Here is a 57671-nt window from a genome sequence, read left to right on the forward strand (position 1 = left end):
ATTAATGAACTGGTTACACCAAGAGCCTTGGCAACATCGGGCACAGAACGGCCCGATTCAATCATTTTCAAAACATCTTGTTTAAATGAGGCATCGTATGTACGACGACCCCGCTTGTTTTTTCTCGATTCCATATCGTGTCAAAGTTATTGGAATTTCGTGTCCGGGAAAACTGGACCATCTCAGGAATGTATTCGATTACGCAAGCATAAGTACAGGCTAATGAGATATTACCATGGTAAACATTTGGGGGCTGATTATCGGGGCTATCATCGGTTTGGCTGGGGGTTGCGGGACATGTCAAGATCGGCTATGGCAGAGCACAAGAAACTGAATAAAGCTCACCTGATAGTGATAGATGATATCATGATGATTGCCATTACTCGCCAGGACGCCAATAGTTTTTTTCATTTTATCAATGCCCTGCACGAAAAAACATCGTTCATCATAACCACTAACAAATCACCAAAAGAATGGGCGGAAACAATTGGTGACGAGGTTATTACCACGGCTTTGCTTGATCGGTTACTTTATAAATGCGAAATAATAAAACTAAGTGGAGAAAGCTTTAGAATGAAAAATCGCAAAACGGTTTTTGAGAAAACAAAATAAACAATAATATTGCATCGGGTCATGCATTCTTATTTTCCGAAACGATGCATCCTTATCTTCCGAAATCACTGCATTGCTAATTACCGACTACACCAAGATCTGTCTGAATCTATTAAATACAGAGCAATTGGACTGGAATGATATAAAAATTACTTTTTTTGTAAATCAAACAAATAAAATAAATGACATTCGTTTTGACGTTCCTTAGCCTGTTGAGAAGTGAGGCAAACAACGATCGCCAATTATCCAGGTCATGCTTGAACACTGGTACAAAAAGTGCCTCACTGAATTGACTCATGAACACTAAAACCCCTCTTCAAGGACTTTTGTAATATCTTCACGATTGTAGTATAGACTTCCCCGTAACTTCTTTGTACGAATATTTCTGTTTATACGAAGAAGATTAAGTGTTTTGTTGAGCACTGCAGGATTTCTTTTACATGCCTTGTCTTGTAGCCATTTGTGGAAATACTACTCTGCGCCGGCAGCTTTTCCTGCCTAATGATTTCTTTAATGTCATTTAGAAGCTGAATTCGAAAATTCACTAGATCTTCTTTGCTTACAATATCTACAACCATATCTATCCAGCCTTTAACATTTGTTCACACCTGTCTTGATATTAAACACATCTGGGTTGAGGGAGATAACGCTTTTACTATCAGCTCGCCATCATGGATGTTTACAGTCGACGGATCCTGTGCTGGATCTTTCAACGAAGCGTGCGTCAGAACGATGTAATTGCATTGATGCGAATGCTTGATCTGCGATTTGGCTTGAAGGGTAAAATCATCCGTAATGACAACGGATCGCAGTATATCGCGAACCGGTTGCGCGAAGTTTTGCAATCGCTTGAACTACCAAGAAACTTGAATACAAATGAGGAATGAACTCCATTATTAAGAAAACGACCTGGCAACCGAACTGGAAAATGAAAAGTATATAATTTCAATTCGCAATCATTCAGCAAGCTGTTTAAGTCCGGAGCCAATCAATCGGCATAGGAATTGCGGAAGACGTTTAACTGATTTTCGGTGGTAAATATAAAAACATGAATAAACTAACAGATAAGGTTGCCTACATCACGGGTGGTAGCAAGGGTATCGGCTATGGTATCGCAAAGAAATTGCTGGAACAAGGAATGCGGGTAGCTGTAACAAGCCGGTCGTTAGTCTCTGCACAAAAGGCTGCCAGCTCATTGACAGATGACAAAAAGCGTGTTCTTGCTTTAGAATCAGATTCAGGGTCTTTTGCATCGGAACAAAAAGCCATCGATGAAGTCCTGAAATATTTCGGTCAGCTGGATGTGGTTGTGGCAAATGCCGGTGTGGGTCACCTGGTCAGTTTCGATGATATCACTGTGGAGCAATGGACCGAAACGATTAACACTAACCTCACCGGTGTATTCAATACGGTTAAGACATCTCTCGACGCGCTGAAACAAACAAAAGGCTACGTAATAACTATTGCGAGCCTCGCGGGAACAAATTTTTTTGAAAAAGGAACTGCGTACAACGCCAGTAAATTTGGGTTGGTGGGTTTTACGCAGGCACTAATGCTGGATGTTCGAAAGCATGATATCAAGGTAACGACAATCATGCCTGGGTCAGTCGCCACAGAGTTTGGCGACAATGTTGTATCCGGGAAAGATGCGTGGAAAATACAACCGGAAGACATTGGCCAGATGATTATTGACCTGCTCGAAATGAATCCCCGGACTTTGCCCAGTAAAATAGAGGTAAGGCCAACTAACCCTGGTAAAGGGTAACCGTTGATGTATCGTTCTGGCCACAACACTTGCATACACAGAAGAATCCGACGCAGCACCAATTAAACCACAGCGCGGACAATACGGCTCTTCACTTTAGCGGAAAAAAGGCGAGCATGGAGTTATCATTGTTCGCAGTAATTTAAAACTGGAAATTGACTACACAGCCGGCAGTCGTTTTCTGGCTGGTGTTTAACAGAACTGCTGATAGCAAAAACAGACAAGCGCTAGCTTAAGTTACCTTTTAACGATTACTCCTGGAAGAGTAATGGTCCTAAATTGCTGACTGCATCGAAATCAATGGACAGCAGTTATTAATAAGAGAAGAAATAGGTGAAAATTCCACCGGTTCCATACCAAAATTCTGACGTAATTTTTGAAAGCTTCTGATTTGTAAAGGTGTTATTAGTTTTGAAGGTTACCGGTCCGATCTTTGCGCCCGAAGAAATGTTCTTATTGAAGTATGTATAAAAATTCGCAATCTGGTCCATGCCGAATCGGTTGAAAAAGTTGAATAGGGATAGATTCTTGAACGGATTCGCCTCGGTGCCATAAAGGAGCGTGATCTGGTCAGTTAACATCCCAGACGTAGAAAACTGTTTTACTTCCGTAATATTTCCACCAGCTACAGTGTAAGTTTCGTAACCTTTAGGTTCTAGTGCACCTCCGTTACCAAAATCGGAGAAAAACGTCGTCCTGGATATATTGCTGCCAGTGTACTCAATCACAAATTTTTCTTTCGTTCCGACCAAATGGTAATCTACTTGTGTTAGTAAGCCCGCAGCGTCGTAGGTATATCTTGCATAGTCTCCCGACATCATATTCACTTCTACAAGTCTGTCAGAAGCATCGTATTTCGCTGTCGCCCCATAGTCATACACGCTGTCTTCAATCTTGCTGATCTTTTTAGATGATGTATAGGTGATTAACCAGATCGTATCGTGTGAAAGATCCGGATTGATTCCTTGCTGGATTCTTTTGATGTCTGCTCCCCTACCCGGAATATTGCCGGTACCGCTGCCGGGAGTGCCATCAATGGAACTTATCTCCTTTTGACATGCAACATGCAGCAACAAAATGGCCATCATAATAACGATAAATCTTTTTCTCATTTGGGTTTAACTGTTAGAGTCAGGAAGATAGTATAAGTTTAAAGAACGAGCAAGTGCTTGAACCAAATGCTTTTTCACATTGGCAAGTTCAGTCCCCTGCAAAAACGTGTTTTGAGAAAATGCCTCACAAAATTGATTTTATTGCTCCTTAATAATTTCGCTTAATGCTCGCAAAAACTATCACAGTGCATAATGCGATGATTCCAGGGAATTTCAGACAACCAGCTTCCCAAATTCGACATCCATTATCATTACACACAAGAATTTAAACTATGATCCTATATATTATTCAGCGGGGCCTGGTGCTAAATCAGATTATGTAATGATCTGTTTGGGATACGCTTGGTTTCTCCTCCATTCCAAATTGCTTTGTGACATCAATCGAGAGCTTCGATTTCGACGGAGCTATGAATCCCATAATAATTGGTAACTTGTCATTATGCGCAAATTATACATATTGCTCTGTTTACTTTCTACGATAAATGTCGCTGTGGCGCAGCGTGCAGACCAAAGGCAGACAAGATCTCAACCGACGATTCTGACTGCTGATTCAAATCTTTTTGTGCCGAATCATATGTGGCCCGACTCTATGAAAGCCATTGATTTTAATTACATTGATCTGCTTGCGCTTAAAACGGAAAAAATATTATTGGGTCCAGACGAAGACTGCAGGTTTAATATTGAATCTCCCACTTTTATATTTTCACCAAAAGAGCCATATCCCTATCTTATCTACCCAGGCGAACAGGTACAGATCTCGATGGACAGTACTTTCTGCCTTGTTTATAACATTGCCTCGAATGAACAGAGGACCGCAGACTTCAAATGTCTTAAACAATTCTGGGATAAGGCCATAGAACCTTACTACAATACTTTTGGAAATTCAGCTGCATTCCCTGATTCTAATCCCGATCAGATTCATAAGTTAGAAGATGAGTACAGGAAGTTGATCCCTTTGTTGGATAGGCGGAGAAAAAGACTTGCTGATTCACTCAAAAATATTCACCATGTTACTGATCAATTTGCTATGAGTCTGGAACATCATGTACGTTCAGATTCGTTGACAACGCTGTTGGGCTTCTATTCTTACAATTGGTCACGGTTTGATAAAGCTGTAATACGCAGGAAGCTGAAAGAGATCTCCCATGAGTACTCATTTGTTACCCATGACAACCTCATTTATTATAGACGTAACCTTGATTTCCTGATCGAAATAATATTCAAAGTCCATAGATTAAAAGAAAGAGCAGCTACGCAACGCGAACTAGTTCTTAGGTATGATCTCATAAACGAATATTTCAAAGGGCTTGTAAAAGATTACTTTCTATCAAAGACTTGTTATTCCGCTATCGCGGCACGCATGCCAGGGGATGTTGACTATGTCGCCAGGTATAAGAAGCTTTGTGAAGACACATTATATGAACATGCTGTTCTGGAAGAACTCAGCGTAAGAAAGCATTTTGATTTGAAAACAAAGGGAGAGGAAGAAAGAAGTATTGTAAACATCATGACTGAAGATGCTTTCACATGGGCAGAACTATTGAAGTCGTTACATGGAAATGTCGTTTACATAGATCTCTGGGCAAGCTGGTGTGCGCCTTGCCGCGAAGAATTTTCAGCATCGCGAACTCTTCATGCAAAATATCAGGGGAAAAATGTCAGATTCATTTATTTATCTATTGATAAGGACCTTAGAAGCTGGAAAAAAGCTAGTTTTTCCGAAAAGCTAAACGAAAATGATAGTTATGTCATTAACAACTTTCTTAGTTCTAAATTTGAAAAATCTTTCAATGTCGAAACCATACCACGCTATATGCTAATTGATAAGTTTGGGAAGATAGCCCATTCAAATGCGCCGAGTCCCGGCAGTCGTTCGACGTCGGAACTCATAAACGGGCTCTTGAATCAGTGAGATAATTTGTGCTGTTTAGCCTTTCGCCGATTCTTAAATTTTTATTGGGTTTGATTGCAAGGAATGATTTAAAGATTTCCTGTTTTTCTGACCCTGGTTAGATCCATTTCCTCGTCCATTACCCCCCGCTATCAAGACACTGCTGGTCGCGCCGGGTGCCCACTTTGTTACTCTTCCCGTAAAATAATCGCCTACAAATATAGTTCCCTTTTTGTCCACATAAATGCCGAATGACTCGCCAATCTTATCAAGCGATGTCCCGTATCCGTTGCCTCCTGCTACAGTAGTACCGGCGGTGGCGCCCGGAATCTATTTCTGGACACGAGAGTTTCCAATATTAGAAACGTATAAATTACCAATCTCATCTATTCCCAATCCGTAACGGCAGAAAACTGATTAGCGGCGGCTCCCGCACCGTTTCCACCAGCTACCGTAGCACCAGTAGTTGCGCCTGGAGCCCATTTCTGTACACGATAGTTGTAGTTATCTCCGACAAATAAGTTTCCGCTTTTGTCTATCACCACGCAGATGGGAAAATTCAATTGGTTTCCTCCCTTTCCAGCCCGATTTCCGCCGGGAACCGTAATGCCGCTGGTAGCTCCCGCGGCCCATTTTTTCTTAGTTGGACTTGAAGCTATTTTTTGCTTTAGTGCTTTCAATCTATGAAACACCTATCGGTAAATTAGCATTGAAAGAAAAATCAGAAAAAGAGCAACAGCGACCCAATATCTGGATAAACGAACGATCCTGCTTTTTTCTTTTATATCACTTTTTGTCGTGTTTGCTTCGACCCTGGAAACCCCTGGTGTTTTTGCCGATTCTTCTTCATGCCATAATTCCCAGTATCGCCTTTCTCCGGCAATCATATCGGTTACGTCTTGATTAGCAGATTTTTTTTCGTCTGCGAGTGAGACAATACACGTTCTTATCTTTTCGACTACTGACTGGCTGAGTGCCTTTAGCTCCATACAAAATTCAACCTCATCGAGTAAATACCTGTTCTGCAGCAACACGAGTTCGAAAGACTCTTGTTCGGTAGCCTCCATACCGTTTTCAACATACTGCAATATCTGGCTAAATTGTTCTCCGGTCAATTCCATTGTTCTTGTTTTTGGAGTGTGGGTTTTGATTGCAGAACGCTCCGCAAGAGCTTGTATGCTTTCGCAGTGTCATTGTCCACATTGCCTGCAGTGACGTTCATCTTTGCAGCGATCTCTTTTGATTTCAGCTTATCAAAAAACTTCATCATCAAAATAGTACGCAGTTTTGGAGGCAATTGTGCCAATGCTGCCATCAATTCCTCTTCTTTCTGGTTCAACCGTTGGTTTTGCTCCTCACCCGGATGATATCCTTCAAATGCACACACAACTTCATAGTCGATCAACGGAAAATTGCGTGTATGTTTTTCTTTTTTAAAAGAGGCCAAAAGTTGCAAGATGCCAAAAGAGTAAACCGTGGTTTTCAAACTACCTCGTATTGTGAATTCTTTTTGCTGTGCTTTGTGGTGCAGTGTCATCAGCCCGTTCTGAAAAGCATCTTTCGCATCTTCACACAATTGTTCTCTGGGCAGGTTGTGTCCATACTTATGAATGATCCACTTTATAAAGCTGCTTTGAAACAAGGAGTAAATACAATGAAACAGCCTTTGCAAACGTGTATCGCCTGATGTTCGCAGGATCTGTAGTGCAATGGGTGCCTTAGTCGTTTCTTTGCAGTCCATGTTGTATCACGATTAACAAAAGCCAGGTGTTGATAGCTGAATAGGGCAATTCTAATGAGGACTGGTTTACATAGGAAAAATGGAAGCTACTGATCTGCTTCTGAGTATTCTGCCTTGAATTACTGTATTTGTTTCTTCCAGACATTTAAGTTGTTTAAACAACTGTCCAGAGTCTGGTACGAGTAGGGAGTTCTCGTAATTTTTGCATCTGTATATCAATATTAAAGGTACTATTTCTGTTGTATAAAGAAGTGGGACTAATCAAAAAAAATCCTGGAGGAATTTTTATGGATCAGTCGTCATTTTAAAAATTTTCTGGCCGTGGATAAGGAAAAAATACAAAAATGGTGAGAAATATTGCTTTTTGACTATTAACATAAGGACTGTGGTATATAATGATCCAGTTGAAATGTTTAGCTTAAAAACGGGTCGTTGTCAACCACAATTTAAACGAGGCATTATCATTTGGATAAGGCTATTGGTGAGCTCTGTTTACAGCGTGGCGTGAGATCTAAAACTATTTCGGTCCATGAAACAGCTTTCCTGCTTATTCATTTTACTGAGTCTGATTTTCCACGGCTGCCATTCTCTTTCGAACGTTCAAAAAGCGCCCAATGAACTACCTGCGCAACAACTGAACCTTGATAAAAATGCTGCAGAAAACAAGATTGTTTTTCTCACATTCGAAGTCAGTTTAGTGGATAGTGCCCAGGATGTTTATTCATTCCGGTTGAAAAACAAAACCTTTTCAGAAGGGCTTCTCAAAAAAAGCGCTCTAACCACTTCCGAACCTGTTCAACCAGGTTATCTCTATTATCAACTCTCATCTGAACCTTCAACCGGAAAGAATCTGGTGAAAGTGCAAAATCCTCTACAGCCAACGTATGAATTTACAAGTGAACAAAGTGGCAGCCTGGACCGGCGAACATTGACGAATAAAAGAGGCGACCTGACCATTCGTTTCCAATATCAAAAGGAACTGAAATACCTGACATTCTATAAACCAGTCCCACAAACACTAACACTTAAAAAAGTTTACCATGCTGAACTTTGATTATATAAAGCAAGTAACATGGAAGGTTTCCATTCAATTAATTATTTGCACTATCGCATTACGAGCTTTCGCGCAGGTATTTCCTGCTGAAGCTGTTATGAACAATGGAAACAGGAACAACCGGATCAATCTTGTGTACCTGGGCGATGGTTACCAGGCCAGCGAGTTGGAAACTTATCTCTTAAATGTCAAATCCCTCAACGACGGTATGTTTGCACAAACTCCTTTCGCTCAGTACAAAAATTATTTCAATGCATACGCAATAAAAGTAGTGTCTCAAGAGTCCGGTGCTCAACATCCAGGTACTGCATTCGATGAGGCTCTGGTCAATGGCCAACCGCTGCAGCCAGTAGTCTTTCCCAACAATTTTTTCAAATCTACCTTCGACTTTGGGAGTTTACATCGCTTATTAGTGCCTCTGGATCAAACAAGTGTCTACAATGTTTTAGCCAATAACTTTCCCGATTATGACCAGGCATTTATTATGGTGAACTCACCTTATTATGGAGGTTCAGGGGGAGTTTTTGCCACAGCATCTACACATCCAGCTTCTGCAGAAATAGGAATTCATGAAATAGGACATTCATTTGCATCATTGGCAGATGAGTATGCAAGAGGAAGCAATGTTGAGGCACCGAATCTGACAAGGAATAACGACCCTGCTACCGTTAGATGGAAAAGTTGGTTGGGCATCAACGATATTGGAGTTTACCCGATCGGAACAGTACCGGAATGGTACAGGCCACACCAGTTTTGCAAGATGCAGGTTTTAAATGCTCCATTTTGTTCCGTGTGTTCCGAACGCCTGATTGACCGCATTCATGAACTGGTAAGCATGGTTGATAGTTATACCCCTGTTGCTACATCCTTTACGGTAACCAACAATGACCATGTAGATTTTTCTGTTTCAGTGGTTCAAAACGATCCTTCTACGATTACCATAAACTGGTATTTGAATGGATCATCCACACCATTTGCAATTAATCAAACTTCGGTCAGTATCCCATATGAATCACTGAAATCCGGAAATAATAGTGTTCAAGTGGTTGTGATCGACAACACAGCTTTATCCAAATCATATTTGCCTGGTATTGGTTACATCAACAGCATTACCTGGAATGTGGACAAACCTGTTGTAGTTCCGGTGCAACTTAAAAGTTTTAACGGCAAGCTAAACGATAATGAAGATGTAGTGTTGGAATGGGAGATCAAAGATGCATCAAACCTTCAAGGATTTGAATTGGAAAAGGCCCGCAATCGAAATTCATTTTCAAAACTTGCCACTATCGAAGGCGTAGCTGGCAAAGTGAGATATACTTTTACCGACATGCAGCCCTTTAAAAATCATACCTACTACCGCCTAAAAATTATTGAGAAAAATGGCAATATTAGTTATAGCAACGAAATCAAGGTAAAAGAGTCACATAAGAAGTTTAATTATAAAGTATACCAGGACCCAGGAAACCGTCGATATCATCTTTCCTGTTCCTTAGAGACTTTGGAAAAGTTAAGCATCAGAATTTTTACTATGAATGGTGTACAAATCTTTAAAAAGGACTTAAGCCCTGCAAAAGGACGAATCGAATTTGATATTGATCTTTCCTCGAGACCAGCAGGCACCTATCTTATGACCCTTCAGTTTGGTGATCTTAGCTTTACAGTTAAATTGGTCGCGAAGTGATGCAATCCGACTATCAGATGGAAGCGGAAGACTGAAATTTCATGATGGATCAGTAGCGGTTCCGGTTTTGAATCTTGGTGTAGTACAAATGCGCCGGCGACTGGGTCAAGGGAAGTATATACGGTTCTCATAAATCACTAGGAGACTCTCCACCATCCACCTTTGTTCCGGAAAAAAGTTGCGCTTAAAAAGAAGATCAAAGATCTCGAAATTGAGGGCGATGTTTCCTGAATATTGTTCGGATGTACTGCTGCAACAGCACTAGACTTTACACCATACCTACTACCCTCAATCCGAAGTCCATTCGGTACACCCCCGTTTGCATTTGCCACTGAAACATATTGTTCACTTATAAGGTAGCCTTAGAGATCTTGTAGCGGGAAAAAATGGCATTTTTATTACTTTTTCCTGTCTGAAGCAGTCTCGAGGAACTTTTATTACGAAAATAAGGCAACATGTGGCTTTTTTACCCTCAACGTAGGGCGCATCACTATCGCCCAGAGTGCCTGCTAAGCGCTCTTGATATCAGCTCCAAATTATTATGGGTTACTTAAGCACCTCCTCAAAACTAAGATGGATTAATAAATATCGCTCTTTCAATGCGTAAAATAAGATTCTGGAAATAGAAGTCTAATTATTCTAGTCATCCTTACTTAATGCCTAAAACTACTGAGAAACTGGCTACGCTAGCTGTAAGATGCTGCTTCGAATCATCGTTCGCTCCTGGACCGTCGAAACGGACTCTTATGTTTCTTAGTAAGCCAAAGTCTGGAAAATTGACGAAATCATGTATCTCCCCAGAGAAATCTTCTGTTTTTGTTCCTTGCAGTTCTATGCCAGTAATATCCTCGATTACTAATTCAGGACATCCATCAATTTTATAAAGTGGAATAACTTTGGAAGACATAATTCTTGTATTGCCCGGGCTTCGATCACTATTTTTTTCCTGCGCATACCATGTAACTGTCATTTCAATTTCTCGATCCCTATTTGTCTTGTATATACGATAAGAAAGTTCAAGCCCTGTCCAATCATCAGAGTCTATCTCACTATCGCCGGAAACAGTACGAGCATCAGCACTCTTTGTTTCAATGATTTTAGTACTTACATCATCTGTACGCTGCCTGCAAGGATTATCGTTTGGTTGAGTAGTTGTTGTAGCATCGTTTTTTCCAGTTTCCGGTTGTTCAGTATTATTATTCGGTTTTCCATTGCCAGAATCCCTATCAATATATTTCCACCAAAACGGAGCAGTTCCTCCTAATAATACTGTCAGAAGCACTATCACAATAGGATTTACACTTCTTTCCGAGCTAGCCATATAAGGATTTATATGTAAATGTATAGAATTTTAAAGAATCGATACTACACAAGGCATGTTCCTGATTAGGGTGATAACTTGAATAAGTTTTAATCTAAATCTTTATCGGGGCAATATTGGGAACTTGGTAAAATGGGTGAGACCTTTACTGGTATTGTAAGCTCCCTCGTATTTAGTGCCGGCATGAGTTGGAATTTATCAAGATAATGATAATTTTAATTTTCAACTATTTTGTCCACTAACCGGCTCGTGTCAATTTGAACAGAATTTTTGTTCCCCGTTTGTGAATAAGCTTCGGTGCTTGCTGTCAGCTTTTGTCCACAGATCTGCATAAATTATCGGTGACAGGGATCCAAGAGACTTATGCGTACGCTCAGTGTTGTTATCAAGACGCCATTCTTCAGTCAGCCACTTGACTTCTGATACAATGTGAAATAAATAAGCGTTCAACAGTTCACGTCGCAACGGTGTGTTAGGTTAGATTATAAATGTTTCAGTGATAAAAATCATCGGCATGCACGATCTACGTCGACTTCAACTTTACCAGTGTAGTGTTTCAAAAGCTGACCGAACGTGAGGAACCCGCAACGTGAGTACAGTCGCTGGAATTTTTGGCGCTTTCAATATTAGCACCCCAGCGAGTGCTTGGCGTCGGTTACGAAATAAATCTGTATTTAATGTTCAAGCCTCAATTCAGCATAGACAACGAAGATGCGACTTCCACACGTAAAAAGAAACCACAATAAGGACGCCCTGGCGTTGTTGGAGTCGAAGAAATCACAGCTGATACTCTAGAAGCAATCGATGGGAACCGACTATACCCCACCCATAAATTCAAGCCGAACTTCATTGACTTCTACCACGAATATGCATCAATTTATTACATCCTACTATCCTAATGCTTGGGAAACATGGTAAAATGAAAACGAAGAAAAGTAAACCTCGTGAGAGGTAAGACACAAAAACGAAAATTTCACCATTACTGTAGAATTTCCACTAACACGGATGTATCGGCGAAGGCAGGCATTGCTAATTCCCCGACATATTCACTCTTAATTGACGGAATGCGGTTGGGAGCCACACCTGCATACCGCCGGGGCCACGATTGTTCCATGAAAAATATGGGATAGCTTTTACACTTTTCGGCTTTAGTTCGATTGACCTGCCATCGGCTGACGCTGAAGGCTGTGTCGCTGTGAAGTTTACAGTGTTGATGCCACCAAGTAAACCAGGTTCGTACTGTACTTTGAAAGTTGCGTCAGCAGGTACAATAAAATCCCATGCCTCGCCCTGGTTGTCCGGTGCTTCAACACAATAGATCAAAGGTCCATACTGAATGGCTACCCGATCTGTATTTTGTTTCAATTCGGGCCGGCTCAACACCCTTCTTACTTCCATCGGTGTTTGTATTTCTATCACATCGCCTTTTTTCCATTTGCGTTGCAAAACAGCGTAACCCTGGCTGCTCTGGAAGGGCACAGCCTTCCCATTTACTATTACTGCGAATTTACCCGCGGTGGTATCACTGTAGTTGTATAACCCACCGGGCGCAGGCTCTTTAAGCCATCCCGGCATACGCAGTCGTAACTCGACGTCATTGGCCGGTGCAGCATTGATCGTCACGCTGCTTTGGCCCCTCCATGGAAAGCCGGTTTGCAATGAAAGATCCATCGCCTGTTTTCCCATAGGAATGGTCACCTTAGATCCAATGTAAAGATTTACCCAAACGGCTTTACCCGAAACACTATAAATGTAATTGCCCAAAGACGCTACGAGCCGGGCGATGTTGGAAGGGCAGCATGCGGTGCCAAACCATTCGCGACGTTGATGATTTCCTGTTGAAGCAAGTGGGTTACCGTAGAAAAAGCGGTCACCTGTTAAAGAGAGGCCGTCAAGGGCAGCGTTATAAAGACTCTTTTCAAGCACGTCAATATATCGCGCATCACCTGTCAGCATATTCATCCGCTGATTCCAGAATACCATGCCCACAGAAGCACAGGTTTCGCTATAAGCGCTTTCATTCGGAAGGTCATAGTCGGTCCCAAATCCTTCATTTTTGCCCTGGGCGCCGATGCCACCAGTGATATACATATTCCGTCCGATCACATCATCCCAGATGGCGTTCATTGCTTTCACATAACCTGCATCATTTGTCACCGCGGCTACATCCGCGGCCCCTGTATACATATACATCGCACGCACGGCGTGACCGGTAATGTTGCGCTGATCCTTTACAGGTTGGCCATCCTGGCAATAATCCGGATCCTTCCATTGATCCCAGATTACCCCCTTGCCATATCCCCGCCCCCGTTGTTCAAGAAACCACTGTGACAGTTCGAGATAGCGACGTTGTTGTGTATGGTGATAAAGACGCATAAGTGCCAGTTCAATTTCCTGGTGGCCACTCACCCACGGCCTGTTCTGCTGGCGGAAAACCGAGTCAATATGATTTGCAAACCGTATACCGGCATCAAGCAGTGTCGGTTTGCCCGTAGTGTTATAATAAGCAATACCCGCTTCTATGAGATGGCCCGCACAGTAGTCCTCATGTTTCTCCATATCGGTCCAGCGTTTGTCCAGCCCCGTTAGTGTGTAATACGTATTCAGATAACCATCCGGCAACTGCGCCTGTGCAATTTTGCTGATCCATTCATCGGCCTTTGATTCCAGTTGAGCGTTAGGAATGTTTTTCAATGAATAAGCGATTGCTTCCAACGCCTTATAAACATCCGAATCATCATAGTAAATGCCTTCATGAATACCGCTCCGTTTTGCCGCCTTTTCAAAATTACGGATACGCCCCGTTTTGTTTTCAGTGTAATCAACGCAGGCTTTGATGGTGTTGGTCGCTACACGATGCATCTTCCCGACCCAGAATGAATCGGTGATTTGTACCTGGGCATAACTGACCGGTGAAAGCTGCTGCAGCGATTGTTGCGCGACAGTTTCCGCGATGAGTAAAAGAAGTAGAAAAAACGTGTTGGTTATTTGCTTAAACATTACATAAGTTAATAGTTACAAAAATATGCTGCTTGCATGGCTTTGGTCGATATTCTTCTTCAATGTCGGAATTTCTTCGTTAATCAAGATCTTTCATACAGCGAAAACCGACAGTAGCGTTCCTTTCGAATCCCTGGCTCACGCGAAGCAGAAATTGGCGATAATGCAATTCCCTCGGTCCGCCCTGTACGTACCACCAGCTGGAAGATGGCTTGAAATAAGAACCGCCTTTCATCATAATATATCGATGGCTGCCACTCATGTATACATCATTGGTTAGTTGCCAGACGCTGCCCACCAGGTCCTGCAACCCATAAGGATTGGCGCCGGCCGGGTAAGATCCGACTTTGTAGGGCTTTCCATTTCCGAGGTTTGCATAACGCGGATCTATCCCTTCCAGCTTTGTAACGGTGAGCGTACTATTTACTACCTCGGGTTTGCGGACAACCGGTTGCTGCTGGTTCCACGGCCATTCCCGTAAAGCAGGGGTCTGGGCGGCATACTGCCACTCGATCTCCGTAGGTAACCGCTTCCCGGCCCATTGCGCATAAGCCCTGGCATCCTCATAACTTACATAAACAACAGGAAACTGTTCCTGTCCCTTTGGGATTTTTCCATCATCCCAGTGCTTTAGAAAGTTCGAAGTGTCCGAAGGCCGATACCCACTTGCCTGTAAAAACTCACTGAATTGTTGATTGGTAACCGGGAACTTGTCTATCAGAAAAACCGGCATATTAAATATGCTGTCAACGTCCTGGCGCGGATAAGGGATGAATTCGTCACCATGAGTTGCTTTGAATTTGAATCTACCGGCAGGAATCACCGACATGTCTTTAGCCTTTGCCTTTCCGGAAACAGGAACTACTACACTGATCCGCCGAGCAGATCCCGGTATTATTTTTACTATATATTCATCAAGCAGGATGCTGTCCTGCATCAACTGCAGGACGAGATCTCCTTCAAAACGGCCAAAATGTGTACTTACCTGCAGCTTATGAGAACCAGGTTTCAACAGGAGCGCTGTTTTGTCGTAGGATGGTGTGCCCGGCCAGATCTTCAGGGCTGTTGACCCTGGGGCGTTGCCATTTATCTTTAGCTCGTCACCATTAAGGTGTGCCTCAATGAGGATGGGTAAACGGGCGATACAATCTACCGCACCTTCGTTATTAGTGCCGAGATCAATGGCGTTAAAGGCATCAGTCTGCGCTTCGATATACCAGCTATCCTGTTGTTGAACAGGCTTAACCAGCCGGTGATGCCACAAGTCTACAAAATGGTAGCCAGCTTTTGGTTCCACCTGGAATAAAGGCCCTTTGAACCCACCCGGTAAAATGGTATAGATCGTGTAGATTGTTTTCGGACCAAAAGCCCAGGCATTAACCCAGATACTGTCACGCATAGTAGCTAACAGTGGCGTATAACCGCGATTAGTAAAGTTGTGTGTGTTCTCCCGCAATATCCGGGTGGTGCGCCCAAGGTAGCGGTATTGTTCCGCCACCCAATCTGGCTGGCCCGGAGCCATGATATTTAATTCAGTGCCATACCCATTGAAAAAAGAAGTGGCAAATTCACGGCGTATTTTTTCTTTATAAAGCTCGGCTACACGGTAGATGGCAAACTCTGGCTTGATGAATTTATTAAGATTGAGCATCGGTGGATAGTACAATGCGTTGTGCACGCGGCCGGACACAATGCCTCCCATATCTTTTGGTACGGCCATACCCTCACTGTACATAATTACACCGGGACGAACTATATCAGCCGCATCCTGTAGTTCGCGGCTCGATTCGCCCTTGGTATCCAGCACCACACCGTCTGCCGAAGTTGCGGCAATGAGATCAGACAATCCCTTGAAATGATCTTCCGACCTGGTACTTTCATCCCAGGGATTGTAGCAGATAAAAAACTTTGTTCCCTGCGCGCGACTTAATTCTGCCTGTGTTTTCATGGCTGCGGTGCCACCCGGCAGGTCACGGAAAAGATCGAACTGATTGCGTTGGTCCAGGCCAAGCGTCGGCCAGGTAGGCCAGATACTTACCACATCATCACCGCCATATAAAGCTTTACCGCTCGTCAGAAATTCCTGCAAATGATAGCGGCCATCCTCAATGTCGTAATAGAACTTGTCCCATGCATACATCAGGTGCAATATGTAGGTGTGGCGAATCCATGCAAGGTCCTTTCGCTGATAAAGGCTGTCCGTAAAATTTTCGGTGTCATACAACATCTTATCCTGGAATGCATGTTGCAATCCCTGCTGCCATCCCCCGGAATATGGATAGATAAGGCAATGATAAGTAACGCTGCCACAAGGATAGAGGAGAGTCTCAAAACGCCGCCGCTGTCCTTTCTGAATGGATTTTGTATCACGGCGCGTGAGAGCAGCAAGATTACCGCCAGCGGTGCCCTTAACTGCGGCATAGCCCAACTCCCACGAGTTATCAGGAACAATCACATTGACAGGCTGCCGGCCCGGAAGAAATAAATGCGTACGTGAAAGCCGGTGGTTGCCGAGGCCAGTGATATAAACGTCGGCCCGCGTGGTATCAAACGGATGGACATTGTGCAGTTCAATTGTGTCGCTGGTGTTATTAATGAACTTCAGCAGCAGGCGATAGTCGCCTGCAAAAGCACTCGTGTCTTTAAAGGTGACAGATAATCCGGGATAGCCCCTGATGCTGCTATACACCCGGCCACGCACCTGGTAGCTGATCAGCGGCAGATCAGCCGGCGCCTCCCATTGACCAGAGCCGGTAGTGGCACGGACTAACTGGTTTCTTTCGATCTGAACATTCTTTACCTGTGCCCCGGCTGTTAGGCCTGCAGCGCAAAATAAAGGCAGTAACCACCTTTTCGTACGTTGTGTTATAAACATTTTGTTATAGCATTTGAAATCATGAGCCCGGACCAGGCAGCAAGTTAAGCTTATCAGGAATGATTAGGACCTGGCACCCCTCACCCGCGGATACACAGCATCGATGGCCCATCAATAACCCTCATTCTGAACCAGGGCGTCATTAGTGAGAATCTCATTGGCCGGAAGGGGAAACAAATATTTTCGTGCATCGGTCACTCCCAGGACAGCTGCTGCGCGCCCCGTGCGGATAAGATCAAACCAACGGTGAGGCTCAAACGCAAATTCAATCCGGCGCTCTGCTTCGATGAGCGATAACAGGGCAGCTGCATTGGCTGCTGTTGCCGGTGTTAAATCAGCCCGGGTGCGAATTGCATTCAGGTCAGCCAGGCCTTCGGCAAGCTTTCCGGCGTGTTGAGCTCTTGCTTCTGCGCGGATCAGGTACATTTCGGCAAGCCTGAGTATAACAACATTATCATCATTCCTGCCTGCTCCGATCCGGCGATAGCGGTTACCAAAAGGTTGGTTGTTACTGATGCCCAATAACACATTCCGGGTACCCGCCTGTGTATTGTTATTGAGTAACGCTATCAGCGGTGCAGTTGGGCCTACCCGGTAGCTACCACCTAAAGACTGTGGGAGAAATATTCCGGCAAGCGGGTTACCATCGGTGCCATTGTATTGCAGTTCAAAAATTGATTCAGTAGTTTGTTTGTCTGTGATGATCCTCTCGAAAGGTTTCACCAACGCATAATCTGTGTCGGTGATGACGGCGGTGGCAGCTTGTTCAGCCGCAGCCCATTTCTGTTGGTATAGATATAATCTTGCCTTGAGTGCTATAGCCGCCTTTTTGGTAACAACGATACGATTATTGCTTTCCGATAGTTTGGCTTCAGCCTCATTAAGATCAGTCTCCACCTGCGCATAAACCTGTTCCCTCGTACTCCGTGCCGGGTACGATGTTTCATTTAAACCGCGTGTGGGTGTAAGGACTAAGGGGACCCCACCCCAGGTGCGTGCAAGATCGAAGTAAGTGAGCGCCCGGAGAAAAAGCGCCTGGCCAATCATATTGTTCCGTTCTTCGTCTGTAAATGATGCGTTCTCCAGGTTTTGTGCGCCTTCGAGCACGTTATTAGCCGCGTTCACTACCTGGTACATTGCTTTCCAGTTTATATCAATAGTGTTACTCGAACTTAGTACCGCATGACCATCGAACTGGAGGTCAGTAGTTCCTGAGCCAAATGGTATTGTGTTGTCATCACTGAGCCAGACCGCATTCGGCCACTCAAAGCCGTAATATTCTGCTACCTGCATGCGACTGTAAGCACCGTTAAGCGCACGCTGCAGCTTCTCCTCTGTGTTCAGGGCAACGTCTTCACTGATTTCATTAGTAGGTTGAACATCCAGAAATTTCTTGCATGAGCTGGTTGCCATGATGGCTGATAAACTCAATGCTATAATGATGGACTTTTTCATAATGCTGCTTTGATCGTCATTAAAAAGTTATGCTGAGACCGGCCTGGATCGTGCGCGGTTGCGGAACTGTGAACATTTCTACGCCACCTACTGTGCCTTTACCACCACCGGCATTCACTTCAGGATCAAGCCCGGAATAATCGGTAATCGTTAACAGGTTAGTACCGCTTATGTACACCCGGGCATTAGATATTCCAACTTTTGAACTTAAGGTCTGTTTCAATGTATATCCGAGGGTTACATTTCTCAGGCGGGTATAAGATCCATCTTCCATTGCACGACTCGTAAACAAACCGTAGTTATTATTTCGTTGTGCTGCAGTGCCACCGACCTTCGGTATATCAGTGATGTCACCCGGTTGTTGCCAACGATCCAGTTGTTGTTTGTAGAACCCATACGTGGCTCTACCAGTTGCTGCGTTGAAGCGGGTGCCTCCATGCACCAGGAAGAAGGTGTTCCAGTTCACTACTTCCTGTCCCCATTCAAAACTGAAGGCGAATGAAAAATCGAGATTTTTATACCTGAGCGTGGAGTTAAGACCGCCGATGAGATCTGGCTGGTTAGTCCCGAGGATCATGCGGTCGCGGTCGTCGATCACACCATTTTTATCTACATCAGTATATACCGCGTTGCCGGTTTGCGGATCAACATATTCCTGGTTCCAAAGCCTGAAACCATTTACCGGGTATCCTTCCTGGAAGATGATAAAATTCCGGCTGAATGGTTCAAAGTAAGGAGCATTCAGTTTTTCGATATTGTTTTTATTATGAGCAATATTTAGTCCAACATCCCAACGAAAATCCTGCTTGCGGATCACGCCCCCATTGATAGCTACTTCAATGCCTTTATTACTGATATCGCCTCCGTTGAAGGCAATCGTGCTATAGCCGGTTGTATTAGGTACGGGCTGATTAAGAAGTACGCCTTCGGTTTGTTTATCATAGTAATTTACCTCACCTTCCAGCCTGTTGTTGAAGAGCGCAAATTCTATCCCCACATTAAATTGTTTTGTTTGTTCCCATTGGAGATCCGGATTTGCAAGTTGCACCGGCCTTGTACCTGGCTGTGCGTTATAATTATCATTTCCGCCCCAGAGTCCTTTTGATGCAAATGCTGAGATCGTTTCCTGTGAACCAGTGAGTCCATAGCTGGCTTTCAACTTCAATTGATTTAGCACCTCTGCATTGCGTAAAAAAGCTTCGTTTGATAACACCCAGGCAAAGCCTGCAGATGGAAAGAAACCCCAACGATTGTTCTCACCAAATTTACTTGACGCATCACCACGCATGTTGATGTCAAAAATGTATTTATTGCGCAGCGTAAAATCGAAGCGTCCAAAAACCGAAGCAAGCGCGGTTTCCACTTTGCCACCGTTCCAGAAAGATGCCTGCGCCGCACTACTCAGGTTGCTCAGATCATCGTTAGGATAATTTGCTCCTCCTACTCCGAAACCCTTTGTGGTTGTGTTCTGAACAGTATTACCAACAAGCATGGTTAAGGGATTGCCGTTAACATTTAAGCTGTATCGTAAAGTCTGTTCGTTGATCCAGGTCACTTGCCGGTTGTTTGATTCATAACCATTGGTGATACCTCCCGGACCAAGCAGCACACTGCTGCTGAAAGCATTGTTCATCGCGTCATTAAAGTCAAGACTCCAGCTGGTACGGAACAAAAGTTTTGGTATGATCTCCCAGTCAAGAAACAGGTTGCTGATAGCGCGGATGCCCGTCGATTTTTCCCTGCTTTCGTTAATAAGGGCGATTGCGTTGTTACCTACCGGACCACGGAAGTATGTGCCGTCAGGGTTATAGGTCGGATACAACGACGCATTACCCATGCCGGTCAGCAATACTCCGGTTGAATTATCATTCGGTACCACTGTGCGATACGTCCTGCTGAATGTGTTGCTTGTTCCAAACCTGACCTTAGCCGACAGCTGATGATCGAGATTGAGCCGAAAGCTTGCCCTGTCGAAGGTTTGCGGCCGCATAATTCCATCTTGTTTAAAATATCCGCCACCAATAAAGAAGGATGTTTTATCACTGCCACCTGACACATTCAAATCAACATTGTAAGTAGGCGCTGTCCGAAAGATTTCTGGTATCCTGTCATAAGTAGGCGACCCGGCTGCATCAGGATAGGGAATGTTTGCCGGATTTTTACCGTCATTTATCCAGATCTCGTTGAGTAACGCAGCCGTTTCAGGACCGTTTGTAAGCTCCGGCAATCTCCAGGCTTTCGCGCTACCGTAGTATGTGTTGAGGTTAACCTTAGTCTGGCGATTATAACCACCGCGTTTGGTAGTAATAATCACGACACCGTTTGCACCGCGCGATCCATAAATCGATGTTGCATTGGCGTCTTTGAGGATGTCAATAGTTTCAATGTCGGCAGAGTTGATATCCGCCAGGGGGTTTGAGATCTGTTGCTCGGTTCCATAGCCTGCCGGGCCGAGCGGGGTGGTATTGATAAAGACTCCATCAACAATATACAATGGCTGTGAAGCCGGCGAATTGGGGGAGAATGATGAAGTTCCGCGCACCCTGACAGTAACTCCTCCGCCCGGTGTACCACTCTGACTCGAAATCTGAACGCCCGCTGCTTTCCCTTGCAGTGCCTGGTCTGGACTTGCCAACGGCAGGTTTTTGATCTCATCGCCTACAACGCGGCTAACCGAGCCCGTTAGTTCTCTCCTGCTTTTGCGGGCATATCCGATTACCAGTATTTCATCTGCCTGTTGCGACGACTGTTCAAGCAATACCGTCAACTGTTGACCTGGCTCAGGTACAGTGACATCCTGTGAAGCATAGCCGATGCTGGTGACTGAGAGTATACGACTATCAGGTGGAAGCTGAAGACTGAAATTACCGGATGCATCAGTAGCGGTTCCGGTTTTGAATCCCCGGGGTATTACAGATGCGCCGGCAACCGGCGACCTGTCTTTGTTGTTGAGTACTTTACCCTGAACCGTGCGTTGCTGAGCCCATGCCATGTTGATCGCAAAGAGAAGCGATGCTGCGAGCATGAGCCAGTGTTTGTTTCTGGTACGCATAAACAGTCGTTGATTTAATGTACCCTAAAATTAACTCTGCCAATGCGTTGCTAAATCAAAGCCGTACCGATTTTTAACCGCTTGTCCCGATAACGTTCTCGGAAATCTGGCGCCCTATTGCACTACCGGAAACTGGCTGATCCGAAGGGTAGTGCAACCATAAGGGATCAGTGTAATGGCTTCGTCGGGCTGATCCTTCAGGTAACGGATCACTGAATAAGGAACGGGACCGGCCGCCTCGTTATACAGCTGCCATTCCGGGATGCGTTTGCCCCTCGTTGTCAAAGTTACCGGCGCCGCCTCTATACTCCAGGGGTTACCGCTTACTGCCCGGATCTTATGGAAGGTGAACAGGCTATCCATTTTTTTCATTGCATCATCTGTGATGCCATAGTTCCAGGGACTGCCCGGGCGAACTTCACGGTAGTCTCCGTACTTGTCGGTACCCGCAACGTTTTTCCAATTCTCAGTGATGCGGAGTGCATAAACAAGGGGTCCCCGCTCTACTGTTACGGATTGATTAAACAGCCTTGATGTACTGAGCTGCATCGGCAGCTGAAGTAAAATCTCATCTTTATTGGTCCACTTCCGAACCACTGGTATCACCTGCCCGCCGGCCGCCTTCATCCAGACCTGTCCGTTCACAAATATGGTGGCTTCTTTACACCAGGAGGGGATGCGCAGATAAAATGGAAAATGAACGCTTTCTTTAGCCTGGTAAGTGAACTTTATCTTGTCATCAAATGGATATTCAGTTTCTTCTATAAAGCGCACTTCCCTTCCATCAACAACTTTCAGATTAACTTCCGAAGATGCATACTGGAGTGCCGCCACACCCCCATCTGCCGACGCATGCCATAGATTCTGTACAAATTTTGGCCAGGCCTGGTGCATATTTGTGGTACAGCAAGGAAAACCAGACAGCAGTCCAAAACATTGGTCGGTACCATCGTAATTGGTAACAAAGTTCCGGTGATGACGGGTGACCATCACCTGGTTCGCCTGCTGGTAATACTGCCTGGCAGAATAGTCATCAGTGATCTGCGTTGGTAGAGCGTTGTAAGTTATCTTCTCAAGCTTATCCATCATCGCAACATCGCCTGTAATCGTCATCATGTTCTCTAGTGAGTACATCATCTCCGCAGCTGTGCAAAGTTCGGAACCAAGGTTCGGATCGTTACCCCTTGTTAATTCGTCCGCTCCATATAATCCATGTGCCTGCTGCTGGTAAGTTTGTATATCTGCAAAAGCTTTTGTTACCGCATCGAGATATTGTCTTTCAGGTTTTTGTTGATAGTAAATTACCGGCTCCTTGATGCCCTGCGCGAGGTTTACGCCATGAAATTTAAAGTGAGTAGCCAGGTGATCAGTGTTCAGAAACGTACCGGTCCAGTCGTTCGACTGCTTATGAATAAGATCTCCAAGTTCCAGCAGGAATTTTTCCCCTGTATGATTGTACAGCCAGTAAATGATCAACAAATTATCTCCTGCGCGCTGTGCCCCCCACCATGAGTAATGCCCGAGTGGTGTAGCCGGTAACGTTTTCAACTGGTAGCGTGCGTACTTCAGCATCAGGTCCATAACACGGCGGTCGCCTGTACCATCGTAGTATTGCTGGAGTACTTTGAGCATGACCATTTTCGGCCACCAGTCCCGCGCCCGGTCACGTTGAAGGCCGGGCTCAGGCGCCGGTTCCTTTTCAGGTGGTACAGGTCCAAAATAACCATCCGGCAATTGGTTGGCTATCGACCACTCTATCCATGGTTTAAGTTTTGCCAGGAGGATTTTGTCGTTTAAAATGAATGCGAGTGGTGCCAACCCATCCAGCCAGTAAGGACCCCGTTCCCAAACATCTCCGTCCCCCCCAAGCCAACCATTGCGTTTGCCTAAAACGGATGGATACAAAGAATCAAGCTGACCACACATGCCGTTTTTCATGGTCAACAAAGTCTGGTGGAGCCATCCTTTAGGTTTGATAGCGCCAAAAGGAAGCGGCAGATAGGGCTTCCTTATCAGCGGTGCCCTGTTCTGCAGGTACAACGCACGGGTGCTGTCCGGCCCCGACTGCGCAATCGAGGCGCTGTTGATGACAGTAAAAGTTATTGTTGCTATTAGTAATAAAGTTCTCATCTAGTGATTTTTGGAACTCACCAATTTAGGAAAAAGCATACCGCAACACCGCACCACAGTTGTTTTCCGTTCCGATAACGTTACCGGAATTGACCTTATCTTTGAGGGGCATGAATCGTGCTCCTACCATTAAAGATCTAGCCAGGGCGCTGAATATTTCCGTGTCGACAGTCTCAAGAGCGCTCCGGAATGCGGCGGAAATCAAACCGCATACACGTGACCAGGTTCTCAAGCTCGCGCGCGAACTGGACTATGCGCCAAATTTTATGGCTCAAAGTTTGGTCAAAAAACACACGCAAATTATCGGCGTTGTAGTTCCTTCCATCGATTCAAATTATTTTTCCGCTGCTCTAAGTGGTATGACGGATTGTGCTATTGGTGAGGACTATCACCTCATGATCTGCCAAAGCAATGAACAACAGGAAATTGAAATGAAGAGTGTCCGCAAGCTTCTTTCCTGCAACATCGATGGCCTGTTGATTTCTGTTTCGCTGCAGACACGCACCGATGAGGTTTTATGTGAAGCACGGAGAAAGAATGTACCCGTGGTGATGTTTGACAGGATTGTGCCCGGCGCCGATTGCACAAAGGTTATCGTAAACGAATATACCGGTGCCATAAGCGCAGTAGAACATCTTATAAAACGCGGTTGCCGGAACATAGCTCATATTGCCGGACCGAAGAACCTTTCTGTATCAGAAAACAGGAGACAAGGTTACCTGCATGCGCTTGCAAAACATAATATTCCTGTCCGGAACGAACTGATCGCTCATTGCAAATCCTTTGAAGAAGACGCGCTTCCGGCAGTCAGGAAAGTTCTCCAGGCAGAACCACGGCTGGATGGTATTTTTTTTGTGAATGATTTGTCAGCAATTGCAGGTATGCAATACCTGAGAAAAAAAGGTTTGAGGATTCCTGAGGATGTGAAGGTCGTAGGATTTAATAATGATAAAGTAAGTGCCGTCGTTGAGCCATCACTTACCACTGTAATGCAGCCCGGCTATGAAGTAGGTAAACTTGCGCTCGGTGTCCTCATCGATCAGCTTAAAGGGAAAGCATCTCCTAAGGAATTATTTGAGTTAAGAACCACACTCGTTGTGCGGCAATCCACTCGCTGAAGTTGATGATATGATGCCATAAGAGCGCGTTCGTTAATAACCCCGTCCCGCGCTGTTTCAGCTTTGCCTTTTTGGGTTAGTTAAAAAATACGATTAACTTTTTGTCGGTTTAAGACTTCGTCTTCCCTCGATAGGTGACCTCTGCGTCGGCCGCTAATCATTTTTGGTCAGAATAAAATGATGCATACCATCTGCCTCATGATAACGAATATGCAGGTTATGCGTATCGCAGATCTTTTTTACAATTGCTAAACCAAGCCCTGTTGAATTTTCGGCATGCTCTTTCTTCCTGCTAAAGCGCTTAAATAATTCCTGCTCATTAATAGCACCCTGTGTACTGGTGTTGCTAATCTCAAAATAACCCTGTTGGATTATGATGCGAATTATTCCCTTCGTAATATTGTATTTAATGGCATTTCCAATTAAGTTGCTTAAAAGTGAATCTGCAAGTATAGGATGAAGGTTTAACATCCAATCTTCTCTCACGTCGATTTCAACTGTTAACTGCTTATTATTAATATGTCCCTCAAACAGGCCAATGTATTTATTTGAAACCTGGGATAGGCTGACAGCTTCATGCGTGTCGTATTGATGGTTGTCAATTTTTGCGAGTAGTAGAAGTGACTGGTTAAGCTTACTCAATCGCGCAAGTGCCTCACTTGCCTGTACGATATATTCCACCTGCCTGTCATCAAGCCGCGGATCCTGTAGAAGCAATTCAAGTTTACTGTGGGCCACGGCTACAGGGGTTTGCATTTCATGGGCAGCATTTTCTGTAAACTCTTTCATGTTTAAATAATCGCGATAAATTTTGCTGCTCATTTCATTCAGGGAAGCATTCAGTTCGTTAAACTCTTCAATGTTGGTTTCTTCAAAATGTATTGCCTCCATCTTTTGCAAGTCAGCAGTACGAATCTTCTGCAATGAGCGACGGAAAGGTTTCCAGATTGATTGGCTGATTAGCCAGTTGATCAATAAAGTGAAGAGAAAAAGTACCAGGATTACCAACAACAATATCCTTGTAATATTGGCTGCCAGGGCTGTCCTTTGTTCCTGTGATTTGCGAATGGTTATCAGGTAAACAGTGCTGTTTACGCTTACTACATGCGTAAGTTGTCGGAATGTTTGTGTGCGTTTTTCCTGGGGATCGTAACCTGTAGTTGTTTCAATAGAGGGATATTTTGTGGGTTGGGCATTTACCGGTGCTACCATAAGGTCGGGTGTTCTCAAAATGAAGCTGATGCCCGCTTCTGCCTGTGAGCGCAGGTAGCGTATCCATTGTATTTCTTCCGTTACGAGTTCCTGGTCCAATCGCTCATTTAACTCTTTGCTAAAACTAGCGTACACAAAAAAGCCAGCAGCTACCACCAATGGTACCAGCGCCGCAAAAAAGAATATCGTTGTTTTGGTAAGTAGCCGCATGATCTCAAACTATATTGATGTCGGTTGATTTAATAAATCCAGCTTTGCGGCAAAGCCGTGAAGGATAGCAGCAAGGCATAAAGAAACTGGAATAATAGTGTATCGAGACACCTGCACAAATAACATTAACCATAACAATCAGCGTTCCCCAAAGATCAAATATCTGTAAACCGGTAACCGCTTCTATACACCGTTTTAATATAATCTTCGCTTCCAGCATCCAATAGTTTCTTCCGAAGGTTTTTTATTTGTGAATAGATAAAGTCGAAATTAGTTACCGCTTCATATTCATCGCCCCAGATATGCTGCGCTATGGCCGCTTTTGTAATTACACGTTTACTGTTTACCATAAAGTATTCCAATAACTTGTATTCTTTGTCTGTCAGTTCTATTGGTTTATTATTCACGGTTACACGTTGCGCTTCCGGGTCCAATTCAATTTCGTTGAATTTAACTTTTTTACTGCTACCAAAGTTTCTTCTGCGTATAATTGCATAAATCCGCGCATTTAATTCTGATAAATGAAAAGGCTTTGTGAGGTAGTCATCAGACCCGAGTTCAAGTCCCTTTAATTTATCTTCCAATGAATTTTTTGCAGAAATGATGATAATGCCTGTTTTAGATTCTATGGCTTTTAATTCCTTTACAATGTCTAATCCAGAGCCATACGGCAACCCTATATCCACTACTACACAATCATAGTCGTACATCGAAATTTTTTCAATGCCTTTCGCAAAGTTGTTTACCCCTTCTACCACGTATCCCTGTTGCTCCTGGTATTGTAGTATAGAATCGAGCAATGCAGCTTCATCTTCAATTATAAGGATCTTCATTAATTGCAATGTTGAATTACAAGTTAACACAAAAAACCCCGCCTGCATTCAGGCGGGGGAAACTAAAACCAACTGCAGTATATTATTGAATACTATTGAGATCATTCAATCCATACTGATATTCTCTCTGTGGCTGTTGGGGGTAAACGCCACTGATAATAGCACTATTGCCTGCACGTTGCAGTAATTCTTTCAATTCTTCTACCGAATACACTTTTTGGTTATTCACTTTTGTAATGATAAAACCTTCTTTTATTTTTGTTTGCTCAGTTAATATCCCTGAGCTTAAACCTTTCACCATCACACCTGAATTAATACCGATCTGTGCCGCCTTTTCCCGATCCAGTTCTTCGAATGATGCACCCAGCTTTTCAACAACCTTCTCTTTCACACTGGCATACGAACCGGTTTCGCCATTCAAAGTTCCTGAGCCTGATTTCTCCGTACCGTTACGGGTATATGAAATACTGATCTTATCACCTGGACGCCGCGCTGCAATCTTTTCTACCATTTCAGTACCTGTACTTACAGCTGCTCCATTAATCTTAGTAATGAAGTCGCCTTTTTGTACACCCGCTTGTTCTGCAGCGCTGCCTTTAGCTACATCCATTACAAACACACCTTCGCCTACCTGGACATTGTTTTGCTTACGCTGTTCAGCACTCATTTTTTCGTTTCCATACATAATCCCGAGGTATGCTCTTTTTGCACTTCCAAATTCTATTATGTCTCCTGCTATTTTCTTTACAAGACTTGAAGGAATAGCATAAGAATAACCTGCATAAGAACCTGTTGGAGACGCTATAGCGCTGTTGATGCCAATAATGTCACCATTGGTATTTACCAATGCACCACCACTGTTACCAGGGTTCACTGCAGCATCTGTTTGAATAAATGCTTCCACAGGCGAGCTGCTCTGTCTGCTATTAATACCGAGGCTGCGTGATTTAGCACTAACGATACCCGAGGTTACCGTGGTTTCAAGCCCTAAAGGATAGCCGATGGCAAGTACCCATTGCCCAAGGCGTACATTATCAGAATTAGCAAAGGCCAGGTATGGAAAATCCTTCCCTTCGATTTTTATAACGGCGAGGTCTGTACTTGGATCTCTACCAACAACCAGCGCTTTATAATCCCTTTTATTGTCGAGTCTTACCGTAATATCATCTGATCCATCTACTACGTGGTTGTTTGTTACGATGTATCCATCCGGGCTAATAAGCACTCCGGAACCGGAGCCCTGACGCTGTGGTGAAGGTGATGGTCGTTGTCCTCTTTGCTCAAACCTATCCCCAAAGAAATCTTCGAAAGGAGATCCTTCAAAACCCGGGTCTTGCTGCGACACCTGCTTTGGTTTACTGCTTACTTTTATAGATACGACTGCAGGTGCAGCTTTAGCAGCAGCCTTCTCAAAATCTACATTTGTAAGTGGATCGGGTGTATAGCTTGCCTGTTTAAAAATGGATGAGGTAGTCTGGCCGGTGGAGAACGGCTGATGTTGCTGGTATTTACTATACCCCCAAACGCTACCAACGGCGGCCGTAGCACTTACCACCACCGACATTAAAAGTTGTTTTACATTCATGGTTTATAATTTTTCTTGCATAATTTAATACTGCAAGCTTACCATCGCATTCTGTAGACATTCTGGAGGAAAGTGTAAAGAGGGAGTTAATAATGTGGTCCTCACAATGTCTGGCGGGTTGTAAAACTTCTTGTCATCTCCCGGAATTGGTCCCAAGGAGGAAAGTGGCATCCTTAGCCCATAAGAGCTATCCACATACCGTAAGTTTGAAATGTTTTTCCCTAAATTAGCCAACAAACTAACCTTGCCGGCCTGTACCGGGATTTAAAATGGCAAATATAATTTCAATTATAAGGGCGACGGAAAAAGATCACCATTCAATTGTTGAGATTGGAAAGGTATCTGTAGCAGACTCACACAAAGGCAGCTCCCCGCCAGCAGTCATGAATGAATATCTCGAAACGACTTATAACAGCACTGAAATCAAAAAAGAACTTAATGATGTAAATAACATTTACCACATTATTAATTACAATGGTAAACCGGCTGGATTTTCCAAAATTGTGATGGATGCCAAACATCCGAATATTGTGACGGAAAATGCCACGAAGCTGGACCGGATTTATCTACTCAAAGAGTTTCATGGTTTAAAGTTAGGTCTTGAGCTTTTAAACTTCAATATAGAATTATCGCGGAATAATAAGCAATGCGGTATGTGGTTGTATACCTGGATTGGTAACGAAAGAGCTACTAATTTTTATTTGAAAGCAGGATTTACGATCATAGGAAGCCACAATTTTTATGTAACCGACACGCACTATGACGTCAGCCACCAAATGTTTAAAATCTTCGTGCCTCAACTATCCAGTTCATGAACCATTTATTCAACGCTTCTGAACCGGTTAAATATGATAAACTGCAGATTAAAGGTATCAGGCAATGTGACTGTAAGGGAGAGGATTGGAATTTCTCCTCTTCAACATAATGGCAAATACGATCACCCAAAGCATGTAGGCACCAATATTGATGCGTTCCCAGATGCCTACGTAGGGTGTGGGGAGATTAGCTTCAATTCCGCGGCTTTCTTTTGCTGTCAATAGGCCAAACACTATAAAGATTAACACAATAACTACTGAAAAGATCCGGAAACCTTTTTCGAATACTGATGCGCCAAAGCCGATCATCAACAGCATCAAGACAAGATGCACAAAGGCCCAAACAAGATGGAGCGTGTCTGTAAGTGTTCCACCGCCTGCGGCAATGATTTCACGCTGGTGCATCGGCGGCCAGAAGAATCCCAGAACTGCATCGAAAAGAATAACGGCTGCAACGACCTGAAGGTTCCGGTTTCCATTGGCTGATAGACTGATACCTAACCCGAAAGCGATAAAGAGAAGGGAGTAGAATAATCCAAGCACAACCCAAAATTTGCGGGTCGGTGCCTTTATCGCCGACAGTTCACTAACTGTTTGCGAAGCACTGTCATATCCCGGGTATTCCATCAGCACCAGGATATTCATTGCTACATACCATAGCATCGCAAGAATACCGCAAATGAGTAAATTCTTCCGTAACATTTATTGAATATTCTATGGCCACAAAGCAAAATATATCAGTGCTTCCAAACAATGACTTATATCATCTTCAGGCATGATCAACCATATGCCTTAAATCCCGTTTAGCTGATTTCTGTTCACGCAGTGGAGCTGTAGATGAGCAGTTATTACGCTCATTAAAAGAAAAAGCTATCATAGGATAGCTCTTCATGATTTAGCAAGTCAGGCAATTTTACTTGTCCCAGAATATTTTCGGCGCCAATAAGGTCACTGATCCCGGAACATTTGCGCCGTTATAAGAGTATTCTGTTTGAGGGTACAACAGCCGGCGTGGCACGCCCGTGCCTGCAGCCGGTGTAAGATTGGGACTGTTATTCCTCCGCCATAATGCCCATGCTTCCGGGTTAAGGTACAGCGCTATAAATTCTTCTTCAGAAACTTTCGCAATGGCCGTTGAAACGGTTGCCGGTAAGGTTCCATTGGCAGTAATATAGCTGTTGATATCGGCAGACAGAATGTTCAATTTCTCCATATTTGCACGGATACCAGCCTGGTAAAAGTCCTGGGCAGTTGCAATATTACCGGTAGCAATAAGCGTGGCTTCTGCTTTCATAAAAAGCACTTCATCATAAGAAATGAATTCAACAGGCGCATCAATATCTCCATAATAGTCTCCCATCCCTACCCCATTTACATCGTTGTAAGCCGTATCAATATACACCGACAACCGTGGGTCATTATTAGCCAGCAACTCCATACCTAAAGTACTTTCAGCAAAAGCTATATCGGCTCTTTGCTGATTAAACTGGTACCAGGGATTTGCTGAAGTTTCAGTACTTCCGAAAGTGTATTGTGCATTGTCTGCATTACTGGTAAATGATTGCGCCAGTTCTGCTAATGCACTGTTGGCCATAGTAACATTTCCTTTACTCTGGTGAATGTATATCCGCGCTTTGATAGCATGAGCAAATTTTATCCATTTTGATGTATTACCTCCATAGATGACATCTTCTGCGCCGGGTGAATAAATATCCTGACTGGTGTTATTCAGTTGAGTGATCGCGGTATTCAACAACACTAGTATTGTATCGTATAATGCTTTGTCGCTATCGTACTTCGACTGAAGCTGGCCCTTATCACCTCTGAAAGCTTCTGAGTAAGGAAGCGCGCCCCAGGTATCAACGGCTACCTGGAGGCTGTATGCCATAAGGATCCTGGAAATACCACTATATGCATTCGATTGTTTAGCGTCTGATACCTCCATGAGCACCTTATTATTTTCCATTACAGATGTATATAGGTTGCCCCATACATTATCAAAGTCTACGGAGGTGAACGTGTAGCCGTTATAGCCCTGCGCCTGGCGGGAAAACCCTAAGGTTTGTTGTGTAATGATTGACGAAAAGCGGGAAAAATCGCCGCCAATCGTATAAGCTAAAGCTCCTTCAACAGTAGATAACATAACACCGGGAACTATGCTTGATGCTTCTGGTGCATTCGTGTTGACATTCACATCCGAAAAAAAAGATTTCTTACAGGAAGAGAATGTAAGCATCGTGAACGTCAAAACCACAAGCGATACATTTATATACTTTTTCATAATTTCTGTTTCAGGTTCAGTAATTAAAGACGCTGTTTAAAGGCCGAGGCTCAATCTTACACCCCAGCTCTTGGTGCCGGGATTGTTAAAATAATCGAGTCCCTGTCCGTTGGCCGGACCTGCAAGGCTGGTTTCCGGATCTACCCCGGTATAATCTGTCCATAACTTCGGGTTGTTGGCAAACAACGTAATCCCCAAATTGGAGATACGAGCTTTTTGCAGCCATGCCCTTGGGAATTCATATCCGAGACTTATCTGGCGTATCCTCACAAATGATGCATCTTCAACACTTGGTTCAGCCGGTCCGATAAAGCTGCTTCCCACATTTTGCCAGTAGTATTGATTATAGGTTGTAGCAACGTTATTTGGTGCCCCCGGCTTGGGATTTTCTGTAACACCGTCTGGCGCAAAATGCACTACGTTTCCGTTAGCATCAAGGTGTCCCAACACACCCTCAAAGGTTACAGGCATGTTCCTGTTTGATGTTTCCGCTGATGTTCCAAAGTAAGACATGGCGCCCCTTGTACCGTTCCATATATCACCGCCCTGCCTCACATCAACCTGGAATCCAAATGTGATCGTTTTGTACCGAAGTGTACTGATGGCCGAACCCGTCCAATCAGGATTAATATCTCCGATTGGTGCGTTCTGTGTACTTACTATCGGCATACCATAACCCGGATCAGATTTATTGTCATTGATCAATAACGGACTGTTCTTATCATTGGGATCCACGCGCTGGTAAACGCTGCCATAGATCTGGCCAAAGGCTTTACCGGCGATAGCGTCAATTTCACCATTCTGGAAACCCGCTATCAAAACTTTTGGAACGCCTTCTGCCAGAGCAACAACTTCGTTTACGTTACGGGCCCAGTTAAAATTCAGGTCCCACTGGAAATCGCCGCTTTTAATGGGCGTGGTGTTCAGCGTAACTTCAAAACCATTGTTCGTAATGGTTGCTGCATTCAATAGTTGTGAAGCGAACCCGGTTGAATATGCAATAGGCACAGTAAGAATTACGTCGGTTGATTTGGAGTAATAATAGGTGGCGTTCAGCGTTACCCTGCTATCTAACAAACCAAGGTCAGCGCCTACTTCGTAAGAATTTGTTTTTTCAGCTTTGAGATTCGGATTACCAATCACAGAAATAGTAGAACTATATTGATAACCTGCATTTCCATCAATGGGGAATTGAATGCCGGTAGTAAATCCATCATTTATGGTAGCGCCGCTAAAATAGGTTTGGAGTCCCTGCATAGGTGCGTCTTTACCTACCTGGGCAAAAGATGCTCTCAGTTTACCATAAGCTAACACATTACTGGAAAGAGCTGGCAGCTTGGTGAATTCCCAGGCTAAGCTTGCCGAAGGATAAAAGAAGCTATTATTCTGTTCCGGGAGTGTTGACGATGTTTCACGACGACCTGTTAACGTGAGGAACAACATGTTCTTATAATCAAGATGTGCTTCTCCATAAAAAGCCATGGTGCGTTTTCTTTGCTCCGATTCATCATTTGTATAAGACGAAGCGTTAGACATGTCCAAAAAATTAGGCAGTACAAATGTGGACCCATGTGCAAGTCGCGCCTGGTTGCGCAGCGTAAAATAGTTGTGTCCAACTAACAGCGAACCGGAAAAGTTATCATTGAACGTCTTCTTCATATTCACTGTGAAATCTGAATTAAACTGCTCGTTATAATAATTGAGGAGGTGAATAGCGCCTGCCGGAAACGCATTCGAATATATATCATACGCGTTCTTAGCTTTTTGAGAGTAAACGTCACCACCTAACCGATAATTGAAAGTTATCCAATCCGCGGCCTGGTAAGAGGCCTGTCCAAAACCATATACACGATTAACATCCTCATGAAAGGGAATACGGTTAATGGTCCAATACGGATTATCATATCCGGCACTGCCGCGATAGGTCCGTTGTTCGCCGTTCGGCTGCAGATAGGAAGCTGAATTGCTTACTGCGTCCTCTCCCAGACCATAAGAGTTATCGAAGGTTGTAGGCGTACGCAATAATCCAAGCATTATACTGGATGTATTGGAACCTTGTTGGATCTTATCGTTAGCAGATCTGACATAGTTTACGCCGGCAGATACACTAAGTCTGTCGGTCAGGGCTGATTGACCACTAACACCAATAGTTGTTTTGTCATATTCGGAGTTTGGAATTACCCCGGTTTGATGTATGTTACCCAGCGACAATCTAAAACCCGTCTTTGCGTTTCCCCCCGACAAGGCGATGTTATTATTAAAGGTTTGACCTGTTTGAAAAAAATCATAGACATCGTAAGCATACACCGGAATCTTTCCGGCGGGGTTCGACTTGCCCACTATATTTCCATGAGGATCCCAGATATTAGTAACACCATCCCATAATAAGGTATCGATCGCAGGACCCCAGGTAAGTCTCCGGTCCGCACCACCTGTCGGTCCCTGGTAAACACCGCTACCTCCCTGGGCATACAGGTTTTGCCTTCCTGGTAGTTGACTGACCCTGTCAAAAGTTACGGAGGAAGTAAATGAAACGGTCAGACCTCTTTTGCCGGAACCGCCTTTTTTTGTGGTAATGATCAATGCTCCGCTGGCCGCCTGTATTCCGTATAAAGCCGTAGCCGCGGGTCCTTTTAATAATGTTACTGATTCAATATCGGCGGGATTAATATCAACGCCCCTGTTGGTAGGTTGAACCCCACCGGTTAGATTGCTATTTGCGCCGGATACATTGGCTGTTGCAGATGTTGCATCATAGTTGTTAATAGAGTTATCGATAGGCACGCCATCCACAATCATTAAGGGCTGGTTATTACCTGTTACAGAAGTTACTCCACGCAAGCGCATATAAGTACCACTACCAGGTTCACTTCCACTGTTGATAACCGTTAACCCGGAAGCTTTTCCATTAAGTTCACTTAACACGTTTCCGGTGCCTGATTTATTAATCTGGTCATCATTAATTACCTGCGTGGCTGTAGCCAATTGTCTTTTTTCTCTTTTAATTCCTAATGCGGTTACCACAACTTCGTTTAGGGTGTTGGAAGCTGGTTGGAGCGTGATACTAAAGTCGGTGGAATTAGAAACTTCAATGGTTTTAGGGTCATATCCTACGGCGCTGACTGTAAGATTTGTATTGGGCGGAACACTTAGCCGAAACGACCCATCCGACGTAGCCATTGTTCCTCTTTTTGCTCCCTTAAAACTTACAGAAGCGCCTGGGATAGGAACTCCGAACGTATCGACTACTTTACCGGTAATTTCCCGATTCTGCGCGTTTGCCAGCATACTGTAGAAAATCGACAGCACCAGCAAGGTTAAAAATTTTCTCATGCCAATTTCATTTAGTTTTTTAAAAGCGAGATGGTGAATATGTAAAACAATTACTTAGGCGATGCTTACATCGCGTTCGATGAATACAGAATGCCGGATACAGGTTTCATCGGCAGTTATAGTCAATAACTATTACTGCATACATGACCCTTCGATAGCCCTCGGGCTAAAGAATGCGTATCAAATACATTCAATGTTTTTGGAAGATGTCTCATGTTAAGAAAGTATTCAAAACAAATACTTTCGCGTTAAGGAGCTCTGATTCGCAGTTGTTAATTGGGCTTGATTCAACCACGAAAATTTGGGCGTTGTTGCCCTATCAAAAGACAAGGCAAATTATGCCTTTGCTGCATTTCCGTTAAAAAATTCTTAAAGATTTTTATACGATATGATTTATGCTTTAAACTTTTCTTGTTGTTACCAACACTAATAGAAGCAGGAAAAGAGTAGGTCTCATGCTTTTACTTAGGGTTCGCAGCGAAACCTGGATTTTGGAGTAGGGAAACTTATCATGGTCATTACTATGGCAGGTTTCCCGATCCTGGTATGCGCACTGCAGCAAATCCGGGACATGGGTCCTGACAAACTTTTGCGTTTAATCATCAAGCCATGAAACAGAATAAACGGCGAAGATGCGAAATGGTCCAGGTTCTGAATGCTGAAATTTTCCGTCACGCAGTAATTGGTAAGCATTCTCAAAATCGGCTAACAAACAATGCTTATTAGCAGGGATCGTGTTGGCCAACAAATTACATGACAGAGGAGAGCACTCAGCAGAATTTCCCTGGGAGAATGTTACAATGTCATATCCTTCCAGATTTTTTGACTCAGGAAGTTGAATGTCCGTTGTAAACGAATCTTCAGGAGCGAAGGGCTTCCATTCATCATTGTCATCAAATTCCAAAGGATACACCTCGTAATAAAAAAGTTTAGTTTCACTTAAGTCAACAGAATCTTCTTTTGCGATTTGTTGAATGATTTGTGGCGAATCAAAAAACCAGTAACCGTTGTGTTTCCAGGATGGAATATAATCAGCGAAGTTTTTCGACATACAACCACTGACTGAGTAAATATCCACTATATCTGTATTCTCAAAACCTTCGGGTCTGCTGAGTATCCTTTTAGACATGTACCCGACGGGCATCATTGTACTCTCCATTGAAAACGAGTTTAGGATGGTTGTCATAACTCCAATTTACTAAAAAAGAAAAAGATTCATACTATTTGCTTATGTCGAATAAACTAAAATTACCTTGCCGATTGGAGATGTGTTTGAAGGGCTATTGCTTTCCTGAGAAGATGATTTAACAAGCAGTAAATTTTATGGTAAGATTAAGGCCGGGATAGTCTCCAGTTCTAACTCCGAGGAAATGATAACAAACGGCTGAGCTCCAACTTACGGGATCACATAACCCTTTATGTAGTGAACATAACCTTACCGGGAACTTATACAATGGGCACTTCCCCGGTATCAGCCGGAGATAAATATGTCTCCGCAACTTTTGAGATCGGAAACGCATTACTAGATACTGATTATGAAGTTTTTTTCGTTAAACCTCCTCCACCCCGGTCTGGAACAATGACTATAGATGAACTTACTGCCAACTCGATAAGAGGTAGCTTTAGTATGACATGCGTCGGCCGTACCGGCACTGTAGAGGTAACTAATGGAACCTTTAAAGGAATACTTTAAACAAATTTGTCAGTGCTCTGCTTATAAGTTCAAGTTGTTTTTTAAGTTTAAAGTCAACAATCTATAGCCGGAGCTTGTTACCACATTTTGCGGAACTTTGTCAAAATGGAAATGGAACAGCTCTCCCTGGTAATTCAGCAGATGATCACGATATCAGCAGATGAACTAACCACATTGCTGCAGCAGTGTATTACCAAAACTTTTAAAAGACAGGAGACACTCAGCCGGCCAAACGCCATACCTAATGAGATCTTCTTCATAAACAAAGGGATTATCCGGGTAACCATCACAGGCAATGACGGCGTTGAACACACTATTCACTTTGCATTGGAAAACCAATTTATTGCAGACTATTCCTGTTTTATACTAAGGGAACGATCCCTCTATACATTACAGTCGATAGAAGATACAGAGGTTGTTATTATGCCACGATCAGCCATCGAATGGGGATACAATAATTTACAACAGGGAGACAAGTTAGGAAGACTTATTGCTGAATATTATTTCATCTACCAGGACAAGCGGATCAGGAATTTATATGCACGAACACCGAAAGAAAGATACGATAGCATAACTGATGTATTTCCCAATATACACAACCGTGTACCTCAACATATGATAGCATCCTACCTTGGCATCAGTCCTGTACATCTTAGCCGCCTGAAGAAAGCGGCAATTAAAAAAGTATAAACATTTGTTATCGTCCGGCCGCTCAGCTTCATGTTAGCTTTGCTGAAACCTTTTAATGACTCAGCCAGGCATTAAATGGCACAACCCATTTACAAATTCTCAAAAGATAACACATGAAACTTTCTAACGCAGAAAAGAGCAGGCTAAGACAGAATTATGGCGATTGGGCAATTGTTACCGGTGCATCCTCAGGAATCGGGCTTGAATTGGCGGAACGTTTGGCCGAAGCGGGATTAAATCTCGTGATCATTGCAAGGGATGTGAACAAATTAAAGGAAGTCGAAATCGGGCTGAAAGCAAAATATGATGTTGATATAAAAGTAATTGCTGCCGATGTTTCACTGTCAGAGGGAATTGAGAAAATCATCCGGTCGACACAAGATCTGAATGTGGGACTGCTTGTTGTTTCCGCAGGCTATGGGACTTCAGGCTTATTCATTTACTCCTCGTTACATGTCGAAGTAAATATGCTGAAAGTAAATTGTGAAGCCTTGCTTTCCATTACGCATTATTATAGCCAGAAATTTTCCGCTAAGAAACGTGGGGGGATCATTCTCATGAGTTCAATGGTAGCGTTCCAGGGAGTCCCTTATTCAGCAAATTATGCTGCCACCAAGGCCTATGTTCAATCATTAGCCGAAGCACTGGCTGTTGAATTAAAACCATACAATGTGGATGTATTGGCAGCATCGCCGGGCCCCGTGTCAACAGGCTTTGGAAAAAGAGCAAACGTGAAAATATCGATGTCGTTAAAGCCTTCGCAAATAGGCGTACCTATATTAAAAGCGTTGGGAAGAAAAACAACCGTCTTGCCCGGATTGCTCACCAAAATACTGGTCTATTCACTAAGGACCGTGCCAAGGTGGGGGAAGATAAAAATTATGCAAAACGTAATGGGTGGCATGACCGTACATCAACGAGTGTAGAACAGAAAATACTGCCGGTTTATCAATCCCCACGGATCGGACTGCTCGAAACGCACATCTGTTATCATAGTATCAACCGGAAAAATACAAATCAAATCTTGCTCCTTTTCCAGGTTCAATGCTTGCAACTACAGCCGGCACTATGGTTAGTCAAAGTCAAAGAGGTCGCCTAAAAACCCACCGCGCTTCTTCCTATACGGGCTGCCTTTCTCATAATGTCGACCTTTATCATAATTGTCAGGATAATAGTTGTCCTCCCTCCGGGTATTTTCATAATCCCTGGACCCGGACGGTTCAGCTTTGTCAATAATTTTATCCAATTCACCTTTGTCGAGCCACACACCGCGGCATTTAGGACAGTAGTCAATCTCAATTCCATGCCGTTCGGTGATCAACAGTGTTTCTTCGCAGTTTGGACATTTCATCCCGCTAATATTTTAGTTTAAATGCTATGTTCGCGCGACAAATTTACAGCTAAATAGTAAAATGATGGCGCTACCATCCAGGACGGCTTTTGACAAAATCGGGAAATAAATCGCCATACCTACATAAGCACATTGCTGCGGATATCTCAAAAAAGATAAAATCTACAAAAGATTCGATAATTTAGAAATAATCGGTAGTAAGCAGGTTAGTAGATTGTACATCTTAGGATTTGAAGTGTTTTCAAACAGTAAATCTTTTGTATGAAGATCGTTTATCTGGTATTGCTTAGTCTCACCTTGCACTCCGATATCCGGAGCCAGGTCCCGCAGGAGATAGCGCGCAGCACAACTAAATCCATTACAGATAAACCAGCCACTCAGAACGGAACCGGGCGTTTCGAAACCAAAACCATATATGCCCTGTTGGACTCAGCAAATCGCCTTGGATCCAGGTTTGATCCCAGGCATCCTGAGCACAAGCGGGCGATTGATTACCTGGACAAAGCAATCAGGCTGAGCGCCATTAAAAAACTATCCAAAGAAGAATACCAGGCAGGTATCAGCAAACTGGAGATTTATTATGTCACCGGGCTTGTTGGTGAAATGGAACTAATGCTCCAAAAATCCTCCGATTCCTTAAAAGCTGAAGTAGCGAGAAATATAAGCCGGTATTATAACGATAATGTACACACTCATAAACAACCAAACAAGGCAATTGAATATGCAAATCTATCTTTAAAGGTTAGCCAGGCGATAAAGGATGTGCAACGCCAGATAAACGCTAATAATCAAATTGGATACGTTTATAGCCAGAATGGCCGGTTACGCGAAGCCGAGGACAGTTATCTTGAAAGTGTCAGGCTCTCGGGAACCGGCAGATATGAGCATGTTGCTCAGATGTATGCCTTTCTGGCAAGGATTGCATCCTGGCGCGGCAATATAAACAGGGGCATCCGTTATCTTATGCAGGCATTGCAATACCTGGGTAACGAGGATGATTATGCGAAACCTACCATTTATATACTGCTGGGGAAATATTATTATGATCTGAACGACTATGAAAAAAGCCTGGCCTACCTGGCTATTGCCAGGCCAATGGTTCTGAAGCAGCCTAACAAAGATCTGAGGTATTCGCTGGCAGCCGCATCAGCAAGACCATTGCTAAAGCAGGGAAAACCCACGGAAGCCAAGGCTCTCTGGGAGGAATCCCTGGCAGGCAATCCGCCGGTGACACCCTGGATGAAATTCAAAATGAATTTAAGTATTGGCATAATAAATACTGCCCTGGGCGAATATGAACTGGCCAAAAGCTCGCTCGCCACATCATTGGCGCTAAGTAACAATGCTTCTGACTCTGCGGAAATAGAGCAGGCATTTGCGGAATTGTATTTTAGCATGGGCGACTTTCAAAAGTGTAAAAGCTATCTTTCAGAAATATTCAATAAAGATATGCCTTCATCGGCGCAGGCTACCGCACACCTGCTGGCGTTTCGTGCGGATTCTGCACTGCGCAATTTCGAAGCGGCAATGGTGAACCTTCATAAAGGCAAAATATTATCGGACTCGATCAACGCAGTGGAGAGGCGTAATGAGCTTGAAGATTACCGGATTCAAAATGAAACAGAAAGGTTCCGCCAAAATGTTTTGCTAAAGGACCGGGAAATATCTATACTTGAAACACAAAAGCAACTGCAGGAAAGAGCGTTTACAACAAACCGGCTTAATTTCCTTCTCGAAGGCAAACAAAAAGAGAACCATCTTCTCCGGCTTAAGGCGGAGACCTTTGAAAAAGACAAAAGCCTGCTTCAGCAACAGCGTAATATTGATAACCTGCGGAATGATAATCTGAAAAGGGAATCAAACCTGGCCCGGGCCAATTCAATAAAAAATTTCACGCTCGCTTTTGTTATTTTGCTCCTCGCATTGGTGATTCTGCTTTACAAACAATATCGTTCAAAACAACTGGCCAATGCGATCATCAGGAGTAAGAACGATGCGCTGGAAAAGCTTGTACACGAGAAGGAATGGCTTTTAAAGGAAGTTCATCACCGCGTCAAAAATAATCTCCAGACGGTAGTCAGTTTACTGGAATCGCAGGCAGTTTATCTGACTAACGAAGCCCTCGAGGCGAATCAAAATAGTAAGAACCGGGTCTATGCGATGTCGCTGGTACATCAAAAACTGTATATGACCGAAAACATGACTTCCATCCAGGCAGATAACTACCTGCAGGAGCTTATCAATTATCTTAAGGACAGCATGGTTGTCAATAATATTTCTTTCAAAGTCCGGTTGTGCAATCTGCAACTGGAAGTCTCGCAGGCAATAGCCCTTGGCCTGATATTAAACGAGGCACTTACTAATATCATCAAATATGCTTTTCCACTGCGCCGGAATGATGCCGTTGTAAATATCATGCTGTCTAAAATTTCAAATGATGAAGTACAGCTGGTAATTGAGGATAATGGCATTGGGTTCTCTACGAACGCATACGCAAATCAACAGCCGAGCTTAGGGTTGACACTCATGAAAGGCCTGAGCCAGGATCTGACAGGCACGATCAAAATAGAATCGGGAAATGGTACAAAGATATCCCTGAGATTTTCACCTAAAGAGCCGCATGTGTCTGTCGATAAACTTCCCGGAACATTATCGCAGGCCCAGGCTCAGCTGGTAAGAAGAAGCGAAGTTGAACTGACTGACCATCTGTAACACTTTTCACGAACACAGGCCTTTCGGTGTCATCGGGCGGTGGCGGCAATGAAGCTATGGATATATTGAGCCGTTAGGACCGGGTATTGACTCTGTGGACCATGGCCGGCACGGGGCAACATCACAATCTGAAGATTTGGGTTTTTTCTGGTTTGTTCATACCAGGTTTCGATCGGAAACACAATATCATGCTCACCCGAAACCGCGAGCATCGGTAACTTCCCTTTCAGCAAATTTTCTTTCGCCTTCACGTCTGAGTTGTAAACTTCTACGGTTGCAAAATATTTGGCGAATTTTTCAGGAGTTACATAATGGCTGGTGTCTGTTTTTCTTTCCCGCACCCGGTTATGATAAAGCTTTGCGGCTTCCCTGCTATCGGCATACTTTGGTTCAAAAAATAAGATTATTTCATCATCAAAATCATTCACCGGTTTTAGTGCCCGCTCAAAGAAGATCTTCTCGGGTTTGAGATTATTACCAATAGGTCCGGAACCGAGGAGTATTAGTTGAGTGACAAGATCCGGATGAGTCCCTGCGTATACCTGCGCAACCTTACCTCCATGCGACCAACCGATCAACGAAAACTGCCTGAAGCCCAGGGCTGATGAGAGATCTGTTATGTCATCAAGTTCCCGGAGTGAATCCTTTTCGTTTGGTAATGAGGAAAGGCCGATACCAGAATAATCAAAGGTCACAACAGTATAATGTTTTGCAAGTTCGTCGAGGAAAAGCGGATCCCAATCATCAAGTATTCCACGAAACCTGTTGCACAATATCATTGGTTCGCCTGAACCAATTTTGCGATAAGCAATACGTCTGCCATCCTTTTCAAGATATTTCGTTGTGCTGGATATTGCAGGTTCACTTGGTTGTTGACCTTTCTTTCCTGAGCTGGTTGTACCTGCTTCGTGTTCCGCGCTTGCAGTATCCGCGTCAGCTGATGCACCAGCAGTTGAAGAATTTGTCTCTGACGCAGATCGCCCATCAGAACATGCACCTGTAAAAACCAATACCCCTACAAAGAGAAGGCTAACATGGATTACTTTTTTAAGATAAATAACAAACATAACAATGATTTTAAAAGTGATTGATACCTACCGGTTCAGCAAGCTGTTAATGAGCCGGGGCAGGAAGATGATTTACAAACAGCCTGTATATCTGAACGCAAATTCAGAAAGAAGTACGTTCAATAAAATAGACTGATACGCAAAACTGTTGTAGATGTTAGCCTTCATCCCGGCAATCCGTTGCGTTTACCTTTGTAACTGGTCTTTCAATAATTAACGAAATATCGTTATCGGTTATTTGGACACCTCAACATAACTGATTGACAACAAACCATTTAAAACCGGGCACGGGGATTGGTTTAGAAGTGTGCTGAATCTACCAATACTAGACTTGTAATCAATAACTCCCATAATATGAATATCCGAAGTCAAGCATCCCCGGCCGTAAAACATCCTTTCCATATTCAGCTGGTGAACCAGGAAAACCCCTGGCCGCTGAACGATACCACCCACAGGTTAAACAACTATGAAATGATCTGGCTTGAAGATGGAGCAATGAGTATCGATGTAAATCTTAAGACGTTTGAAACGAAGAAAAAAACAATTTCCCTGCTGGCTCCCGGGCAGATCCGGAAACTTAAATTTTCTAACCTGCTTAAGGCGGTATATTTTCAGTTACCAGCCGATTTCTTTTACCAGCTTTCTTCGCAGATAAGATTTCCTGCAATAACACCAGATTTTCATCATCTTGGACGGCTCTGGCAAATTCAACTCACAGATAGTGCACAGGACGAACTGAAAGAAGTTTTTTTTAAAATGTATAATGAATTCCTGGGTTGTCATGAATCCCGGAATCAACTTCTCACCGGATGGTTAAAAATATTCCTGCTATATGTAGCCCGGAACATAAGCAGTCATGAAGAAGCCGGTCACACAAGCCGCGACACCGAACTTGCCCGCCGGTTTATGGAGCTTGTGAGTAAGGATTTCATTACAAAAAAAATGGTCTCAGAGTATGCGGGTGAATTGTTAGTGACACCCAATTATCTTAACCAGATCGTCAAAAGGGTTTCCGGCTTTCCGGCCAGTCATCATATACAGCAATACGTTATTATGGAAGCAAAGAGACAAGCCACCCAATCATGCCGGAGTATGAAAGAAATCGCTTACGACCTGGGCTTTGACGATCTCGCCCATTTCAGTAAATTTTTCAAAAGCAAATCAGGAATCAATTTCAGCAGCTTTAAGAAAAGCGCAATACACGGATGAATTTAAACTGAAACTCATCAAATTTATTTATTTTGGAGAAGATTGTTGCCACGGATGTAACCCGATTACATAATCCTTCAAACTTCTCCATCAACATGAAGAACAAAGTTCTGATCGTCGAAGATCAGTTTATTGAGGCAAACAATCTGCAAATGATACTCGAACGTGCCGGCTACGATGTTTGTGGCATTGCACGTTCCGTTCCGGTTGCTTTAACATTGATCGATGAGGAAACCCCGGGATTAGTGCTACTGGATATTTATCTACAGGGAAATCTTACGGGTATTGATCTTGCAAAAGTTTTAAGACAGCGGGACATTGCATTCGTATACCTGTCGGCTAATTCCAATAAAGAGACGCTTGAGGCAGCAAAGGCTACGCGGCCATACGGCTTCCTGGTAAAACCTTTCCGTGAGAAGGACGTACTCATCATGCTTGAAATTGCCCGGTATCTTCATGAAAGGAGCCTTGACAATATGGTCAGGGAAGGGCGGACGCAACCGGTGAAACGTAAAAGCGAAACCGGAATCAGTGAGGACAACTTTTTTGGGATCATAGGCCGGAGTTCAGGCCTGAAGCTTGTTATAGACCATTTGGCTATCGTTGCTCCAACGGACACATCGGTGCTGATACTCGGAGAAAGCGGCACAGGTAAGGAGCGTATTGCGGACTGCATCCATGAGCTGTCGCCACGAAAAAAGCAACCATTTATTAAGATCAACTGTGCCGCTTTGCCCGCGACACTTATCGAATCTGTACTTTTTGGTCATGAAAAGGGTGCGTTTACCGGCGCAACCGAGAGAAGGCGGGGTAAATTTGAACAGGCTCATAAAGGGACCATCTTCCTCGATGAAATTGCTGAAATGACACCCGACCTGCAGGTAAAACTGCTTCGCACTTTACAGGAAAAAGAAATCGAAAGGGTCGGCGGCAATGAAACAATAAAAGTTGATGTAAGGATCATAGCAGCCACCAACCGAAATCTTGAAAAAGAGGTTGCTGAAGGACGGTTCAGGATGGATCTGTATTACCGGCTGAATGTCTTCCCGCTGAACATTCCTCCGCTGCGTGAAAGACCTGAAGATATTCCGCTGTTAGCAAAACACTTCGTCGAACACTACTCGAAAAAACTTGGTAAGCCTTTACTGGCCATTACTGATCATGTGCTCCAGGAATTAATGCGGTTCAATTGGCCGGGCAATGTACGTGAACTGGAACATGTGATCGAGCGCACTGTGCTGTTAGCACAGGATACCACCATTAAGCAAGTAGCGCTTCCTGCATCATCATCACATAACAGTTTAAGTAAGGCTTCTCCCGCCGCGCATTATCCGGGAGAAGGCAAAAATCATGAAGATTCCGAAGATCGGTCTGCCGGCAAAATAAAAACCATCGAAGAAAACGAGCGGGACTATATCATTGAAGTACTACGTAGATGTGGTGGGAAAATCTCCGGAAAAGGCGGAGCTGCAGAACTCCTGGGATTGAATGTAAACACCCTGAACTCAAGAATCAAAAAGCTTGGGATCTTCAAATCAAAGACGATCCTATAGCAGGAGTAGTATAATAACTCAGTATTTGTAAGCAGATAAGCCGATGCATATCTGCTTTTTTTTTTGGAATTTATCTTACAACAAGTTTAGCCTGGCCAAAAAACCATGGATACCGCATCGAACGATCAGAAGGCATTCTTCTTTCGTTTCATCTGAATGTTTTTTTGATAAAACATACAAGGTATTATTGAAATCATCTATGGTGAATAGTTACTCATCAATTTAATTTTGAAGAGAGTTTAGATACAGACTCCGAAAGTTTTATTGAAAATCAAAACCATGTTTATGATTCAGTCCAAGACCATTGTATTTCTTACGGGCGCATTTGTTAGCCATGCCTGTTGGGATAACTGGAAGATTTTTTTCAACAATGAAGGATACAAAACTATTGCCCCACCCTGGCTCGGTAAAGAAAGTGATGCGGCCACGTTAAGGAACCGTCACCCTGACAAAGCATTGGCTTCTGTCACACTCCCTGCGCTCATCACTCACTTCACCAAGATCACCAGTGATCTTCCGGAAAAGCCTATAATTATCGGGCACTCTTTCGGTGGACAAATGGCCCAGGTGCTACTGAACAAAGGACTGGCCGCAGCGGCAGTTGCAATACATGCCGCACCACCCCAGGGAATCATTCCTTATGAATTTGCGTTTCTGAAGTCTAACTCGGCCGCACTTGGTTACTTTACGAATGTCGATAAGACCTATATGCGCTCTTTTAAAAGTTGGCAATACGCATTTACCAATGGAATGTCGCCGGAGCGGCAAAAAGAAACCTATTATGAATTGGCTATTCCTGAATCAAAACGAGCCGTAAGGGGTGGATTAACCAGTGCTGCTCATGTGGACTTCAAAAAAGAGCATCCTCCGCTTTTGATGCTTGCAGGTACTAAAGACAATTGTATACCGGCGCATCTTTGCGAACGTGTTTATAAAAGTTATAAAAGCAAAAATTCGATAACCGAATTTGTAGTGAAGGACCGTAATCACTTCGTGCTTGGTTTGCCAACCTGGAAGGAAGATGCGAACTATATATTGAACTGGCTGAAAAGACACTAATCACGGGTCCCAACGTCATACTTGAACGTCGTGAAATTACAAACCCAATTATTTGAATCGTAGTGAAATTACAAGCCCGACTATTTGAATCGTAGTGAAGTCATAAGCCCAACCTACTAAATGTCGTGCAATCGTAAGCTAACTATTTAAATGTCGGGAACTCACAAGCCCAACATATTTGATTGTCGTGAAAATTACAAACCAACCTATTTTAAGAGCAATAAAAAATTATAAACAATGAAGGACCCAATCTTAGTAACAGATTATGCAAGCGATCCAAAGATAGAGAGACGTACCAAAGAATTTTTAAAAGCGCTAAACGGAAGCGGCGGCAGGCCAATGGAGTTATTGACCCCGGCGGAGGCAAGGCTGGTGCTGGAAGGCGCACAGCGTTCAGTAGTTGTTGATGTATCCGGGATCGATGTCACGGAAAAAAACATTACGCATGATGGCGTACAAGTGAAACTATATGTTGTTAAGCCAGCCATGTCAACCGGCATGTTGCCCGCTTTTATGTTTTTTCATGGCGGTGGCTGGGTGATTGGTGACTTTGATACTCATAAAAGATTTGTACGCGACCTGGTTGTAAACTCAGGTGTCGCCGCTGTTTTTGTTGAGTACAGCAGGTCACCCGAAGCACAATATCCGGTTGCAATCAATGAGGGATACGCAGCCACAAGATGGGTTGCGGAACACGGGAGTGAAATAGGGGTAGATGGAGATAGATTAGCTGTAGCAGGCAACAGCGCCGGCGGCAATCTCGCTGCAGCCGTCGCATTAATGGCCACACAAAAGAAAGGTCCTGCGTTGAGATTTCAACTGTTGTTCTGGCCGGTGACAAACGCAAACTTTGAAACAAAATCATATAAAAAGTTCTCTACTTCGCGTTTCCTGACCAGGAACATGATGACCTGGTTTTGGGACAATTATATACCCGTTTCAAACCGAAATGATATTTTTGCTGCGCCCCTGAAAGCCTCGCTCGGGGAACTGAAGGGCTTACCATCAACGCTTGTACAAACTGCGGAGAATGATGTTCTCCGTGACGAAGGTGAGAGTTACGCCAGGAAACTGGACGAAGCCGGTGTTGATGTTACGTTAATGCGGATCCAGGGAATGATTCACGACTACGGGCTCCTTAATCCACTTGCGCACATACCTGCTGTTCAGTCTGCCCTAAGATCTGCTGCATTGGAATTAAAGTATGCGCTTCAATAAAACCGGATGGATAAATGAATGGATCACAACATGTAACCATAGAACAGTCGTTCGATGCTATTCGCCTGTTGCTCGCTCCTTTTAGCGCAGTGATCGGTGCAGACCTGGAAAAGTATCAAAATCATGTTTTCCGCGTTTTTGCGAATTGCCTGTCTATTGATAATAATGAGGTAAATAGGAATAAATACGAGATAGCAGCCGCGTTTCACGACATAGGTATCTGGACAGATAACACCATCGATTACCTGGCACCGTCAGTCATTATAGCAACCCGCTACCTTAACGATAGCTCGCAGCAGGCGTTGATCCCGGAGATAATTGCCATGATTGAATGGCATCACAAAACAACAAGCTACAAGGGTGAATTCGCAAGCACCGTAAATACATTCAGAAAGGCCGATTGGATGGACGTGTCTCTTGGTATATTATCATTTGATTCGGATCGTCTCATCGGCCAAATGTATCGTAAGCGATTTCCCAACCGGGGGTTTCATATTTTCCTGATAAATAAACTAGTCAGGAATTTCTTCAGAAATCCCCTCTCGCCATTACCCATGTTCAGGCTGTAACAATCAAAACGAGTTATCCTCGAAAGCTACCATCTCAACTCTGCGGTCACACCAGTGAAAATGATGTCTTTCCCGGTTCCTGCAATTTTAAGAAACTGACCCGCATCAAACCAGGTAAACTCGGCACGTAGGGAGAGATGTTTGGCCGTAGTAAAATAAAACGCTGCAGCAAGCTGATACCCGATTTCTCTGACATCGGTTTCCGAGTCCCGGTATATCATCATTCCATTGCTGGCATACATTCCATCATTCCGGCTATATCGTTTGAATGCAATCCAGTCAACCATGAACCTCAAGTCCTTTTTTAATGTTAGCATCACGGAAGGATGAACATCTACCAGGTTGTAAGGGCCAATCAGGGCCGCCAGTCCAAAATACGAGCCACGCGGAAACATAGGATTGAACGTACCAAGCCTGGTATCATTTTTTGCCAGGTCACCACTGATCAGCTCTGTCTTCAGACCCAGCTCCGGCCGCATATAAACGGCATTAAAAACATACGAAACATTGATAGAGGCAGTATACGCCCGTATCTTTTTTTGGGCGAATCTGCCAAGCTGGAAAGCAACTTCGATGTCGTAGTTCCAGCCATCCGACTTCTTCCAAAACCTGGTGCCGGCAGTATGTCTCTCTTCACGGCCTGCCCCATCGTTAAATACGGAATGTTTCCTGGCAATTCCCAGGTAATACAGGTCAACATTAGATAACAGGGGCACATCATTGAAGACATTGTACAAACCCCAGAACTGTGAACCCTTGTTATTTTTATCGTTGAATGATCCCATAGTTGCCACAACGGGCCGGCTGTAAAAGGTTTGCATATCGTAACCAGGAATCGATACACAGATCTTTATGCCGTCAAACGATTGCCTGTTGTTTGGTCCATCGCGTAAAGCCACCAGGCGTTGCGATCCATATGATAACTCCTGGCGGCCAAACTTAAGTTTGAAAGACCGGGCTTTCGTTCTGCCTGCTTCAACGTACCATTCATGAATCTCCAAAGGATTCACATCAACGGGCCCCGCACCTTCACGGCCCGGGGCAAGACTGCTTTGTAAATGAATAACTGAACGAAACATTTTACCAAGACGTAAATCAGCGCGGGCAAGAAACCTTGCGAGGATATAACCATCATCTTCCGGAATTTTATCACCCCAGTCTTCGTTGTGCACATAAAAGTATTGAGACCTTATGTTTCCGTCGAAACTCAAAGCGTTCTGCAGGCTCCGCCCAAACCTGTGGTACTTATATTTATTGTACCAAAGATGCTCCAATGAGTCTGCCGGTAATTGAACAGTTTGCGTTTGTGCGTAACCGCTGGTACCAATGAGCAGTTGGACTGATATGAGTAATGATGGCAGATACCGAACCAGCATAGTTGCTGCGATGAATCGCCGGACAACGTCGGGTATTTTTGGCGAAGGGATCATAGATGCCTGTACAACTCCTTGTAAATCGTAATCCACATCGTGGTTGCACCTGATGTTCACGGGTCAATCATTTGAATTGATATCCTCCATAAAACTTCACGGGGCTCCAGTCAGGTATGATACCTATTGAATCAGGCGCCATAGGAAAGATGTGCTGATCGCCATATACAGGTTTACCGTCTACTATGGTCAGGACAGATCTGATCGTAGGTATTTCGTCATCCGGAACTGAAAAATAATTTTTATCCAGGATCACAATATCAGCTTTGTACCCTTCCAACAATTTTCCGTGATGTTTCTGGCGGAGTAAGTCATAACCACCTGAGGTCATTAATTGTAATGCGAGCTGCCGGTCGATAAGGTTATCAGTAGACATTGTCCTGGTACCTCCGATTGTTTTTCCGGTGGTGATCCAATGAAGTGCAACCCAGGGATTGTAGGATGCAACACGGGTACCATCCGTACCAAGCGCTACCGGTATGCCATACGCAAGCATCTTTTTGACCGGCGGCGTAAACGCGGCCGCAGCAGTTCCGTATCGCCGGACAAAATGTTCGCCCTGGTAGGCCATGCGATGTTGGATGGAAATACCACCCCCCAAAGCCTTGATCCTTTCCAGGTTTGTGTCACTCACCGTCTCCGCATGGTCAATAAACCAGGGTAGATCTGTCAATGGTATTTCCCTGTTAACTGTTTCGAGAACATTGAGCATGCGGGATATACTCTCATCATAAGTTGCATGTATCCGGAACGGCCATCGTTTTTTTGCCAGCAGCTGTACGACTTCCAGCAACTTGCTTTCCATGCTATCGGCAAGCTGGGGCCGTGGCTGAAGAAAGTTCTCAAAGTCTGCGGCTTCTGCTACCAGGTTTTCACCACCACCAGCAACATAATAATCAACTTTGTCTGTACTATCTGAGTTATGCGCATGAAGGTCGACAATGTCTATCCATCCTTCAAAATCCCGTACCTCTGTTCCCTTTTTCTGGGCAAACAAATAATATGGCAATCGCAGGTTGATCCTGCCCTGACGATACAGGGAATCTGTTACCCTGTAATCATCCGGGAAATTTTGAAAGCCTCCTCCGGCGTCCATTACAGCGGCAACACCAAGGCTGTTTAATTCTCTTATATATTGGAGGGTGGAATTCAGCTTTTCGGCCGTCGTCAACTCTGGTAATTTTGCAAGGGTGGAGTACAGTATAAAGGCATTGGGTTCGGCAACCAGCAGCCCTGTAGGATGACCGGCCTCATCTTTTTCGAATAATCCACCCGCCGGATTAGCGGTGCTGCCGGTTATCTGAAGGACATTAAGGCCGGCTTTATTGATCCATGCTTTAGCATACAGGTAAAGAATAAAAGCAGGGGTATTGCCGGTGGCCTCATTAATTTCCGCTAACGTCGGTAAACGTTTTTCTTCGAACTGGTATTCGTTCCAGCCCCCTACTACCCTCACCCATTGCCCCGGTGGTGTCCGCGATGCCTGTTCTTTCAACATCTGCAATGCCCTGCTTAGCGTTTTGACCCCATCCCATCTCAGTTCTGCATTGTAGAAACGACCTCCCCTTATCACATGCAAATGACTGTCAAATAAACCCGGTATAACGGTTCGCCCCCCGGCGTTGATCATTGTTGTTTTGTTACTTTTCGTCTTCATTACTGCCTGGTTAGTACCTGTTGCGATGATCCGCTTGTCTGAAATCGCAACCGCATCAACCCGACGGTTGCTATCAAGGGTCACAACATTTCCATTGTAAATAATCAAGTCCGCCTTTTTCTGGCCTTTTACTCCATGGCAGACAAAAAATGACAACAGCATAAGACTTGTTATCATTAAAGGCCATTCTGGTTTGAAGTTCATAATGTAATGGTTAACGACGCTACAATGGAAGAGGGAGCGATTGAATGTTGATCATCCTATCAAATGATCGGCTGCGTGTGAAGGTATAACTTCACTACAGGCCGGCATGTATTTGCATCTGGAATATTTTGAAGGACAGATAATCAGTGCTTCAGGACTTCTCCGGCGTATTGAATACCGATGCCATATGCACCGCCATATTTTTTGAAGAGACCAGTTACAGCTGCATAGGTTTCACTTCTCGCCCAGTCGCGCTGGAGCTCGAGTACATATTGCGTTGCCGTTATCATGACGGCACCGGCTTTTATCATGCGCTGTATTGCCATTTGATGCCCTTCGTTGGAAACATCACCGCAACCGTCGGTAATAACGTATACTTCATGACCATCTGCAATCGCGGACAGCACAGGACCCAAAATGCAGACGCTGGTCCACAGCCCGGTAATTACCAGCTTCTTCTTATTGAAGGCCTTGATTGCTTTATAAGCATTCTCATCTTCCCAGGCATTCATGGTAGTTCTGTCAATGTACTTCGATTTGTCTGTGAATACATCGCTCACCTCAGGGAACACAGGGCCGCTGAACGAACGTTCGGCAACAGTGGTGACCAGGGTTGGTATCTTGAAAATCTTCGCACCGCCCGCGATGAGCGCTACGTTATTTCTCAGTGATTCTATCCCTATATTGGTAACAGGAAAAGCCATCTGGCTTTCGTGGTCAATCATAACAAGTGCATGGTTAACAGGCGTAAGAAGATTTTCAGAAGGTTTTTGTGCCCATGATGAAACCGAAATGATAAGAGTGACAAATGTAAAAAGCGATGTGTGGAGATTTTTTTTCATGATTAATGTATTTGTATCTCAAAATTATTTCAAGCTACCCAACACATCAATTGATCAATCGAATATTGTATTGTACAAATAGTGGATGTTGAAGAGGGAGACTTTAAAAGGTTTACCAGGCTATGGCTTGCTGTTTAAAGCAGCACTACGATTTTTTGTACCCGCAACAGACTGGTAAGGTCCGAATACTGCTTTTACAGGAATATCAGCTTTGCTATCATCGAGTATCACAACATAATAGGTGTTTCCGCCAGGCATCACTCTCACCACTATATGGCCTTGCTGACTTTTATATACCCGGTCAATGAGGGGTCCGATTACAATCCTGTTTGCCTCCAGCATATTGGTAGCAAACAAGTCTCTTTGACCAGGATAAATATGCTGGTTTACTGTTCTTAAAAGTACTTCGTGACCCGGATGATCGGACGACCAGGTTTGCCCGATCCATACCTTTGGCTGTAAGGTTTTAACCATAAACTCATTCACTGCATCCCTGTTTCCATGATGATCCATTGTAGCTACATCCACGGCCCCAACAGCTCTTGCAATTGGTGTTTCGACGTCCCTTAAAGGATTATCACCTGTTGAAAGGTTCCCCGGGTTATCACCACCTGTATAGTATTTAAAATCACCGTAATTAATAGCAATTGCAAGACTCAGACTATTTTCGTCGGGCCAGCCCGCCGCTTTAGCAGTATCTATAGGCGGGAAATGATCGTAGGTGATGCTATCCTTCCCTGTCCAGATCTTTTGATTGGCTTTAAGATTCTGAACAAAAAAAGAAGGAAAAGAGGAAGGGTTTTTAAGAAGCATAATTTGACGATTACTGCCCGCTCTGAGAGGAGACAACCGCATTCCCTGTTTTTTCTTTTCGTCTATAAAACTGAAATAGTTTTGCAACGTTTTCCCATACCTCATTTCACCCTGCCGGTTTTGTTCTGCCAGTTTCTTCATGTCATAAGGATAGTCATAGCCGGGATATCCACGATCAATCAGATTTTTAAATGGCATCATGTCTCCTACCCCTGTAATACCGGTTAATTGAAAAAGGCCTGAAGCAGATCGCGGAGCATCGGGATACCAGCTGCCAAAATGATCGTCGTGAAAATGAGTTATTAAAGCATAATCAATAGAGCGACGATTATTTAGAGGTGCCACCTGTTGTATATAACTGACGATCCATTCATAAGGCTTTTTTGTTGAATCAGGCCTGATGACGGAGTTGCGCGCTGTAAAGGTCCTGCTGTCAATCGGGGACATTTCTCCGGCATCCAATAACATGGTCGTTCCGTCGGGGAAAACAAAATACGCACTGCTGCCCCGTCCCGTATTGATATGATGCAGATCAAGATAACCGTTTTGCCAGACTGGTAAAGAAACGCCAACCCTGATCTCCTGCGCGCCGACGAAATTCATATACATCAACGCTGCAACATACAACAGAGATTTTGGCCTGATGCTTAATAAAGTTGTCATCATCATTGAAGATCTTACCATCATTGCTAATCTCATAATCATTGCTAATCTCATAACCATTGCAAATCTCATAACCATTGTAAATCTCATAATAATTTTAATAACTCCATATTTATATCGAGACCATTGCAACGACTGTGGGGTAGTCGTCGCGACTGTTTACGTCCTCCTATGCTTCGGACCCGTTAAAATATAAAGCTATCCCTTTTTGCAATACAATTTTCCTTACCCGTTAGTAGCTGTACCGCTCCAACAGCTTTATTGAATCTTTGCCCCCCTGCGTAATGCTGTCGAGGTAAAATTTCCTTGTCATAGCCGCTAACACGGCATTTGCGGAGGTGGGCCAATGGTATTCTTTATTGTATTTTATTGCAGGCAGTGAAGGCCGATTGTACAAGCAGGCTGTTATGGAAAGACTACATGCATAACATTCCGGCGCTTACCTGATTTTCAACATTTTTCCGTTTTTATAGTATGTTTTGGTCTTAGTAACGAGAATTGCATTGTAATAATATGTTCCATTATGGAGATTAGTCGGATTGAAATCGACGAAATACCTGCCCGGCACTCTGTCTGCATTAAGGGGCAAAGCGATCAATCTTCCTTTCTGGTCGAAGATTGTCATCAACACCCGTCCTTGTTCCGGAACTTCATAGTTAATACGTGCTGACTGCCTGAAAGGGTTCGGGCTAATATCCACAGTAAACAACTTTATGGCCGGCGGATCCTTTTCACAATTGGCAGCCCCTAGTTTATCACCGTGTTTTAGATGAGCTTCTACAGCATGTTTGTCTACGCATAACTCTTTGCCTTTGTGGCAGACCAGTATTTTATTCTTCTGGCACCTCACGTCGATAACGTTTACTTTTACCTGATCGGTGGCAATGTTCCCCGAAGCATCAGTCACCGTAATCGTGTATATCGTGGTTGCCGCAGGGCAGACTTTAAATTCAGGGGCTTTATTGCCACCAGGAGACCACTCGTAGCTATATGGAGGATTCCCCCCGTCTACCTTTACATTTAAGACTATACAATCTGAACTATAGCCGGAATAGATCACCTTGTCATCTCCCGCATCCACTTTCATCGGCAACGATTTGCCATACTTGATTGTCGTAACATCACTCGCAGTGCCTACCCCTTCACTCTCTCCTGACACGTAAATATTTCCTGCAGCATCAGAAGTTATCGAATAGGGAACATCCCAGCCATTCCCAGGACCACCATAAGTATTTAAAGACACCTGATTGCCAGAGGCGTCATATCCCAACGTAACTATTTCATTGTTATTATTTAATCCGCTCGTTGTGCCGGTAACATATACGTTACCACCAGTCGTAGCAATCGCCTGCGCATTGTCTACAGAGTTCAGGGGTCCATTAAATCTTCTTACCCAAAGCTCAGTTCCATCTTCACTATATTTTATTGTAGCGTAATCGAAAAAACTTCCGGAGCCCGTGCTCCACCCTGTGACATATACGTTACCCGCGGCATCAAGTGCCAGCATAGTCGCATAATCGTTGTAGCTGGCAGGACCGTCATACAACCGGGTCCAAAGCATATTTCCCGACGGATCGTATTTGATCGTAAGATAGTCTGTAATTAGTCCATTAACTGTCGCAGAGCCAGTAATGTAGCTGTTACCCTGTGCATCGACCTTAACGAACCTTGCGTCATCAACATCATTAGACGCCCCATTGTAAGTCCTGACCCAGATCTGATTGCCGTCTGAATCATATTTTATGAGAGTAGCATCCGAATTTGTTCCCGTATTTGTGGTTCTACCGGATATAAATACATGCGTTGAATTACTTACCGCAATGGAGACAGCTGCATCTGTTCCTCCCGCAGTACCCCCGTGGGACCTTATCCATAACTGATTTCCATTACCATCATATTTAATCGTAGCAATATCTGTATTATTTTCACTTGTTGTGATAATCCCGGTAACATAAATATTGCCTGAACCATCCAAAGCAATAGCTGTTGCCACATCATAAGAGTTGACAGGACCGTTATACTTTCTTACCCACTGCTCAGTTCCATTTCCATCGTATTTTATAGTAACAAAGTCATTGGATGTTCCTGCACCCATACTGCTTCCGGAAACATAAACATTTCCTGTTTTATCCACGGCAATTGATAAACCTATATCCTCCAAAGCAGCGTTGCCATCATATGTCTTTGTCCATAATACTTTACCCGAGGCATCATACTTAATGGTTACAAAATCCGCGTCTGTACCGCTTATTATGGCCTGACCCGTCACATACACATTTGCTTTTTCGTCTGCAACAACAGCTCTACCGATATCCTGGTTGTTTGGAACGCCGTTATACCGGGCCACCCATTGTTCAGTGAACTGACACAAAGCCACAGACTGAAACAATAACAAAGCTAAAACGAACACGGCCCACTTAGGAATGTAATGTTTTGACATAAAACGGTTTTTAAGTAAGAGAATTAAAGCAGGAATTTCATGGGAAGTTTGGCTGATTGCAGACGGGGTGGAACATCTCCCCTGTAATTTAACAAAGCCCTGCACCTAATTATATGATCTACGTCATGAGTTCTAAAAATATTCATTGCGTCGCGCTAAGTGACTACTTTTGTGCTGTTCTCCACTTTCATAATTATCTCACCTCACAAAAAACAGGAGCGTATATCATGTCTATCAACACATTCATGCGTTTCTTCGACAAAGCCGAAGGAGAGTCCATTCAAAGAGGCAAAGAGAAATGGATAGAGATCCAGGATTGGGACTGGGAAGTAGAAGCAGAATCCAGTTGGACCATAGGTGGCGGGGCCAGTGTGGGCAAGCCCAATCCCGGTAAACTGAATTTTCAGCACCGCTTCAACACAGCGTCTATCGTTCTCCTCGGCTATATTTGTTCAGGAAAAGCCTTTCCAAAATGCGAGCTACAGATATTGAAAGAGAGTGGCAAAGGTAACCCCCGACCTTATTTTACAATGGTGTTGGAAGAAGTCTACATTACGAAGGTGTCGAATGCCGGGACGGAAGAAGGCAGTGTGTTGCAGCGCGTCGAAATGGTTTTCAAGACCATAAAGATTGAATACAAGCTCCAGGATAATACAGGAAAGCCAGGTGATGCCCGGACCTATAACTGGGATATACCTGCAGGTACTGCTTCTCCATCTGCATGAGTTGACAGGATAGGCCAACGATTGCCTCAGCTGATTTCAGATGTTGGCACCCCACCGTCGCAAGTCAAAATATGGTATTTAAAATGCCGACTAATATGAGTATATTTAATTAGCATAATCGTGCTCCCCATCTTTCTATCCGTCATATCGATTTAAGCTATCCCCGGAGCCAATCCATATCAGGCCATATTTATCTTGCGTAATTTTCCATACCCTGTTTATTTTTAGCTACCCAACACGTCAATTGATCAATCGAATATTGTATTGTACAAATGGTGGATGATGAAGAGGGGCACAACAACTATCTTATTTTTCCGATGCACCGGTGTCAGTGAGTGTTTTCAGAAATGCGATCAGGGCTTGTTTTGATAACTGATCCAGTCCAAGGCTATCGGGAGGCAAAGTCTGGTATGGCAGGGTAAAACCAAGGCCCACACCACCTCCCCTGTTGTAGAATTCAACAACTTCTTCCAGAGTACTATAGACACCATTATGCATGTATGGAGCAGTCAGCGCTACATTTCTTAATCCAGGCGTCTTGAAGGCAAATTCGTAATTGGGAATTTTATGTATTTCGAAGCGCCCGGGATCCGGATCAAGTTTTTTTTCGTCAGCGGCTTGCGGAACACCAATCACTTCGCTTTCGGTTAACACAAATGCGGGTGGCACGGTCCCATTGAATGTGGGCATGAAGTGACAA

Annotated in this window: 46 protein-coding genes and 1 pseudogene (1 of these 47 running past the window's edge); 18 read left to right on the forward strand and 29 right to left on the reverse strand. The window is 43.9% G+C overall.

What is annotated here, in order from left to right; genetic code table 11:
- On the reverse strand, window positions 1-134 hold a 134-nt coding region (locus tag ACX0G7_RS11615), incomplete at its 3' end, for a transposase (RefSeq protein WP_458923788.1).
- A 178-nt stretch (window positions 135-312) separates the two neighbouring features.
- Between ACX0G7_RS11615 and ACX0G7_RS11620 the strand changes: the two genes are divergently transcribed.
- From ACX0G7_RS11620 to ACX0G7_RS11630, 3 genes and pseudogenes are all read left to right on the forward strand, one after another.
- Window positions 313-612: an ATP-binding protein gene (locus tag ACX0G7_RS11620; RefSeq protein WP_458923640.1), complete on the forward strand. Its 300-nt coding sequence runs from the start codon at window positions 313-315 to the stop codon at window positions 610-612.
- Window positions 613-1274: 662 nt separating this feature from the next.
- A pseudogene (locus ACX0G7_RS11625) lies at window positions 1275-1499 on the forward strand (integrase catalytic domain-containing protein); the annotation flags it as partial.
- A gap of 161 nt (window positions 1500-1660) precedes the next feature.
- Complete coding sequence (locus ACX0G7_RS11630) at window positions 1661-2377, forward strand: SDR family oxidoreductase (RefSeq protein ID WP_458923641.1); 717 nt, start codon at window positions 1661-1663, stop codon at window positions 2375-2377.
- Window positions 2378-2691: 314 nt separating this feature from the next.
- On the opposite strand, the gene ACX0G7_RS11635 is transcribed toward ACX0G7_RS11630, so the two are convergent.
- A complete protein-coding gene (locus tag ACX0G7_RS11635) occupies window positions 2692-3489 on the reverse strand; it encodes an RHS repeat domain-containing protein (protein WP_458923642.1) in 798 nt (265 codons plus the stop codon).
- A 439-nt stretch (window positions 3490-3928) separates the two neighbouring features.
- On the opposite strand from ACX0G7_RS11635, the gene ACX0G7_RS11640 reads away from it, so the two are divergent.
- Complete coding sequence (locus ACX0G7_RS11640; RefSeq protein ID WP_458923643.1) at window positions 3929-5401, forward strand: TlpA family protein disulfide reductase; 1473 nt, start codon at window positions 3929-3931, stop codon at window positions 5399-5401.
- 365 nt (window positions 5402-5766) lie between these two features.
- Here the strand turns inward: ACX0G7_RS11640 and ACX0G7_RS11645 are convergent, their stop codons facing one another.
- Genes ACX0G7_RS11645 through ACX0G7_RS11660 form a run of 4 tightly spaced genes read right to left on the reverse strand, consistent with a single transcriptional unit; the run spans window position 5767 to window position 7266 of the window.
- Entirely contained in the window at window positions 5767-6072 is a 306-nt protein-coding gene (locus tag ACX0G7_RS11645; protein ID WP_458923644.1) for a hypothetical protein, read from the reverse strand.
- Window positions 6073-6501 (reverse strand): hypothetical protein, encoded by a 429-nt coding sequence (locus ACX0G7_RS11650; RefSeq protein WP_458923645.1) that lies wholly within the window; start codon window positions 6499-6501, stop codon window positions 6073-6075.
- A complete protein-coding gene (locus ACX0G7_RS11655; protein WP_458923646.1) occupies window positions 6492-7121 on the reverse strand; it encodes an RNA polymerase sigma factor in 630 nt (209 codons plus the stop codon). The genes ACX0G7_RS11650 and ACX0G7_RS11655 overlap by 10 nt, the downstream gene beginning before the upstream one ends.
- Entirely contained in the window at window positions 7099-7266 is a 168-nt protein-coding gene (locus ACX0G7_RS11660; protein WP_458923647.1) for a hypothetical protein, read from the reverse strand. The genes ACX0G7_RS11655 and ACX0G7_RS11660 overlap by 23 nt, the downstream gene beginning before the upstream one ends.
- Before the next feature lie 384 nt (window positions 7267-7650).
- Between ACX0G7_RS11660 and ACX0G7_RS11665 the strand changes: the two genes are divergently transcribed.
- Both ACX0G7_RS11665 and ACX0G7_RS11670 read left to right on the forward strand, forming a co-directional pair.
- Window positions 7651-8175, forward strand: a complete 525-nt coding sequence (locus tag ACX0G7_RS11665) for a hypothetical protein (RefSeq protein ID WP_458923648.1) — start codon at window positions 7651-7653, stop codon at window positions 8173-8175.
- The gene (locus tag ACX0G7_RS11670) at window positions 8162-9856 is read left to right on the forward strand and encodes a M64 family metallopeptidase (RefSeq protein ID WP_458923649.1); all 1695 of its coding nucleotides are present in this window, start codon (window positions 8162-8164) and stop codon (window positions 9854-9856) included. Before ACX0G7_RS11665 ends, ACX0G7_RS11670 begins: the two co-directional genes overlap by 14 nt.
- Before the next feature lie 649 nt (window positions 9857-10505).
- On the opposite strand, the gene ACX0G7_RS11675 is transcribed toward ACX0G7_RS11670, so the two are convergent.
- The 7 genes from ACX0G7_RS11675 to ACX0G7_RS11705 form a co-directional block, all read right to left on the reverse strand.
- Window positions 10506-11177 carry a hypothetical protein gene (locus ACX0G7_RS11675; protein WP_458923650.1) on the reverse strand — a complete coding sequence of 224 codons (672 nt, stop codon included), beginning with the start codon at window positions 11175-11177 and terminating at the stop codon, window positions 10506-10508.
- 252 nt (window positions 11178-11429) lie between these two features.
- Complete coding sequence (locus ACX0G7_RS11680) at window positions 11430-11642, reverse strand: integrase core domain-containing protein (protein WP_458923651.1); 213 nt, start codon at window positions 11640-11642, stop codon at window positions 11430-11432.
- 564 nt (window positions 11643-12206) lie between these two features.
- On the reverse strand, window positions 12207-14177 hold the full coding sequence (locus tag ACX0G7_RS11685; protein ID WP_458923652.1) for a glycoside hydrolase family 127 protein: 1971 nt from the start codon (window positions 14175-14177) through the stop codon (window positions 12207-12209).
- Between the two features lie 79 nt (window positions 14178-14256).
- A complete protein-coding gene (locus ACX0G7_RS11690; RefSeq protein WP_458923653.1) occupies window positions 14257-17052 on the reverse strand; it encodes a formylglycine-generating enzyme family protein in 2796 nt (931 codons plus the stop codon).
- Between the two features lie 111 nt (window positions 17053-17163).
- Window positions 17164-18507: a RagB/SusD family nutrient uptake outer membrane protein gene (locus ACX0G7_RS11695; RefSeq protein WP_458923654.1), complete on the reverse strand. Its 1344-nt coding sequence runs from the start codon at window positions 18505-18507 to the stop codon at window positions 17164-17166.
- Window positions 18508-18526: 19 nt separating this feature from the next.
- Complete coding sequence (locus ACX0G7_RS11700) at window positions 18527-21559, reverse strand: SusC/RagA family TonB-linked outer membrane protein (RefSeq protein ID WP_458923655.1); 3033 nt, start codon at window positions 21557-21559, stop codon at window positions 18527-18529.
- A 114-nt stretch (window positions 21560-21673) separates the two neighbouring features.
- A complete protein-coding gene (locus ACX0G7_RS11705) occupies window positions 21674-23689 on the reverse strand; it encodes a beta-L-arabinofuranosidase domain-containing protein (protein ID WP_458923656.1) in 2016 nt (671 codons plus the stop codon).
- A 110-nt stretch (window positions 23690-23799) separates the two neighbouring features.
- On the opposite strand from ACX0G7_RS11705, the gene ACX0G7_RS11710 reads away from it, so the two are divergent.
- Window positions 23800-24807, forward strand: a complete 1008-nt coding sequence (locus tag ACX0G7_RS11710; protein WP_458923657.1) for a LacI family DNA-binding transcriptional regulator — start codon at window positions 23800-23802, stop codon at window positions 24805-24807.
- Window positions 24808-24960: 153 nt separating this feature from the next.
- On the opposite strand, the gene ACX0G7_RS11715 is transcribed toward ACX0G7_RS11710, so the two are convergent.
- The 3 genes from ACX0G7_RS11715 to ACX0G7_RS11725 form a co-directional block, all read right to left on the reverse strand.
- Window positions 24961-26229, reverse strand: coding sequence for a sensor histidine kinase (locus ACX0G7_RS11715; protein WP_458923658.1), 1269 nt, complete (start codon window positions 26227-26229; stop codon window positions 24961-24963).
- A 155-nt stretch (window positions 26230-26384) separates the two neighbouring features.
- The gene (locus ACX0G7_RS11720) at window positions 26385-27062 is read right to left on the reverse strand and encodes a response regulator transcription factor (RefSeq protein ID WP_458923659.1); all 678 of its coding nucleotides are present in this window, start codon (window positions 27060-27062) and stop codon (window positions 26385-26387) included.
- 82 nt (window positions 27063-27144) lie between these two features.
- Window positions 27145-28647: a trypsin-like peptidase domain-containing protein gene (locus tag ACX0G7_RS11725; RefSeq protein ID WP_458923660.1), complete on the reverse strand. Its 1503-nt coding sequence runs from the start codon at window positions 28645-28647 to the stop codon at window positions 27145-27147.
- Between the two features lie 269 nt (window positions 28648-28916).
- Here ACX0G7_RS11725 and ACX0G7_RS11730 point away from each other — a divergent pair, with 269 nt between their 5' ends.
- A complete protein-coding gene (locus ACX0G7_RS11730) occupies window positions 28917-29462 on the forward strand; it encodes a GNAT family N-acetyltransferase (RefSeq protein ID WP_458923661.1) in 546 nt (181 codons plus the stop codon).
- A gap of 57 nt (window positions 29463-29519) precedes the next feature.
- On the opposite strand, the gene ACX0G7_RS11735 is transcribed toward ACX0G7_RS11730, so the two are convergent.
- The 4 genes from ACX0G7_RS11735 to ACX0G7_RS11750 form a co-directional block, all read right to left on the reverse strand.
- Window positions 29520-30164 (reverse strand): DUF998 domain-containing protein, encoded by a 645-nt coding sequence (locus ACX0G7_RS11735; protein ID WP_458923662.1) that lies wholly within the window; start codon window positions 30162-30164, stop codon window positions 29520-29522.
- A 211-nt stretch (window positions 30165-30375) separates the two neighbouring features.
- A complete protein-coding gene (locus ACX0G7_RS11740) occupies window positions 30376-31743 on the reverse strand; it encodes a SusD/RagB family nutrient-binding outer membrane lipoprotein (RefSeq protein WP_458923663.1) in 1368 nt (455 codons plus the stop codon).
- 36 nt (window positions 31744-31779) lie between these two features.
- A complete protein-coding gene (locus ACX0G7_RS11745; protein WP_458923664.1) occupies window positions 31780-35076 on the reverse strand; it encodes a SusC/RagA family TonB-linked outer membrane protein in 3297 nt (1098 codons plus the stop codon).
- A 595-nt stretch (window positions 35077-35671) separates the two neighbouring features.
- A complete protein-coding gene (locus ACX0G7_RS11750) occupies window positions 35672-36262 on the reverse strand; it encodes a hypothetical protein (RefSeq protein ID WP_458923665.1) in 591 nt (196 codons plus the stop codon).
- A gap of 237 nt (window positions 36263-36499) precedes the next feature.
- Here ACX0G7_RS11750 and ACX0G7_RS11755 point away from each other — a divergent pair, with 237 nt between their 5' ends.
- The 3 genes from ACX0G7_RS11755 (at window position 36500) to ACX0G7_RS11765 (ending at window position 38385) form a co-directional block, all read left to right on the forward strand.
- Window positions 36500-36769 (forward strand): hypothetical protein, encoded by a 270-nt coding sequence (locus ACX0G7_RS11755; protein ID WP_458923666.1) that lies wholly within the window; start codon window positions 36500-36502, stop codon window positions 36767-36769.
- A gap of 111 nt (window positions 36770-36880) precedes the next feature.
- Window positions 36881-37459 carry a Crp/Fnr family transcriptional regulator gene (locus ACX0G7_RS11760; protein WP_458923667.1) on the forward strand — a complete coding sequence of 193 codons (579 nt, stop codon included), beginning with the start codon at window positions 36881-36883 and terminating at the stop codon, window positions 37457-37459.
- A 113-nt stretch (window positions 37460-37572) separates the two neighbouring features.
- Window positions 37573-38385: an SDR family NAD(P)-dependent oxidoreductase gene (locus tag ACX0G7_RS11765; protein WP_458923668.1), complete on the forward strand. Its 813-nt coding sequence runs from the start codon at window positions 37573-37575 to the stop codon at window positions 38383-38385.
- Window positions 38386-38531: 146 nt separating this feature from the next.
- Here ACX0G7_RS11765 and ACX0G7_RS11770 read toward each other — a convergent pair whose 3' ends face one another.
- Window positions 38532-38810, reverse strand: a complete 279-nt coding sequence (locus tag ACX0G7_RS11770) for a TFIIB-type zinc ribbon-containing protein (RefSeq protein ID WP_458923669.1) — start codon at window positions 38808-38810, stop codon at window positions 38532-38534.
- A 261-nt stretch (window positions 38811-39071) separates the two neighbouring features.
- Between ACX0G7_RS11770 and ACX0G7_RS11775 the strand changes: the two genes are divergently transcribed.
- Complete coding sequence (locus ACX0G7_RS11775; protein WP_458923670.1) at window positions 39072-41522, forward strand: tetratricopeptide repeat-containing sensor histidine kinase; 2451 nt, start codon at window positions 39072-39074, stop codon at window positions 41520-41522.
- 29 nt (window positions 41523-41551) lie between these two features.
- Here the strand turns inward: ACX0G7_RS11775 and ACX0G7_RS11780 are convergent, their stop codons facing one another.
- A complete protein-coding gene (locus tag ACX0G7_RS11780) occupies window positions 41552-42589 on the reverse strand; it encodes an alpha/beta fold hydrolase (protein ID WP_458923671.1) in 1038 nt (345 codons plus the stop codon).
- A 354-nt stretch (window positions 42590-42943) separates the two neighbouring features.
- On the opposite strand from ACX0G7_RS11780, the gene ACX0G7_RS11785 reads away from it, so the two are divergent.
- The 5 genes from ACX0G7_RS11785 (at window position 42944) to ACX0G7_RS11805 (ending at window position 48197) form a co-directional block, all read left to right on the forward strand.
- Window positions 42944-43798, forward strand: a complete 855-nt coding sequence (locus ACX0G7_RS11785; protein WP_458923672.1) for a helix-turn-helix domain-containing protein — start codon at window positions 42944-42946, stop codon at window positions 43796-43798.
- A gap of 95 nt (window positions 43799-43893) precedes the next feature.
- The gene (locus ACX0G7_RS11790) at window positions 43894-45351 is read left to right on the forward strand and encodes a sigma-54-dependent transcriptional regulator (protein ID WP_458923673.1); all 1458 of its coding nucleotides are present in this window, start codon (window positions 43894-43896) and stop codon (window positions 45349-45351) included.
- A gap of 285 nt (window positions 45352-45636) precedes the next feature.
- On the forward strand, window positions 45637-46410 hold the full coding sequence (locus ACX0G7_RS11795; protein WP_458923674.1) for an alpha/beta hydrolase: 774 nt from the start codon (window positions 45637-45639) through the stop codon (window positions 46408-46410).
- A gap of 237 nt (window positions 46411-46647) precedes the next feature.
- On the forward strand, window positions 46648-47628 hold the full coding sequence (locus ACX0G7_RS11800; RefSeq protein WP_458923675.1) for an alpha/beta hydrolase: 981 nt from the start codon (window positions 46648-46650) through the stop codon (window positions 47626-47628).
- Between the two features lie 14 nt (window positions 47629-47642).
- Window positions 47643-48197, forward strand: a complete 555-nt coding sequence (locus tag ACX0G7_RS11805) for an HD domain-containing protein (protein ID WP_458923676.1) — start codon at window positions 47643-47645, stop codon at window positions 48195-48197.
- Window positions 48198-48223: 26 nt separating this feature from the next.
- Here the strand turns inward: ACX0G7_RS11805 and ACX0G7_RS11810 are convergent, their stop codons facing one another.
- The 5 genes from ACX0G7_RS11810 to ACX0G7_RS11830 all read right to left on the reverse strand — a co-directional run bounded on the left by ACX0G7_RS11810 (window position 48224) and on the right by ACX0G7_RS11830 (window position 56246).
- Window positions 48224-49687 carry an alginate export family protein gene (locus ACX0G7_RS11810; RefSeq protein ID WP_458923677.1) on the reverse strand — a complete coding sequence of 488 codons (1464 nt, stop codon included), beginning with the start codon at window positions 49685-49687 and terminating at the stop codon, window positions 48224-48226.
- Window positions 49688-49694: 7 nt separating this feature from the next.
- Entirely contained in the window at window positions 49695-51488 is a 1794-nt protein-coding gene (locus tag ACX0G7_RS11815) for an amidohydrolase (protein WP_458923678.1), read from the reverse strand.
- Window positions 51489-51631: 143 nt separating this feature from the next.
- On the reverse strand, window positions 51632-52330 hold the full coding sequence (locus ACX0G7_RS11820; RefSeq protein WP_458923679.1) for a hydrolase: 699 nt from the start codon (window positions 52328-52330) through the stop codon (window positions 51632-51634).
- A gap of 120 nt (window positions 52331-52450) precedes the next feature.
- A complete protein-coding gene (locus ACX0G7_RS11825; RefSeq protein WP_458923680.1) occupies window positions 52451-53842 on the reverse strand; it encodes a ComEC/Rec2 family competence protein in 1392 nt (463 codons plus the stop codon).
- A 403-nt stretch (window positions 53843-54245) separates the two neighbouring features.
- Complete coding sequence (locus ACX0G7_RS11830) at window positions 54246-56246, reverse strand: SBBP repeat-containing protein (RefSeq protein ID WP_458923681.1); 2001 nt, start codon at window positions 56244-56246, stop codon at window positions 54246-54248.
- A 125-nt stretch (window positions 56247-56371) separates the two neighbouring features.
- Between ACX0G7_RS11830 and ACX0G7_RS11835 the strand changes: the two genes are divergently transcribed.
- Complete coding sequence (locus ACX0G7_RS11835) at window positions 56372-56971, forward strand: Hcp family type VI secretion system effector (protein WP_458923682.1); 600 nt, start codon at window positions 56372-56374, stop codon at window positions 56969-56971.
- 135 nt (window positions 56972-57106) lie between these two features.
- Here ACX0G7_RS11835 and ACX0G7_RS11840 read toward each other — a convergent pair whose 3' ends face one another.
- Both ACX0G7_RS11840 and ACX0G7_RS11845 read right to left on the reverse strand, forming a co-directional pair.
- Window positions 57107-57193 (reverse strand): two-component regulator propeller domain-containing protein, encoded by an 87-nt coding sequence (locus tag ACX0G7_RS11840; protein ID WP_458923789.1) that lies wholly within the window; start codon window positions 57191-57193, stop codon window positions 57107-57109.
- 84 nt (window positions 57194-57277) lie between these two features.
- On the reverse strand, window positions 57278-57671 hold the final stretch of the coding sequence (locus tag ACX0G7_RS11845) for a cytochrome-c peroxidase (protein WP_458923683.1). Its footprint extends 1415 nt past the window's final position; only the last 394 of its 1809 coding nucleotides appear in the window; its start codon lies beyond the right edge, outside the window; its stop codon occupies window positions 57278-57280.

Source organism: Flavitalea antarctica (assembly GCF_054461535.1).

Bases quoted from the DNA above. Each gene is read 5' to 3' on its own strand.
- ACX0G7_RS11620 (WP_458923640.1), top strand. From the start codon at position 313: ATGGCAGAGCACAAGAAACTGAATAAAGCTCACCTGATAGTGATAGAT.
- ACX0G7_RS11630 (WP_458923641.1), top strand. From the start codon at position 1,661: ATGAATAAACTAACAGATAAGGTTGCCTACATCACGGGTGGTAGCAAG.
- ACX0G7_RS11635 (WP_458923642.1), bottom strand. From the start codon at position 3,489: ATGAGAAAAAGATTTATCGTTATTATGATGGCCATTTTGTTGCTGCAT.
- ACX0G7_RS11640 (WP_458923643.1), top strand. From the start codon at position 3,929: ATGCGCAAATTATACATATTGCTCTGTTTACTTTCTACGATAAATGTC.
- ACX0G7_RS11650 (WP_458923645.1), bottom strand. From the start codon at position 6,501: ATGGAATTGACCGGAGAACAATTTAGCCAGATATTGCAGTATGTTGAA.
- ACX0G7_RS11655 (WP_458923646.1), bottom strand. From the start codon at position 7,121: ATGGACTGCAAAGAAACGACTAAGGCACCCATTGCACTACAGATCCTG.
- ACX0G7_RS11660 (WP_458923647.1), bottom strand. From the start codon at position 7,266: ATGTCTGGAAGAAACAAATACAGTAATTCAAGGCAGAATACTCAGAAG.
- ACX0G7_RS11665 (WP_458923648.1), top strand. From the start codon at position 7,651: ATGAAACAGCTTTCCTGCTTATTCATTTTACTGAGTCTGATTTTCCAC.
- ACX0G7_RS11670 (WP_458923649.1), top strand. From the start codon at position 8,162: ATGCTGAACTTTGATTATATAAAGCAAGTAACATGGAAGGTTTCCATT.
- ACX0G7_RS11675 (WP_458923650.1), bottom strand. From the start codon at position 11,177: ATGGCTAGCTCGGAAAGAAGTGTAAATCCTATTGTGATAGTGCTTCTG.
- ACX0G7_RS11685 (WP_458923652.1), bottom strand. From the start codon at position 14,177: ATGTTTAAGCAAATAACCAACACGTTTTTTCTACTTCTTTTACTCATC.
- ACX0G7_RS11690 (WP_458923653.1), bottom strand. From the start codon at position 17,052: ATGTTTATAACACAACGTACGAAAAGGTGGTTACTGCCTTTATTTTGC.
- ACX0G7_RS11695 (WP_458923654.1), bottom strand. From the start codon at position 18,507: ATGAAAAAGTCCATCATTATAGCATTGAGTTTATCAGCCATCATGGCA.
- ACX0G7_RS11700 (WP_458923655.1), bottom strand. From the start codon at position 21,559: ATGCGTACCAGAAACAAACACTGGCTCATGCTCGCAGCATCGCTTCTC.
- ACX0G7_RS11705 (WP_458923656.1), bottom strand. From the start codon at position 23,689: ATGAGAACTTTATTACTAATAGCAACAATAACTTTTACTGTCATCAAC.
- ACX0G7_RS11710 (WP_458923657.1), top strand. From the start codon at position 23,800: ATGAATCGTGCTCCTACCATTAAAGATCTAGCCAGGGCGCTGAATATT.
- ACX0G7_RS11715 (WP_458923658.1), bottom strand. From the start codon at position 26,229: ATGCGGCTACTTACCAAAACAACGATATTCTTTTTTGCGGCGCTGGTA.
- ACX0G7_RS11720 (WP_458923659.1), bottom strand. From the start codon at position 27,062: ATGAAGATCCTTATAATTGAAGATGAAGCTGCATTGCTCGATTCTATA.
- ACX0G7_RS11725 (WP_458923660.1), bottom strand. From the start codon at position 28,647: ATGAATGTAAAACAACTTTTAATGTCGGTGGTGGTAAGTGCTACGGCC.
- ACX0G7_RS11730 (WP_458923661.1), top strand. From the start codon at position 28,917: ATGGCAAATATAATTTCAATTATAAGGGCGACGGAAAAAGATCACCAT.
- ACX0G7_RS11735 (WP_458923662.1), bottom strand. From the start codon at position 30,164: ATGTTACGGAAGAATTTACTCATTTGCGGTATTCTTGCGATGCTATGG.
- ACX0G7_RS11740 (WP_458923663.1), bottom strand. From the start codon at position 31,743: ATGAAAAAGTATATAAATGTATCGCTTGTGGTTTTGACGTTCACGATG.
- ACX0G7_RS11745 (WP_458923664.1), bottom strand. From the start codon at position 35,076: ATGAGAAAATTTTTAACCTTGCTGGTGCTGTCGATTTTCTACAGTATG.
- ACX0G7_RS11750 (WP_458923665.1), bottom strand. From the start codon at position 36,262: ATGACAACCATCCTAAACTCGTTTTCAATGGAGAGTACAATGATGCCC.
- ACX0G7_RS11760 (WP_458923667.1), top strand. From the start codon at position 36,881: ATGGAACAGCTCTCCCTGGTAATTCAGCAGATGATCACGATATCAGCA.
- ACX0G7_RS11765 (WP_458923668.1), top strand. From the start codon at position 37,573: ATGAAACTTTCTAACGCAGAAAAGAGCAGGCTAAGACAGAATTATGGC.
- ACX0G7_RS11770 (WP_458923669.1), bottom strand. From the start codon at position 38,810: ATGAAATGTCCAAACTGCGAAGAAACACTGTTGATCACCGAACGGCAT.
- ACX0G7_RS11775 (WP_458923670.1), top strand. From the start codon at position 39,072: ATGAAGATCGTTTATCTGGTATTGCTTAGTCTCACCTTGCACTCCGAT.
- ACX0G7_RS11780 (WP_458923671.1), bottom strand. From the start codon at position 42,589: ATGTTTGTTATTTATCTTAAAAAAGTAATCCATGTTAGCCTTCTCTTT.
- ACX0G7_RS11785 (WP_458923672.1), top strand. From the start codon at position 42,944: ATGAATATCCGAAGTCAAGCATCCCCGGCCGTAAAACATCCTTTCCAT.
- ACX0G7_RS11790 (WP_458923673.1), top strand. From the start codon at position 43,894: ATGAAGAACAAAGTTCTGATCGTCGAAGATCAGTTTATTGAGGCAAAC.
- ACX0G7_RS11795 (WP_458923674.1), top strand. From the start codon at position 45,637: ATGATTCAGTCCAAGACCATTGTATTTCTTACGGGCGCATTTGTTAGC.
- ACX0G7_RS11800 (WP_458923675.1), top strand. From the start codon at position 46,648: ATGAAGGACCCAATCTTAGTAACAGATTATGCAAGCGATCCAAAGATA.
- ACX0G7_RS11805 (WP_458923676.1), top strand. From the start codon at position 47,643: ATGAATGGATCACAACATGTAACCATAGAACAGTCGTTCGATGCTATT.
- ACX0G7_RS11815 (WP_458923678.1), bottom strand. From the start codon at position 51,488: ATGAACTTCAAACCAGAATGGCCTTTAATGATAACAAGTCTTATGCTG.
- ACX0G7_RS11820 (WP_458923679.1), bottom strand. From the start codon at position 52,330: ATGAAAAAAAATCTCCACACATCGCTTTTTACATTTGTCACTCTTATC.
- ACX0G7_RS11825 (WP_458923680.1), bottom strand. From the start codon at position 53,842: ATGAGATTAGCAATGATGGTAAGATCTTCAATGATGATGACAACTTTA.
- ACX0G7_RS11830 (WP_458923681.1), bottom strand. From the start codon at position 56,246: ATGTCAAAACATTACATTCCTAAGTGGGCCGTGTTCGTTTTAGCTTTG.
- ACX0G7_RS11835 (WP_458923682.1), top strand. From the start codon at position 56,372: ATGAGTTCTAAAAATATTCATTGCGTCGCGCTAAGTGACTACTTTTGT.